37 protein-coding genes and 1 tRNA gene are annotated in these 47,743 nt (G+C 42.2%); 22 read left to right on the top strand and 16 right to left on the bottom strand.

What is annotated here, in order from left to right:
- Positions 1-310: 310 nt before the first annotated feature.
- Positions 311-2,299: a putative porin gene (locus tag WAA86_RS15230; RefSeq protein ID WP_337301883.1), complete on the bottom strand. Its 1,989-nt coding sequence runs from the start codon at positions 2,297-2,299 to the stop codon at positions 311-313.
- Between the two features lie 166 nt (positions 2,300-2,465).
- Here WAA86_RS15230 and WAA86_RS15225 point away from each other — a divergent pair, with 166 nt between their 5' ends.
- Together WAA86_RS15225 and WAA86_RS15220 are read left to right on the top strand one after the other, a co-directional pair.
- A complete protein-coding gene (locus WAA86_RS15225; RefSeq protein ID WP_337301882.1) occupies positions 2,466-6,740 on the top strand; it encodes a thrombospondin type 3 repeat-containing protein in 4,275 nt (1,424 codons plus the stop codon).
- Positions 6,737-7,450 (top strand): hypothetical protein, encoded by a 714-nt coding sequence (locus WAA86_RS15220; RefSeq protein ID WP_337301881.1) that lies wholly within the window; start codon positions 6,737-6,739, stop codon positions 7,448-7,450. The genes WAA86_RS15225 and WAA86_RS15220 overlap by 4 nt, the downstream gene beginning before the upstream one ends.
- Before the next feature lie 275 nt (positions 7,451-7,725).
- Here WAA86_RS15220 and WAA86_RS15215 read toward each other — a convergent pair whose 3' ends face one another.
- Positions 7,726-9,099, bottom strand: a complete 1,374-nt coding sequence (locus WAA86_RS15215; protein ID WP_337301880.1) for a RagB/SusD family nutrient uptake outer membrane protein — start codon at positions 9,097-9,099, stop codon at positions 7,726-7,728.
- A gap of 6 nt (positions 9,100-9,105) precedes the next feature.
- The gene (locus tag WAA86_RS15210; protein WP_337301879.1) at positions 9,106-12,168 is read right to left on the bottom strand and encodes a SusC/RagA family TonB-linked outer membrane protein; all 3,063 of its coding nucleotides are present in this window, start codon (positions 12,166-12,168) and stop codon (positions 9,106-9,108) included.
- Positions 12,169-12,399: 231 nt separating this feature from the next.
- On the opposite strand from WAA86_RS15210, the gene WAA86_RS15205 reads away from it, so the two are divergent.
- From WAA86_RS15205 to WAA86_RS15185, 5 genes are all read left to right on the top strand, one after another.
- Positions 12,400-12,990: a ribonuclease HII gene (locus tag WAA86_RS15205; protein ID WP_337301878.1), complete on the top strand. Its 591-nt coding sequence runs from the start codon at positions 12,400-12,402 to the stop codon at positions 12,988-12,990.
- Between the two features lie 28 nt (positions 12,991-13,018).
- The gene (locus WAA86_RS15200; RefSeq protein WP_337301877.1) at positions 13,019-15,478 is read left to right on the top strand and encodes a ribonuclease HII; all 2,460 of its coding nucleotides are present in this window, start codon (positions 13,019-13,021) and stop codon (positions 15,476-15,478) included.
- Positions 15,479-15,728: 250 nt separating this feature from the next.
- Positions 15,729-17,072 (top strand): OmpA family protein, encoded by a 1,344-nt coding sequence (locus WAA86_RS15195; protein WP_337301876.1) that lies wholly within the window; start codon positions 15,729-15,731, stop codon positions 17,070-17,072.
- Between the two features lie 4 nt (positions 17,073-17,076).
- Positions 17,077-17,754, top strand: a complete 678-nt coding sequence (locus WAA86_RS15190) for a TapB family protein (RefSeq protein WP_337301875.1) — start codon at positions 17,077-17,079, stop codon at positions 17,752-17,754.
- A gap of 57 nt (positions 17,755-17,811) precedes the next feature.
- Positions 17,812-18,501, top strand: coding sequence for a TapB family protein (locus WAA86_RS15185; RefSeq protein ID WP_337301874.1), 690 nt, complete (start codon positions 17,812-17,814; stop codon positions 18,499-18,501).
- Positions 18,502-18,524: 23 nt separating this feature from the next.
- On the opposite strand, the gene lipB is transcribed toward WAA86_RS15185, so the two are convergent.
- Both lipB and WAA86_RS15175 read right to left on the bottom strand, forming a co-directional pair.
- Entirely contained in the window at positions 18,525-19,235 is a 711-nt protein-coding gene (gene lipB / locus WAA86_RS15180) for a lipoyl(octanoyl) transferase LipB (RefSeq protein ID WP_337301873.1), read from the bottom strand.
- A 62-nt stretch (positions 19,236-19,297) separates the two neighbouring features.
- The gene (locus tag WAA86_RS15175; protein WP_337301872.1) at positions 19,298-19,456 is read right to left on the bottom strand and encodes a YqaE/Pmp3 family membrane protein; all 159 of its coding nucleotides are present in this window, start codon (positions 19,454-19,456) and stop codon (positions 19,298-19,300) included.
- A gap of 154 nt (positions 19,457-19,610) precedes the next feature.
- On the opposite strand from WAA86_RS15175, the gene lysS reads away from it, so the two are divergent.
- From lysS to WAA86_RS15150, 5 genes are all read left to right on the top strand, one after another.
- Entirely contained in the window at positions 19,611-21,302 is a 1,692-nt protein-coding gene (gene lysS, locus WAA86_RS15170; RefSeq protein ID WP_337301871.1) for a lysine--tRNA ligase, read from the top strand.
- Between the two features lie 112 nt (positions 21,303-21,414).
- A complete protein-coding gene (locus WAA86_RS15165; protein WP_337301870.1) occupies positions 21,415-22,845 on the top strand; it encodes an SLC13 family permease in 1,431 nt (476 codons plus the stop codon).
- Between the two features lie 473 nt (positions 22,846-23,318).
- Positions 23,319-25,808: a zinc-dependent metalloprotease gene (locus WAA86_RS15160; RefSeq protein ID WP_337301869.1), complete on the top strand. Its 2,490-nt coding sequence runs from the start codon at positions 23,319-23,321 to the stop codon at positions 25,806-25,808.
- 193 nt (positions 25,809-26,001) lie between these two features.
- Positions 26,002-26,184: a hypothetical protein gene (locus WAA86_RS15155; protein ID WP_337301868.1), complete on the top strand. Its 183-nt coding sequence runs from the start codon at positions 26,002-26,004 to the stop codon at positions 26,182-26,184.
- 241 nt (positions 26,185-26,425) lie between these two features.
- Positions 26,426-26,881: a hypothetical protein gene (locus WAA86_RS15150; protein WP_337301867.1), complete on the top strand. Its 456-nt coding sequence runs from the start codon at positions 26,426-26,428 to the stop codon at positions 26,879-26,881.
- Between the two features lie 89 nt (positions 26,882-26,970).
- Here the strand turns inward: WAA86_RS15150 and hemL are convergent, their stop codons facing one another.
- Genes hemL through WAA86_RS15130 form a run of 4 tightly spaced genes read right to left on the bottom strand, consistent with a single transcriptional unit; the run spans position 26,971 to position 30,357 of the window.
- The gene (gene hemL, locus WAA86_RS15145) at positions 26,971-28,260 is read right to left on the bottom strand and encodes a glutamate-1-semialdehyde 2,1-aminomutase (RefSeq protein ID WP_337301866.1); all 1,290 of its coding nucleotides are present in this window, start codon (positions 28,258-28,260) and stop codon (positions 26,971-26,973) included.
- A gap of 2 nt (positions 28,261-28,262) precedes the next feature.
- Positions 28,263-29,114 (bottom strand): glucosaminidase domain-containing protein, encoded by an 852-nt coding sequence (locus WAA86_RS15140; RefSeq protein WP_337301865.1) that lies wholly within the window; start codon positions 29,112-29,114, stop codon positions 28,263-28,265.
- Positions 29,111-30,016, bottom strand: a complete 906-nt coding sequence (locus WAA86_RS15135; protein ID WP_337301864.1) for a 1-aminocyclopropane-1-carboxylate deaminase/D-cysteine desulfhydrase — start codon at positions 30,014-30,016, stop codon at positions 29,111-29,113. The genes WAA86_RS15140 and WAA86_RS15135 overlap by 4 nt, the downstream gene beginning before the upstream one ends.
- Complete coding sequence (locus WAA86_RS15130) at positions 30,013-30,357, bottom strand: hypothetical protein (protein WP_337301863.1); 345 nt, start codon at positions 30,355-30,357, stop codon at positions 30,013-30,015. The genes WAA86_RS15135 and WAA86_RS15130 overlap by 4 nt, the downstream gene beginning before the upstream one ends.
- Before the next feature lie 160 nt (positions 30,358-30,517).
- On the opposite strand from WAA86_RS15130, the gene WAA86_RS15125 reads away from it, so the two are divergent.
- The 3 genes from WAA86_RS15125 (at position 30,518) to WAA86_RS15115 (ending at position 33,209) form a co-directional block, all read left to right on the top strand.
- Entirely contained in the window at positions 30,518-30,676 is a 159-nt protein-coding gene (locus WAA86_RS15125; protein ID WP_337301862.1) for a DUF5522 domain-containing protein, read from the top strand.
- 76 nt (positions 30,677-30,752) lie between these two features.
- On the top strand, positions 30,753-31,340 hold the full coding sequence (locus WAA86_RS15120) for a DUF4136 domain-containing protein (protein WP_337301861.1): 588 nt from the start codon (positions 30,753-30,755) through the stop codon (positions 31,338-31,340).
- A gap of 117 nt (positions 31,341-31,457) precedes the next feature.
- Positions 31,458-33,209 (top strand): aromatic amino acid hydroxylase, encoded by a 1,752-nt coding sequence (locus WAA86_RS15115; RefSeq protein WP_337301860.1) that lies wholly within the window; start codon positions 31,458-31,460, stop codon positions 33,207-33,209.
- A gap of 5 nt (positions 33,210-33,214) precedes the next feature.
- On the opposite strand, the gene WAA86_RS15110 is transcribed toward WAA86_RS15115, so the two are convergent.
- Together WAA86_RS15110 and alaS are read right to left on the bottom strand one after the other, a co-directional pair.
- Positions 33,215-34,165, bottom strand: a complete 951-nt coding sequence (locus WAA86_RS15110; protein ID WP_337301859.1) for a GSCFA domain-containing protein — start codon at positions 34,163-34,165, stop codon at positions 33,215-33,217.
- A 101-nt stretch (positions 34,166-34,266) separates the two neighbouring features.
- Positions 34,267-36,882, bottom strand: a complete 2,616-nt coding sequence (gene alaS / locus WAA86_RS15105) for an alanine--tRNA ligase (RefSeq protein ID WP_337301858.1) — start codon at positions 36,880-36,882, stop codon at positions 34,267-34,269.
- Between the two features lie 103 nt (positions 36,883-36,985).
- Here alaS and WAA86_RS15100 point away from each other — a divergent pair, with 103 nt between their 5' ends.
- From WAA86_RS15100 to WAA86_RS15080, 5 genes are read left to right on the top strand one after another with little or no spacing between them, the layout of a single operon-like run.
- The gene (locus tag WAA86_RS15100) at positions 36,986-37,963 is read left to right on the top strand and encodes a M23 family metallopeptidase (protein WP_337301857.1); all 978 of its coding nucleotides are present in this window, start codon (positions 36,986-36,988) and stop codon (positions 37,961-37,963) included.
- 1 nt (position 37,964) lies between these two features.
- On the top strand, positions 37,965-38,294 hold the full coding sequence (locus WAA86_RS15095; RefSeq protein WP_337301856.1) for a MerR family transcriptional regulator: 330 nt from the start codon (positions 37,965-37,967) through the stop codon (positions 38,292-38,294).
- Positions 38,295-38,318: 24 nt separating this feature from the next.
- Complete coding sequence (locus WAA86_RS15090) at positions 38,319-38,918, top strand: LemA family protein (protein ID WP_337301855.1); 600 nt, start codon at positions 38,319-38,321, stop codon at positions 38,916-38,918.
- A gap of 10 nt (positions 38,919-38,928) precedes the next feature.
- Positions 38,929-39,366 (top strand): TPM domain-containing protein, encoded by a 438-nt coding sequence (locus tag WAA86_RS15085; RefSeq protein ID WP_337301854.1) that lies wholly within the window; start codon positions 38,929-38,931, stop codon positions 39,364-39,366.
- Complete coding sequence (locus tag WAA86_RS15080) at positions 39,347-40,138, top strand: TPM domain-containing protein (RefSeq protein WP_337301853.1); 792 nt, start codon at positions 39,347-39,349, stop codon at positions 40,136-40,138. Before WAA86_RS15085 ends, WAA86_RS15080 begins: the two co-directional genes overlap by 20 nt.
- A 32-nt stretch (positions 40,139-40,170) precedes the next feature.
- On the opposite strand, the gene WAA86_RS15075 is transcribed toward WAA86_RS15080, so the two are convergent.
- Both WAA86_RS15075 and der read right to left on the bottom strand, forming a co-directional pair.
- Complete coding sequence (locus tag WAA86_RS15075) at positions 40,171-42,945, bottom strand: outer membrane beta-barrel protein (RefSeq protein WP_337301852.1); 2,775 nt, start codon at positions 42,943-42,945, stop codon at positions 40,171-40,173.
- Positions 42,946-43,039: 94 nt separating this feature from the next.
- Positions 43,040-44,347: a ribosome biogenesis GTPase Der gene (gene der / locus WAA86_RS15070; protein ID WP_337301851.1), complete on the bottom strand. Its 1,308-nt coding sequence runs from the start codon at positions 44,345-44,347 to the stop codon at positions 43,040-43,042.
- A gap of 78 nt (positions 44,348-44,425) precedes the next feature.
- Here der and WAA86_RS15065 point away from each other — a divergent pair, with 78 nt between their 5' ends.
- Entirely contained in the window at positions 44,426-44,917 is a 492-nt protein-coding gene (locus WAA86_RS15065) for a GTP-binding protein (RefSeq protein WP_337301850.1), read from the top strand.
- On the opposite strand, the gene era is transcribed toward WAA86_RS15065, so the two are convergent.
- Together era and WAA86_RS15055 are read right to left on the bottom strand one after the other, a co-directional pair.
- A complete protein-coding gene (gene era / locus WAA86_RS15060) occupies positions 44,918-45,802 on the bottom strand; it encodes a GTPase Era (RefSeq protein WP_337301849.1) in 885 nt (294 codons plus the stop codon).
- Complete coding sequence (locus WAA86_RS15055) at positions 45,789-47,156, bottom strand: alanine/glycine:cation symporter family protein (RefSeq protein WP_337301848.1); 1,368 nt, start codon at positions 47,154-47,156, stop codon at positions 45,789-45,791. The genes era and WAA86_RS15055 overlap by 14 nt, the downstream gene beginning before the upstream one ends.
- Positions 47,157-47,277: 121 nt before the next feature.
- Between WAA86_RS15055 and WAA86_RS15050 the strand changes: the two genes are divergently transcribed.
- Positions 47,278-47,350: transfer RNA gene (locus WAA86_RS15050), tRNA-Met, on the top strand.
- On the opposite strand, the gene WAA86_RS15045 is transcribed toward WAA86_RS15050, so the two are convergent.
- Positions 47,348-47,743 (bottom strand): hypothetical protein (locus WAA86_RS15045; RefSeq protein ID WP_337301847.1); only part of this gene is annotated, 396 nt, incomplete at its 5' end. The genes WAA86_RS15050 and WAA86_RS15045 overlap by 3 nt on opposite strands.

Below are 47,743 nucleotides of genomic sequence, written 5' to 3'. Positions count from 1 at the left end.
TCGGGCTGCAAACCTACAACCTTTCCGCAATACCACAACACTTTTTTACACCTTTTTTTCAACTTTTTTTTGACCCCTTCGGAACACCTTATAATACAAGGTTTTACGAACGAAAAAAAATGGCCGTTTATCTCGGGGCAAGGATTGAGCTAGCTGTATGAGCTCTTTGCCAAAATCCCATGAATCGCCTTGTTGTGATTAAAATCGGCAGATTGAAGACTTTCTTCTCCTGAAAAAGATCAAATGGCAATGGCAAAAGCGAGTAGCGAAAGCCTGGTTCTGCCCTTTTCGGGCAGAAGCACCCCATATATTAGGAGAAGAAATTCCAAACCAAGCCAAAGCGGATCACAAAATCCCTATATGGGTAGTTTGGTGCCGAGTAAAAATTGAATCCGGAAAAGGAGGAATTGAAATGTTCCGCCTTTAAAAAGAGTCTGGTCTGCTTTACCTTGGCATTGATAAAGAAATCCAACATTGGATAACCTCCCAATTCCTGCCTGTTCTGGATATAGAATTCCCCGAGCAAGGGATTATAAGCATCCATATTATATGCCGTAAAATATTTAAAGGTAATTCCGGTCTGCAAGTGCATGGCCCGATCAAATACATCCTTTGAAAAATACAGCGTGTTCCTGGTTACCCATTGGGGCACGTTGAGCACATTATTGGTCTGATCTACCTGCTGGTACATAAGGGTATTGTTCAGGGCAAAATACCCCAACTTGAACTCCTTATTATATTTGATCTTTACATAATTGATACTGTTCCCTTCTTGAAATGGCCTTACCGCCGCATTCTCTTCCCCGGCATCTATCTGCTCTTGGGTCGCCGTGGAGGTGAAATAGGTATAATTCTCCATGGTATTGTATTCTGCGGATAGGTTACCCAACAATTTGGAGTCCAACCCCAACATCAGTCCATTAACGCGTTCCTTTTCAAAGACCTCATTGTTCTGCCAATTATAATTGACATAATCACTCTGATATAATAGGTAGTTGAAATTGGGCATTTTACTGGATGAGTTGATGGCGAAGGTAGCCTTAGCTCCAGATTGAAGCATATAACTGGCCGATGCATTGATAATGTTCCCTGTTAATTCCCCGGAAACACCGTAGTCTACCCCACCATTCAGTTCAAATCCACCTATGTTCTTCTGATAATGCGCTCCAACGGTGACCTCCTCCCCTTTCAATTGGTTGGAAATCTCCTCGCCCGAAGCAGTTATCAGCTTACTGTCAAAATAGTAATTGTAATTGTACAGGGCCACATTCCCCTTCAATGTACCCAACGTTTTGTTGCCCAGCTCCAAGTATCCTTGGTTGTACATGGTCTTAAGATTTGCCTTGTCCTTAATAGTACTCACAAAGGCATCGCCAAAATATGCATCCTGGGCGGTCTGCCCAAACTCGTAATATTTGGTCTCATAAATGAACTGGTGCCCCAATGAGAGGTAATTGGTTCTTGCCTTGGCAGCATCACCACTTCTTTTGAACAGATCATATTGATGATCATAAAAGTATCTTTTTCCCAATACCTTATTATTGGCATTGGTAAAAAACACATCTATTCTAGATCGGTCCGTGAATTCGGGATCACCGGATTCAAATTGGGTCACTTTATTGGAAAGGCCCCCGTTTTCTTCTGACAAAATATCCTGGGCGGCAATGTGCGCGCGCAACCGGTACCTTAAGTCCTTGGTCTCATAGGTAGCCGTGGTCCTAAAATTCCCTGATTCAGCTTCGTTAAACTGATATTTTCCCAAGGATCTAAATCCTTTGTAGGCCAATGAGATATTTAGGCGCGGATTCATATTAAAAGTCAAAAGGGCGTCCAATAACTGCCCTTGTTCAAAAGTGGTCTTGAACATTAATTCGGTCATTGGCGTAGGCACCCTATAATAATTGATGTCCTGAACCTCCATATAGTTGAAGTGTTTGGCCTCTGCCCCCAGGGAAGGATACAAGGTGTTCTGCTTTACTGTTACGCCCAGGCTATTGTAAGGTTGCCCTATATTGGAAAAAGGCATGAGCTCAAAGTTGTCTTTTCGGAGAAAATTGTATTTATATTCCTTTTGTATGGAAATGGTGGTATCCAAGTAGGTAGTATCCCTGGCATAGGAGATAATCTTATAATCTTCTATGGTAAATTCAGGTTTTTCCTTCCCCTTGTTCAAAGGTTGGAACTTTTTTTGTGCAGCCAAGGCGGTAGTATCCTTTTCACTAACCTTTAGTGTAGGTCTGTCCTGGCCAAAAAATAAACTTGAATTACATATAAATAGAAGTACTACTAAATATCTCATTCCAAAAAATTAGTTGGACAAAGGTAATTTTTTTGTTTCTAAAGAAATGTGAAAAATTCAGCAATCACAAGATTCAAATTAACAGCCAAATAACCATGATTGTTTATTTAACAACATTTAATATTGAAAATATTATATTTTTCCTGATTTTTACAAAAAAGTCAGCATGTTAAGAAAATTATTGCTGCTACTGATCCTTAGTAGCACCTTTTCCTATGGACAATTCAATGAGAGCGCTCCATGGATGAAAACTATAAAAAAAGACCCCAACAATACCGCTAAAACAAGTACGAACAATTATTCGCTCTATGAGATTTCAGATGCTTTTCATGCGTATTGGAAAGACAAGGACCCCAACGTTAAGGGATCTGGCTACAAACCATTTATGCGGTGGGAGAACTATTGGAAACAGTTCGTGGACGAGAACGGCTACTTACCTTCCTCCAAACAGTTGTGGGATGCTTGGGAAAGCAAAGCCAATAGCACGGCAGTGGCCAATCCTACCAGTAGTTGGACCTCTCTTGGCCCGACCAATGTGGATGCCTATTCCGGACGGTTGCCCGGACAGGGACGGGTTAACGCCGTAGCCGTTGATCCGAACAACGCCAATATCTGGTATGTAGGTGCTCCAGCAGGTGGCATTTGGAAATCTTTAGACGCCGGAGCATCATGGACAAATCTTTTTGACGACTTTCCCCAAATAGGGGTATCAGGGATCGCCATAGATCCCAACAACTCCAATATCATATATATAACAACGGGAGATGACGATGCCGCAGACTCCTATAGTGTAGGCGTATTCAAATCTACCGATGGGGGAGCAAGTTGGAACCAAACAGGCCTGAATCCGAGCAATACGTCTGACAATTGGCTTATGAACGAGATTGTCATAGACCCGACAAATTCACAGATTCTATGGGTGGGCACCAACCAAGGTCTATATAAATCATCCAATGGGGGTACATTATGGATCAGAAAAAAAATTGGGAACATCAAGGATTTCAAACTTAAGCCCAATAACAGCAACACCATCTATGCGGTTACCAATGATGAGTTTTTCAAATCAACAGATGGTGGTGAAGTATTTACTGAAATCACAGGCAACCTCCCGGCCAATTCAGGAAGATTGGTATTGGGTGTAACGCCTAACAATGCTTCCGTAGTTTATGTGCTGAGCGCGGATACCGGAGCCAATGACTTTGCTTACCAAGGCCTTTACAAATCTACCGATTCTGGGACTACCTTTACGAAGACCCCCAATGCCAACAACATATTGGAATCTAACCAAGCTTGGTTTGATTTGGCCATGGAAGTGTCTCCAACAGACGAGAACGAGGTGTATATAGGATGTTTGAATATTTGGAAAACCACAGATGGGGGCACCACTTTCTCCCCATTGAACCAATGGTATCTGGACAACGCTTCCTATACCCATGCCGATATACATACCTTAAAAATATTCAATGGCAATTTGTTTTGTGGAAGTGATGGTGGCGTATACATGTCCTCTGACAAAGGGACAACCTTTACGGACTATACCGCCGGAATTGCCATAGGACAATTTTACAGGGTTTCTGTTTCCAGAAACAACGCATCACAGATGATCGGCGGCCTGCAGGACAATGGCGGCCAAGTACTTAGTGATGGAAAATGGAACAACTACCACGGAGGGGATGGCATGGACAATGTTATAAGCCCATTAAACGATAATTTGGTTTACGGCTTTTCCCAATTTGGAAGTTTCCTCAGCATATCCAACGATGCGGGACAAGCCATAACTACCATTAGGTCCCCAGAGGTGAATGGTAGTTTTCTACAAGGAAACTGGATTACCCCGTTGGCCATAAATTCCAATGGGGAGGTTTTTGCCGGCTATAACGCCCTCTATAAGTTGAACGGAACATCTTGGGAAAAGATTTCAAGACTTATTGGAGAAGGAAAGGGCGATATTGAGGATGTGGAGATTCACCCTACCAATCCAATGATTATTACTGTGGCCCAGGACAATCAGCTTCACCGAAGCACAGATGGGGGGATCAACTTTACCTTGATCCAAAGTTTTGAAACTGACATATCGGATATGGCTTTAAACAATTCCAATGAGAACATTGTTTATGTTGCCACTTCCAGGAGGGTCGGGATCAGCCAAAATAGACAACCTGCCAATATTGGCGTCTATAAGATTGAGATCAACGGTACAGAGATAACCAATACAAACATAACCTACAATCTTTCCACAGACCAGGCCTTCTTTTCTTTGGCACACCAAGGAAGGAATACAGATAACCCCATCTATTTGGGAACTAGCCTTGGCGTGTACAGACTGGATGATACTTTGACGGAATGGGAGGATTATTTTACTGGCCTTCCCAGTACGGCCGTCAGCGATCTTGATATTAGTTTGGATGATGAAGTTATCACGGCCTCTACCTATGGAAGGGGGGTTTGGCAATCCCCCATACCCATCAAAGTCCCTGAAAACGATCTGAGGTTGATTTCCTTGACACCCAAAGAAAATGCAGTACTCTGTGGTGAAATAATCCCAGAGATCGCTGTGGAAAACAAAGGAACCAATGCCATTACGGAAGTAGTTGTAAACTACACCGTCAATGGGGTGGCCGCACAAAACATTACCTATCCCATAGCTCTAAATTTCGGGGAATCGGCCACTATTCCATTACCACCTTTAGATCCCGAACTGTTTGGGCGCAATACGCTCAATGTAACAGCAAGCATAACCAATGATGCCTTTTCTGACAACAATACCCTAAAACACAGTTTTTTTGCCAATGATTTTGGTGTGGGCGGAACGGTGAACACCTTTGAGACGGCAGAGGAATCCTTGATAACCTACAATGAAGGCAGCGAGGGCAGTGTTTGGGAAAGAGGTATTCCGGCAGGAAATGCCCTGAATATGGCAGCCTCTGGCCAAAACGTGTATGCTACAAATTTGGATGGAAACCATCCGGACAATGTGAAAGGAATTCTTTTGAGCAATTGTTACGAATTCTCTTCCATCTTGGCTCCGGTGCTTAAATTTAAAATGGCGTACGATCTGGAGATAAATTTTGACTTGGTCTATGTACAGTACTCCTTGGACAGCGGATCTAGCTGGGAAGTACTTGGAAATATCAATAGTACTCCCAACTGGTATAATAGCGATAGAACAAATGCAAATTCTGGAGATGATGATGATTGCCAGAACTGTCCAGGGGCACAATGGACAGGTGCCAACACCGAATTAACGGAGTACGCCTATGACTTTACAGCCAATGCCCTCAATGGAGAGACCGATCTTACCAATGAGCCTAACGTTATATTTAGAATTGTTTTCCAATCAGATCCTGCGGTGACCAGAGAAGGTGTTGTCATAGATGACTTTGTAGTGGAAGGCTTTCAGGATGATGAGGATGATGATAACGATGGCGTTAACGATGATGTGGACAATTGTCCATTAACTGGCAATGCCAATCAGTTGGACACTGATAACAATGGCATAGGAGATGTTTGTGATCTGGATGACGATGGTGATGGTATAAATGACAAAGACGACAATTGTCCCTTAATTGCCAATGCCGATCAATTGGATGGAGACAACGACGGAATTGGAGATGTTTGTGATACAGACTTGGACAATGATGGCGTACCCAACGATATTGATTTGTGCGACAACACACCAGAAGGTGCCGTGGTGGACGTAAATGGATGCGAAATATTCTCCTTACCGAGCAACAATTTCAAGGTATTGACTACGGATGAATCCTGTATATCCAGCAATAACGGGGCGTTAAAAATAAATGCATTGGACGCATCCTATACTTACACGGCCAAACTTACTGGGGAAACTGCCAGCTTCACCCAAGACTTTACCTCAGAAACTGAATTTGGCAATCTTCCTGCGGGGAACTACTCCCTTTGCATTACCATAGCCGGCCAGGCGGCATACGAAAACTGTTTCGGGATAAAAATCTCGGAACCAGAGGCCCTGTCAGTATCTTCCAAAGTAAACACTTTAGGAAAAGAGATAAGCTTAAAACTGTCTGGAGGGAATTCATATACTATCTTGGTCAATGAGATAGAGTATTTTACTACGAACAGCGAAATAACCCTGCCACTGACAACGGTGGAAAATACTATACAGGTGAAAACGGATTTGGACTGTCAGGGAACTTTTGAACAAAGGGTCATACTTTCCGATGAAGTTCTTATCTATCCCAATCCTATAGCCAATGGAAGCTTAACGATTCAATTGGGCCGTGAGATCCAGGACAGCGTAGATGTTCGCCTGTTCACCATGACCGGCAATAGTGTATTTACCAAGAGTTTTACTCCCAACAACGAATCCATCCAATTCAATGTTGACAGGTTGGCCAAAGGCATATACCTTCTGAATATTACCATGAACAATAAATTAACTACCTATAAGATCATTAGAAAATGAAAACATTGAAGCAAATATATCTTTTCCCGATCCTCATGCTAATCAGTTGTGGAGGAGGAGATTCTGGCGGAACACCTGTTGTTCCACCACCGGAACCTGTCCCGTCTCCATTAAGCGCTACATTGATATTTCCAGAGAACAACAAGGAGTGTACGGAGGGGACGGTAGAAAATGAAACCCAAAGCACTGTTAATTTCCAATGGAACAGCTCGGAGAACACCGACAGTTATGAGGTAAATTTGAAAAACCTGAATACCAATAACTCACAAAGGGTACCCGCTTCCACCAATGCTGTGTTGATTACCCTGAACAGGGGCACACCATATGAATGGTCTGTTACTTCCAAGGCCACTGGCACAAACACGACGGCACAAAGCGAGGTCTGGAAATTTTATAATCAAGGACCAGGTATTGAAAATTATGCCCCATTCCCCGCAGACGCGGTATTCCCCAAAAGAGGAGCCAATTTGGCAAGCACCAACCAAGTGACCCTTCAATGGACCGGTAGTGATATAGATGATGACATCGCATCCTACAGCATCCTTTTGGACACCCTAGAAATTCCCGTTGCCGAACTGGGCACCACTACCGAAAATTCTATTGAGGCCACGGTTAGCCCAGGGCAAACCTATTTTTGGCAGGTGATCACTATTGATTCCCAAGGCAACTCCTCCAACTCAGAAATATTTTCATTTAGAATCAATTCATAGGGAAGTTTTTCTAGAGCAATCTTCTGGAAACCAACAACGCATAACCAAAAAAATGCCATGTCTACGGGTAGCACCGAAACATGGCTTTTTTATTGTCCCCAAACTCCAGAAGATAAGCAAGTACCAATCCCCCAATGTCCGTTGCATGCCCAACCATATTGTCAATTATTGGGCTACCCACAAGTAGCAATGACTTCCTGTTTGCTTACCAAAGTCCGTATAAAGAAAAACCCCCGCAATTGCGGGGGTTTTACATATTGATAGATTAAAAACTTCTAGTTTGAATAACCGAAATTCTGAACCATATTAGAGTTTGCATTCGTCTCTACTGCAGGAATAGGGAATGCATAGTTATAGCTTCCATATGCAGGACCAGCCTGGTTTGGATCCAAGAATGGAATATCCATTTGAGATCTTGCCAAGTCATCGAACCTAAAGCCTTCAAAAGCCAGTTCTTTTCTTCTCTCCAACATAATATTGGCTTGTGAAGCAGTAGCGTAAGGCAGAGCATTTCTGTTGGTAGCAACAGAGTTTAAGAAAACCAAACCGTTACCTCCAGTATTCTGCAAGGCTTCAGCGTAATTCAATACCACCTCTTCATATCTGATGATACTGATGTTGTCATCGAATGTGGCAGATGGATATTTACCGATATTTCTCAAATTACCAGCACCATCAACATCTATCATCTCTGCAGAACCACGAATGTCACCTGCATCAAAGATATTTGCAAAAGCATCATATGCCTGAATATCTCCATAAGTGTTACCTCTGTAAATATTTGCCAAACCGTTAATTCCAAGATTGTCATTGTTGTTAACAGCCAACTCGAATATGGAATTTACAGCACCATCTGTAGACCAACTTGCCACAAAATCACCTGCAGGAACTATACTGAACTGGTTAGAGTTTACCACTGCAGCAGCAGCTGTCAATGCTTTTTGGTAGTCACCAAAATAAATCTCTACCCTAGACCAAAGTCCGTTAACCGCATGCGTTGTAATGTACTGCTTGCTAGGATCATTCAAAGATGCCGACATAAGGGACAACGCAGTAGCGAAATCCTCTTCCATCAAAGCTTTAACTTCACCAACGGTATTTCTCGCTGGCAATAAGTTTTCACCTTTGAATTCAGTTACATAAGGAACACCCAATGCGCTTAGTCCACCACTTTGAACATGTTGTTGACCATATAACCTTAAAGCATCAAAATGCGCCAAGGCTCTTACCGCATAGGCTTGACCTTTAATATGGTTGATCGTAGTTTCATCTCCAGTAACTTCAGCACCTATAACAATGTTTGCCGAAGCGATAACCTCATAGATTTGCGTCCAAGTACCTGTAGCCTGACCATCAGTTTCGGTCATGGCCATAGTACTAACAGTAACAAAACGTCCTGAATTACCATTGGAAAATGCATTGTCAGATCTGGAATCACCATAGATGATGATATCCCTACCATAATATTGTGTGGATGTTAGTCTATTGTACATACCCAACAATATCCCTTGAAGATCTTCTTCAGTGTTTATACTGGTCTCTACCGATTTATTTACGGCTAGAGTTGGATCCAGACTATCCTCACTACACGACATCATCGTTGCAGAAGCTAGGATAGACATTATAAATAATTTATTTATTTTTCTCATGGTTTCTTAAAATTTTAAATTAACACCGAAAACGAAAGATTTCACCGGAGGAGTAGTTAATCTAGTAAAGCCATCAGCTCTAACCTCTGGATCGTACTTCAATCTATCATCCTTCACCCAAGTCAATAAGTTAGTACCTCTAACGCTGAAGTTAATAGCGTCCATTCCCAATGCTTTTGTCGCTGAACTTGGAAGAGAGTAACCCAAAGAAAGGTTTCTTAACCTTACATAATCACCTTCGTACAAAAATCTAGAGGAAGTAAAAGCAGCTCTGTTTCCATCACCAGCATTTGCTCTTAAAGCAGGGTAGTCAGTAATTTGACCTGGTGTTGTCCAGCTGTTCAACAACTCTGAAGTACCATTAAAGACTCTTGTAGAGAATGTTCCGTTACTCTTGGTATATCTCGACCAATCTTCATATACTTTATGTCCGCCTGCAGTATAAAAGTCTGCATCAAAGGAGAACCCTTTAAAATCAAAGTGAGTACCGAAACCAGCACTGTACTGTGGCGTGGCGTTTTCACCTTGGTAAGCCACTTCTGCAGCGTTGTAGTCATTGGTAGTAGCACCATCGGTACCGTTAACATACCATAATGGATCTCCGTTTGCAGGATCTACACCAGCCCAACCTCTCATATACCAAGCGTTGATTGGCTGACCGACTTCGATTCTTCTTGTACCTGTTGTAATTGTAATTTCCTCACCATTGGCATCCAAAGCCAATTTAGTAACTTCGTTATCCAAGGTTGCATAGTTTCCAGAAATGCTCCAGTTTAGATCATTGCTACGGATAATATTAAAGGTTGCATCAACCTCTACCCCTTTATTCACAATTTCTCCAATATTGGTTGCTACTTCAGAGAAACCTGTAGTTCTTGATAATGGAACATTTTGTAAAAGGTCATACGTTCTTTTGTTGAAATAAGCAACGGAACCAGAAACCACATCATCAAAGAATCCAAAATCCACACCAACATCATAGTTCGCGTTTTTCTCCCAAGTCAATAAGCTGTTACCAAAACCTGTTGGGAATATTGCCCCTTGATTATCGTAATCTGCACTAAATCCTAATAAAGCTTGGTAAGCGTTGATATCAATTCCTGAGTTACCACTCACACCATATGAACCTCTAAGTCTCAATTGACTTACGAAGTCTACAGAAGACATAAAATCTTCCTGTGAAACGTTCCATGCAGCACCAACAGACCAGAAATCACCAAAGCGCAATCCTGGGGCGAAACGTGAAGAACCTTCGTTTCTGTAGGTTGCATCAAAGATATATTTCCCTGCAAAGTTGTAGTTCAACAACCCTAGGTAAGAGGCATTTGCCCAATCCGTGAAATTACTGGAAACAGCAAAGTTAGCACTTGTATTATCCAAATAAGTAAGACCATCAACTGGGAAGTTTTCACCAGCACCATATAGATAATTGGTCTTGTTCTTTTGGTATTCCTGTAAAGCTGTCAAATCAAAATTATGTTGACCAACAGAAAAAGTATAGTTCAAAGAGTTTTGTGTAACCCAGTTGAAATTTCTGTTGATAGAACTCTCAGCAGTACCGCCATCGGCCAAACCACCACCGTGAACTCTATTCTCATAACGTCTGTAAGCAGATAGGTTGTAATCAATAGAGAATCTTGTTTTAAACTTCAAACGATCAATAATTTCATACTCCAAAGATGAGTTGATGATTGCTCTTGTCAAATCATTCTCAGCAATATCGTTTTCTGCCAAATACAAGGTGTTGAACAAAGAAGTGTTCAAGTTTGTATTTAAGGAACCGTCTTCATTATAAGGCTGCTCCGTTGGAGGCATAAAGTACCTTGACAAGAATGGGTTTGCAAAAAATGCACTCTGCTCCAAAAAGGCGTTCTGTCTTGTATTGGACACATTCATGTTGGTATCGAACTTCAATTTATCAGATAGGTTTCTAGTGAAGTTAAACACTCCATTGATCCTTTCAAAATCACTACCAACTACCAAAGCTTCGGTTTTGCTATATCCTAAAGAGGCATAGAAAGAACCTTTTTCGTCTCCACCAGAAGCGGAAATATTATGATTCACAATAGTTGGGTTTTTTCTCTTTACTTCCTCACCCCAATTTCCTTCAGGACGACCAGCATCAATCCAAGCAGCATAAGCACCCCAGCCTCCTCTTGTAGGAGCTTCAGCAGGAGCTTCGGCTCTTGTAAAGTTGTTACCACCGTCGCCAAAAGTGTTGTAAAGGGCATCATAGTACAATTGCTCTCTTTGGGCAGCTGTCAAAGGAGTTGGCTGATCTACAGCAAAATCCTGAACTCCATAAGAAGAGGTGTAGTTAAAAGATGTCTTCCCTTGCTTTCCTTTTTTGGTAGTAATAACAACCACACCATTGGAACCCCTTGCACCATAAGCTGAAGTTGCAGAAGCATCCTTAAGTACAGTAATACTTTCCACATCCTGATTGTTGATTGCCGATAAAGCACTCAACGAGCTAAAAGCAGTTGAACCAGAAAAGTTTCCACTGATTACAGGAACACCGTCAATAACAAACAATGGATCGTTGGAAGCAGAAATAGAACCAACACCCCTAATTCTAATATCTTGGGTAGATCCTGGAGTACCAGACGAAGATGCAATAGTCAAACCGGCTACCTTACCTTGTAATGCCTGATCAACGGTTACCAATGGTACGTCGTTGATTTCAGAAGATTTCAACTGCACTGTACTACCAGTAATCTCATTTTTCCCTCTTGTGGAGTATCCTAAAACGATAACTTCTTCCAAGGCCTGTGCATCCTCTTCCATTTGAAGATTGATAACATTAGTTGAACCAACGGTTCTTTCCGCTGTTTTTTGCCCAATATAGCTGAACCTTAATACTTGTCCGGCATTGGCATCGATGGTATAATTACCATCAAAATCTGTTTGTGTACCTGAGGTGGTTCCCACCACAACAACAGATACCCCAGGCAACGGCAGACCTTCTTGGTCCGTCACATTACCTGAAATAGTTTTTCCTTGCGCAAAAGAAAAACTTACGCATAACACCATGAAAGATGTTAAAATCCAAGTTAACTTTGATTTCATTTAAATTAATTTTTTAATTAGTCAGCGGTAAAAATCCCAATTAAATCCTAATAATCCAAAAATTTATACAAAGTCCATAGAGGATATGTTAAAAAAAACCACATAATTGTAAATTATCTAAAACGAAATGCTGTTTTTTGTATTATAATCATAACATTAACACGTTTTGTTTATTTATTCTCTTTTTTAAGTCAACATTAATGATAATACAGTAAATTTTCACAGAAAGGCATGTTAACCAGAAGCTTATACCACGAGGCAGGAACCGATGAAGCAGGTCGCGGATGCCTGGCCGGTCCCGTAACCGCCGCAGCTATCATTTTACCCGAAGATTTTTATCACGAACACCTTAATGATTCCAAGATTGTCACCGAAAAAAGGCGAGAACTACTTCGGCCTGTTTTAGAAACTGAAGCCGTTGCCTTTGGAGTTTCCCATATCTCCCCAAAAGAAATAGACAGCATCAATATCCTTAATGCCGCTATCCTGGCCATGCACGAATCCATTTCACAACTGGCCCACAGACCAACTTGTATCATGGTAGATGGTAACCGGTTTAAGCCCTATGAAGAAATAGCGCATCAATGTATCGTAAAAGGTGATAGCAAATATGCCAGTATAGCTGCGGCTTCGGTTCTAGCCAAAACCCACCGGGACGCGTACATGGCAAAATTACACGAAGAATTTCCCATGTACAATTGGATCCAGAACAAAGGATATCCCACAAAAGAGCATCGGGAAGCCATTAAAAAATATGGCATAACCAAGTATCATAGGAAAAGTTTCAGGCAATTACCAGAACAATTCGAACTTGAAATTTAAAATTATAAATTTGCTGAAAACCATCCATATGAACCATAGGATATTATTGATCATTGCGCTGCTCCTTTTTAGCTGTACCGAAAAGAAAAACACTTCCTCATCATTACTGGATTTTGTGCCCAAAGACGCCCCCTTGGTCATAAAGATCAACAACCTATCGACCTTGAAGAGCGAGTTGAAAAACAATGAATTCCTATCCCTCCTGAAGTCGAACCAAATTTATAAGAACATATTTGAGACCATAAAGAATATGGATTACCTGAATCCTACCTCCGAAAGTCTTTTGGTTTTTAATGAATTGGGCAAAGAGAACTTTGAATACCTATTTATAGTACCAACCGAGGAAGGACTCGTTAAACTCGAAGGCGCAAAGAACAAGTCGGTCGAAACCCTTACCTACGAAAATAGCAGTATCAATAAATATGTTGTTGGGGGATCTACCTTTTTCAGCACAATAATAGAGCAGACCACTATAATTAGTTCCTCACAGGTCTTGTTGGAAAACAGCATCCGTAACGCCAAGGAACCCTTTGTGAATACCTCACTCAAACAGCTCTATAAAATTTCAAATTCCAACAAGTCCGCCACTCTCTTCCTGAACACCAAGAACAGCAATCCACTCTTCAACGCTGTTCTCCGTGAAAATTCCAACTACAAGTTTTCCAATTTTTCCGATTGGATCAATTTAGATTTTGATATCGCCCAGGACCATCTAAACTTTACAGGAATTAGTGTAGCCAATGACTCCATAAAACATTTTACAAATCTGTTCAAGAATACCGGAGCCAGAACCAATACCATGGCCTTGTATGCTCCAATGAGCGCGGAAGCCATTTTATCGTATTCTTTTGACGACTATAGTATGTTTGCCAAAAACCAACAGCACTATTTGGACAGGTCCATACCCATGGATACCCTATTCAATACGGTTGAGGAGATCGGAAATATCTATTTGAATGGAAAAAAGGCCGTAGTCCTGAATACCTTTGGCTCAGAGAAAATCATTAAATTCCTGGAACAACGCCAGAAGGGAAATAGCACCTATCAGGGGACGGAGATCATGGAATTGAACGACCATGCCTTTTTGAATGACTATTTTAATCCTTTGATAAAAAAATTCAAGGCAAATTACTGCACCATCTTGGACAATGCCTTTATTTTTTCCTCTGAAATTGAAACCTTACAGACCATTATCAGTAATTACAAGAACACAACCACTTTTGAGAAAACCAATCTTTTTGAGACTGCCAATGATGTCTTGGCAGACGAATCCAATGTCCTTTTTATAGCCAATGCCGAAGGTATTTCCAACATTCTTAAAGAAGAATTCTCCAAGACCCTTTTTAATGATTTTAAGCCAAGTACATTTTCAAAATACTTATTCGCGGCACAATTGGTCGCCGATGATGATTTTTACCATATCAATACGGTTGTCCAAAAAGTAGAAAAGGAGGACAAATCCAATAGCACTTCCCCCCTATTTACGATTCAATTGGACCATCCTTTGTATACCACACCACAGTTCGTCACCGACTATAGGACCAATAAAAAGGAAATTGTGGTCCAGGATAGCGACAACAACCTTTACCTCATCTCCGGGGATGGTAAGGTGTTATGGAAAAAAGCCTTGACCGGCAAGATCCAGGGAGCTGTTCAACAGGTGGATATTTACAAAAACGGAAGGCTACAGTTGGCCTTCAACACCAACAACCAATTTTTGATCCTGGATAGGAATGGAAACGAAGTACCACCCTTCAACAAAACTTTTCAGGACGGCAATTTAAACCCTTTGGCGATATTCGATTACGACGGTAGAAAAGACTATCGCTTTGTCATCACCCAAGGCTCCAAGGTTTTTATGTATGACAATAAAATGAAGGATGTCAAAGGCTTCAAATTCAATAATGCCGAACAACCCATAATCAATGCACCCCAACATATGCGCATTGGCAATAAGGACTATCTCGTATTCCAACTGGCCGATGGCACGCTAAAAATTCTTAATAGAGTGGGAGAAGATCGGATCAAGGTCTCTGAAAAAATTGATTTTTCGAACAATGGAATGCAACTTTACAACGGCAAATTCACCACTACGGATAAAAAAGGCGTTCTTTTTCAGATAGATGACAAAGGCCAAATTGGAAAGACCAACCTTAATCTCTCCAAAGAGCACGGTATGGATGCCAGCAGCAGGCACATGGTACTTATGAACGATAATGTTCTGAAAATTGGAGACAGGGAAATAGAACTGGACCTTGGGGTATATTCAAGACCTAAAATTTTCTTTAACCGGGACAAGATGTATGTGAGTGTAACCGACATACAAAACCAGAAAATATTTCTTTTTGACAGTCAGGCGCAGACCATTTCCAACTTTCCGGTATTCGGAACCTCCATGGTAGACCTAGCAGACATGGATAATGACAAAAAATTGGAAATCGTGGCCAAGGATATGGACAACTCCCTGATTGTATATAAGATATATTGATATTGGACTAGTCACCAACTTTACAATTTACCTTCCCTTTAATACAAGAATCCCCAAACTATGGGGATTTTTTTTGTATCTTAAGGCAAGTGAATCTTTCACATTTGTAAAGTGCCTTATTTCTTCTCCCAAAGGCAAAAATGATCTATTTTCCCAAGTCTCCCCTTGCAGGTCTCTTCCTATATAAAACCAAGAGATTCCTGTAAACGACCATTTTAAATATTGTCCTAACCATAAAGAGTGAGGAATAATGAAAACAAATAGCTACATAGCAAAGGTCCTTATGTCCCTATTATTGATGTTGGCATTTTCTACCGATGCCCATTCCCAGATTCTTAAGAAACTAAAAAAAAGAGCTGAAAAAGCCGCGGAGCGTACTGTTGAAAGACGTGTAGAAAAGGAAACACAGGAGAAGACGGATGAAGTGTTGGACAGTATTTTAGAACCCGGCAAAAAGGGCGAGAAGTCGCCATCACAAGAACCCTTACCTACAATTGTTGGGGGGCAAGAAACGAGTAATGGAGGAAATAATCCCAATAAAAATGGTCAATCAGGAGAAGCTGGCACTACCGGTTCGGAAAGCATTGCTGTTTACAGCAAATTTGATTACGTGCCTGGAGATCAAATTATATTTTACGATGATTTTACAAAGGATTTTATTGGCGATTTTCCCTCTAAGTGGAATACCAATGGGGGCGGTGAAGTAGTAACCATGAATGATTCTCCTGAAAAATGGATGGAATTGCTTCCCGGTTATAATATTTACTACATACCTGATGTACCAAAGTTACCAGAAGAATATACCATAGAATTTGATGTGATGGCCGTGGGATTAAGCAATAAAACATCTTCAACGGCTACCATGCGTATAGCTCTAAGCGATGACGATAAATTTAAGGAAGGGGCCAATTTTGTACATGCACAATTGCCATTTTGTCAATATGCGGCTGTGGGAATAACGATGTCCAACCACATCAACAACAAACGTGAAATATATAGCGTGGTAAGAGCCGACCTTAGAGAAGAAGTATTACAACGACCTCATGTTTCCATTGCCGTAAACAAACAACGTTTTAGACTGTGGGTCAATGAAGAAAAACACATTGATATTCCAAGAATTGTTCCAGAAGGTGCTGTTCTTACTTCCTTAAAATTTCACATGAACAACTTCAAAGATGGGGAAGAACGCCTGTTCATTACCAATTTAAAAGTAGCCGAAGGAGGGTTGGACTTAAGAAGACAACTTATTTCCGATGGAAAAGTATCGACTACCGGAATTCTTTTTGACACTGGTTCTGACTTAATCAAACCGCAATCCTTGGGCATCATACGTCAAATTTCACAGGTTTTAATACAAGAGGGCACTATGAAGTTAAATATCATAGGGCATACCGATGCTGATGGGGATGCAGGGGCAAACCTACAATTGTCAAAAGACCGGGCGCAAGCTGTCAAGAATGCCTTGGTACATGTTTATGGAATTGATGGATCAAGGTTGACCACCGAAGGGAAGGGTGAGGCCGAACCAGTTGGGGATAATTCCACTACAGAAGGAAAGGCCCAGAATAGAAGGGTGGAATTTATAAAAATATAAAACTATGAAAACGTACTTCACTACCTTATTATTGGTCCTCTCCTATGTATTGGGATCTCAGGCCCAATCAGATTGTAGCACCTATTATCCTTTAAAGAAAGGAACCACTTTTCAATTGACCATGTATGATGACAAGGACAAAAACACCGGGACTATAGATTATGTTGTTAAGGAGGCCACCGAAAAATCAGCTACCATGTCCTATACAATGCATTCAGATAAGGATAAACTGATAGCTGAATCCGAATATAAGGTGCGCTGCACTGATGATGGGGTCTCCATTGATTTCAGTTCGCTTGCCGCCCCAGGTACCATGGAACAGTATCAGGATATGGAAGTAGACATTACAGGAACCGACCTAATGCTGCCAAATAACCTAAAACCAGGGACCTACCTCCCGGATGCAAATATGTTGATGACCATAAAGATGAAACCTATAACCATGAAAATGACCGTAGATGTCTTTAACCGCAAGGTAGACGGACGAGAAAGTGTCACCACCCCTGCTGGCACCTATGATTGTATTGTTGTCTCTTGGGATCATGAATCAAAAATGGGAGTCAAGATAAGCGGTAGCGCCAAACAATGGTTGGCCGAAAATGTCGGCATGGTAAAGCAAGAAAACTACAATAAAAAAGGAAAAATGATCGGAGGCAGTATTTTGACCGCTTTTAATCAGTAATATTCGGTCATTCCAAAACTGTTTACCCTTGTTCTATCTACCTAAAAAATACCAATTATGAATTTAAAAATCGCATTGCTATTTTCTCTCATTATTATATCCATACCAACATCAGGCCAAGAAAGTTGTAGCAAATATTATAACTTGGAAGAAGGAGCTAATTATCAATATGCCAATTACGGCAAGAATGGCAGCAAAGAAGGCTCTGTTCATTATGAGATCCATAATGTATCCCACAGGGATAAGGATACAGAAGCATGGATGAAAATTACCTACAAGGATATTAAAGGCAAGGAATACCTTTCTTCAGACCATAATGTCAACTGCATTGACAATGTAGTTGAAATTGACTACGAATCCATGATTTCCAGCGAAACCCTGAAACAGTATAAAGGCAAGAAAATGGATATCTCGGGAAGCGATATAGTACTTCCCAATGATCTGAGTATTGGGCAAAAACTAGAGGATGCAAGTGTTACCATGACATTGGATATGGGGGGCACAAAAATGAACTTTCAAGTTGATTTGATCAATAGAAGTGTAGAAAAAAAAGATGCTACTACTACTCCGGCAGGAAGTTTTGACTGCTATGTAATTTATGGTGAACGAGTGACCAAAAAAATGATGCAACAAACCTTTCCATCTAGATTATGGCTGGCCGAAGGTGTAGGGATGATCAAACAGGAAACCTATGATAAAGGCGGGAATCTAATGAATAGAATGGTCCTTACCGACTATTCAAATTAATGACCTAATCACATTAATTATATTCAGGCCTGACTCTCGATGCATTCCGCTTCGAACAAGGCCTCAAAATGGGTGATCAGTTTTTTCCTAACCTCCTCCATGGAAACCTCTTTTTGTCCCAATTCCACATTGAGGGATGTTACTGCCTTGTCCTTGATGCCACAAGGGATCATAAGGTCAAAATACCCCAAATCGGCATTGACGTTCAAAGCAAATCCGTGCATGGTGACCCAACGGCTGGCACGTACGCCCATGGCGCAGATCTTCCGTGCAAATGGGGTTCCAACATCCAACCAGACACCAGTCTCCCCTTTGGATCTTTCCCCCTTTAATCCATACTCTGCAAGGGTAAGTATCACCATTTCCTCTAAGAGCCTTAGGTACTTATGAATATCCGTAAAGAAATTATCAAGATCCAATATGGGGTAGCCAACAATTTGACCTGGACCGTGATAGGTAATATCCCCTCCCCTATTGATCTTATAAAAACTGGCCCCTTTTTTGGTTAACTGGTCCTGGTTGACCAGTAAGTTCCCCATATCCCCACTTTTGCCCAATGTAAACACATGGGGGTGTTCTACCATTAAAAAATGGTTGGGGGTTTCCAGTTGGGCATCTTCACGCCTGTTCTTTATTTTTATGTCCAGGGTTGTCTGGAACAACTCCTCCTGATAATCCCAAGTCTCCTTATAATCCTTGAGCCCTAAATCCTGTAGTCTTACTTTTTTATTCATACTTGACCTCCACAAAAGAAAAAACCATTCCCTGGTCCCCACTTGTCCGTGGTGCAAAGTAACTAATTATTTGGGTTATTCAGAATGACCAGCGCGGCAATAACTCCGGGAACCCATCCACAGAGGGTCAAAAGAAATACAATAATAATAGATCCACAGCCCTTCCCGATTACGGATAAGGGCGGAAATAGGATAGCTAATAGCACTCGCCAAAAACTCATTTTTTGATTGTTTTGATTGATGTTTCTATAGGACGCCAATTGGTACAATTTGTTACATTCCCGTAGAAAACTTATAGACCGGAAAACAATACCTATTTAATCAATTGATAGATTAGCCCAGAGTAGCTATATTTGCAGCCTTAATCAAGATTTTATGCAACTTTCGGAGCAAGAAGTAATCAGAAGGGAAAAATTGGCCAAATTAAGGGCCATGGGGATAGACCCTTATCCAGCAGCGCTATATCCTGTGGATGCCACATCAAAAAGCATTAAAAACGACTATGAGGAGGGCAAAAAAGTTGTTATCTCAGGCCGATTGATGTCCAGAAGGATACAGGGAAAGGCCTCATTTGCTGAGCTTCAGGATAGCAAAGGCAGAATACAAGTCTATTTCAACAGGGATGAAATCTGTCCCGGTGACGATAAAATAAAATATAACGAGGTTTACAAAAAGCTATTGGACATTGGCGATTTTGTAGGTGTGGAAGGAGAATTGTTCACTACTCAAGTAGGTGAGAAAACCGTAATGGTAAAAGACTTCACCATTTTGAGCAAGGCCTTGAGGCCATTGCCCTTGCCCAAGGTCAATGCCGAAGGAAAAGTATATGATGAATTCAATGATCCGGAATTAAGGTACCGTCAACGCTACGTGGATCTCGTGGTGAATCCCGCGGTAAAGGAAACTTTTATCAAGCGTACCAAAATTACCAATAGCATCCGCCAATTTTTCAATGAAAGGGAATATCTGGAAGTAGAAACCCCAATCCTCCAGCCTATACCAGGTGGTGCGGCCGCTAGACCTTTTATCACCCACCACAATGCCCTGAACATGCCCCTTTATTTAAGGATTGCCAATGAGCTTTATCTGAAAAGACTCATCGTTGGTGGTTTTGATGGCGTATATGAATTTGCCAAGGATTTTAGGAACGAAGGGATGGACCGCACCCATAATCCTGAATTTACGGTTATGGAGCTGTATGTAGCCTACAAAGACTACAATTGGATGATGGATACCACCGAACAATTATTGGAAAAGGTGGCCTTGGATGCCAATGGAACCTCCAAAATAACAGTGGGCAAAAACGAAATAGAATTTAAAGCTCCATATCCCAGGGTACCGATCTTGGAAGCCATTAAAATCCACACTGGATATGATGTGTCCGGAATGGACGAAGTGGAATTGCGTGCCGTAGCCAAAAAATTGGGACTAGAAGTAGATGAAACCATGGGAGTTGGCAAACTGATCGATGAGATATTTGGTGAGAAATGTGAGCATTTCTATATCCAACCAACCTTCATTACCGATTACCCCAAAGAAATGAGTCCCCTTTGTAAGGAACATAGGGACAACCCGGCGCTAACGGAGCGTTTTGAACTGATGGTTAACGGTAAGGAATTGGCCAATGCTTATTCTGAGCTCAATGACCCCATTGACCAACGGGAACGTTTTGAAGAGCAATTAAAACTTTCTGCCAAAGGGGATGATGAGGCCATGTTCATCGATCAAGATTTCCTAAGGGCCTTGGAGTACGGGATGCCACCGACCAGTGGAATCGGAATTGGCATTGACCGCTTGGTGATGCTAATGACCAACAATGCCTCTATACAAGAAGTACTGTTCTTCCCACAAATGCGTCCTGAGAAGAAGCCCATTGAGCTTTCTGAAAATGAAAAAGTTATTTTTGATGTATTGAAGAAGGAAAAACAAATGCCATTGGAAACCCTGAAAGAAGCCTCGGGCTTGAGCAACAAAGCTTGGGACAAAGGGATAAAATCTCTCGGAAAACACGGTTTGGCCAAAGTTTCCAAGGTAGATGACGCCCTGATGGTAGAATTACAGGATTAAATATTGGATAGTCTTCGTGACTATCTATTCAAAAAAAGAGGGGTTCTAGCCCCTCTTTTTTATTTTTAAAACTGTTCTAAAAAGTATAGCTTAGGGATTTTAAAAACCAACCATGGACCTAAGTAAAAAAATGGGCCTCCTATTAGGGCCTATCGCATTTTTGATTATCATCAACCTGCCTTTTCATCTCATCTCTGAAACGGGCGACCCTGTAGTCGCTGTGGCTGTTTGGATGATACTCTGGTGGATCACCGAATCTGTTTCCATCTCCGTTACAGCCTTATTGCCCTTGATCCTGTTTCCGTTGCTCAAGGTAATGTCCATAGATGATGTTGGGGCCAATTACGGAAGTCCCATTATATTTTTGTTCTTTGGAGGCTTTATTTTGGCCCTTGCCTTGGAAAAGGTAAATCTTCACAAACGGATTGCACTCAACATTATTAAGATCACCGGTACCACGCCCAATAAGGTGGTGCTTGGTTTTATGATAGCTACGGCCGCCATGAGTATGTGGATCAGTAATACCGCCAGTACTGTGGTCATGCTCCCCATTGCTATTTCCGTTATCAAACTCCTGATTCATGACGAAGACGGCTTTACCAAGGATGATAAGAATTTTGCTTTGAGCGTTATGTTGGGGATCGCTTTTTCAGCGAATGCCGGCGGCATTGCCACAGTTATCGGGACACCTCCCAATTCTGTTCTGATTGGCCTTTTGGAAAATGAATATAACATAGAAATCTCCTTCTTAAAATGGATGGTTATAGGCGTACCCTTTTCCGTCCTGATGGTAGCCATCAGCTATTTGGTACTGGTGAAATGGATGTTCCCCAACAAGCAATTGAAGTTTACGGCCTCCAAACAGGTTATCCAGGCTGAACTGGACAAATTAGGTCCCACCTCTTCGAAAGAAAAAATGGTACTGATCATTTTTGGTGTCACCGTATTTCTTTGGATATTTAGAACCTTGATCAACGAAATATTCCCAAAACTTGGTCTGTCCGATACCATAATCAGTATGGTAGCCGCAGTGGCCCTTTTCGCCATTCCCCATAATTTAAAAAAAGGGGATTTTATCCTCCATTGGAACGACACCGAAAAATTGGCCTGGGGAATATTGGTACTCTTTGGAGGTGGATTGGCACTGGCCAACGGAATGTCTGCCAGTGGTATTGTGGATATGGTGACACAGGCCATTGCCACTAGTAACATTAGTGTATTGCTGACAGCCTCCCTGCTCATCGTTTTGATGCTCTTTATGACCGAACTTATGAGCAACGTGGCCTTAATAGCCGTTCTGGCTCCTGTTGTTGCGGGTATAGCCATTGGATTAAATGTCCCGATCGTTTACCTTCTTATACCCGTTACCATGGCCAGCAGCTGCGCCTTTATGCTTCCCATGGCCACCCCACCCAATGCCATTGTTTTTGCAAGTGGTTATATCAAAGTGTCACAAATGGCCAAAGTGGGATTGGTGCTGAACCTTATTTCTGTGGTGATCCTAATTTTGATGTTCCAATGGGTCATACCCTTCCTGTTCTAATAAAAAAACAAAACCCCTAATAACATAGGGGTTTTATCTGACTAATCTAAAAAACAAGTTTTGTAAAACCAATGTTTTATATTTATATATACGTGATAGTGAGCACTTAGGGATGTTACAGGAAAAGAATTTTCAGCTATAGCCTCCCTACTTTCATCGCAGCAGGCTTTTAAATTAATTCTCAAAAAATAAAGTTCAACCAGGGATGCGATCCACCTCATATTATTGCTGTGTGCCCGAACGGCAGCATTGGGAAACACTTATCTTATACACTGAAGTACAGTTGTTTAAATAAATTTCACTGGCCAATCCCTTTATTATTTCCTATAACCATCTAATTTGAATCAGCCCTTTGATACCTTTCCATAGATGAAATATAAGGGGTGCAACAATTTGCTGGTTATGATTTTATTAACAAAAAAATGCGTTTATTTTTCGGTTATTTGAGGAAATCAAAAAAAAATTGACCTAAAATGACTAAAAAATTACTCCCAAAGTTGCTGATGCTTCTTTTGGTATTGGGCTATTCCGCACCTGCCGAGGCCCAACTTTTCAAGAAAAAGAAAAAAGAAAAAACAGAGGACAGTGCAAAACCCAAAAAAGATGGTATTCAACCTTATGACAAGGTAATTACCAAGGATGCCAAAACCGATAAAGGCCTGTTCGCCGTTCATGAGGTAGAGGACAAACACTATTATGAGATTCCAGACTCCCTTTTCAATAGGGAAATGTTAATGGTGAGCCGAATTTCCAAAACAGCTAGCGGCATAGGCTTTGGTGGGGGAAAAATAAATACCCAGGTACTCCGCTGGGAAAAAACACCTAAAAAGGTTCTTTTAAGGGTTGTTTCCCATGATGTTGTTGCTGCAGACTCCCTACCAGTTCACGAAGCTGTGGTAAATTCAAATTTTGAGCCCGTATTGTACACCTTTCCAATAAAGGCTATCCATAAGGATTCAGCCAATACCGCGACTGTAATTGAGGTGAACGACTTCTTTGAAAAAGATGTCAATGCCTTGGGAATGCCTGAATATTACAGAAAACAATATAAAGTGTCCCGTTTGGATGATAGCAGGAGCTATATCGAAACATTAAAAAGTTACCCACTCAATATAGAGGCAAGACACGTGAAGACGTATGCTGCCGGGGATGCCCCTTCCAATGAGAGCCTTGGCTCCATTTCCATAGAAATAAACAACTCCATGATCTTGCTGCCCAAAGAACCTATGAAGCGCCGATATTTCGATGAGCGCGTAGGCTGGTTTGCCAGAGGTCAGGTAGATTACGGACTGGATGCACAAAAGAGTAAAACCATTCGCTATTTGGATCGATGGAGATTGGAAGTTAAGGACGAGGACAAAGAGAAATTTGCCAATGGGGAACTCGTGGAGCCCAAAAAACAAATCGTGTATTATGTGGATAGGGCCACCCCCAAACAATGGGTACCCTTTATCAAACAAGGGATAGAAGACTGGCAGGTAGCTTTTGAGGCTGCAGGCTTTAAAAATGCCATTATCGCCAAGGATCCACCAACAAAGGAGGAAGATCCGGAATGGTCACCGGAAGACGTTCGCTATTCCGTAGTGCGCTATTTGGCCTCCCCAATACCCAATGCCAATGGACCACACGTTAGTGACCCACGTAGTGGGGAAATTTTGGAATCGGACATCAACTGGTACCACAATGTAATGACCCTATTGCGCAATTGGTTCTTTGTTCAGACGGCCGCCATCAATCCGGATGCCAGGGGGGTACAGTTCAAAGACGAAGTTATGGGACGCTTAATACGCTTTGTATCCTCGCATGAGGTGGGACATACCCTGGGACTTCCCCATAATATGGGCAGTAGTGTTGCCTACCCCGTAGACTCACTACGTTCGGCAGCGTTTACCCAGAAATACGGTACGGCCCCTTCTATTATGGACTATGCCCGTTTTAATTATGTGGCACAGCCTGGAGATGAGGGTGTGGCCCTTATGCCCAATATTGGGATCTATGATAAATATTCCATCAATTGGGGGTACAGGCCTATTCTTGATAAGAGTGCGGTGGAAGAGAAAGCTGTTTTGGACAGCTGGATCCTGGAACATGCGGGAGACCCTATGTACAGATTTGGAAGTCAGCAACGCGATGTGGTAGACCCAAGTTCGCAGACTGAAGATTTGGGTGACGATGCAATAAAAGCAAGTGACTACGGCATTGAAAATTTAAAAAGAATCGTTCCCAACCTGATCACCTGGACAGCCGAAGACGGTAAGGACTACGAAGACCTCGGAGACCTGTACCAACAGGTATTGAGCCAATACAACAGGTATATGGGACATGTATCCAACAACATCGGAGGTGTTTACGAGTACTACAAAACCTATGATCAGGAGGGTGCTGTTTACACCCATGTGGCCAAAGACCATCAGCAAAAGGCGATGGATTTTGTTCAGAGACAATTGTTCACGACTCCGGAATGGTTGTTGGATCAGAATATTTTTAACAAAATAGAGAACTCTGGATCTGTGGAAAGGGTCAGGGCGCTACAGGTCAGGACATTGGACAACATTCTAAGTTTAGGCACCATCGCGAGGATCATTGAGAACGAGACAGCCAATGGGAAGGAAGCTTACGCCCTATTGGACGTGACCAAGGATCTACGCAATGGCATCTGGTCCGAGTTGAGGGCCGGAAGAAAAATTGACACCTATAGGAGAAACCTCCAGAAGGCGCATATAGACCGTCTGACCTATTTGATGACAGCCGAAAACCTTACCCCTCCATCAGGAAGATGGGGCAGCAGACAGTATACCGTTTTGAACACGAGTCAGTCCGATATTCGTTCCGTAGCACGGGCAGAAATGAACTTGCTGAAGCGCGATATACGAAATGCCATCCCAAGAACCTCTGACAGTATGAGCAAATACCATTTACAGGATGCTTTGGTACGCATCGAAATGGTTTTGGACCCTAAATAAGGGCTGGTACATAAAAGAAAAATTTCCCAAAAAGGTGTGGTCGAAAAACCACACCTTTTTCTATTTTGTGACCGTTCATCGAAGAAATTATTAATACGGTTTTCTACACCACATAAAAACCGACTTTCACAACATATTTTATTTTTGAATCCTAAATTGCTATACTTTTAATCCAGATTAAAATCCCAAGTTTATGTCTCAGAAAATTAAAAGCCTACTGTATTTTATTTGTTTCATGGCCTCGGCGGCTACCTACTATAGTTTAGAACCGCAATTGGAACAAACTTCAACCACTGTTGAAACAATTGAAATGAATAAAGTTGACAACAACGATTTAAATGCAAATAAAGTTGCCAGCTTGGATATCATAGAATAATCTTAAAAAGAAAATACCGATCCTACTTATAAGTTCTAATCAGGTGTATCCCTACATACACCTGATTTTTTTTTGTTTGGTTTTCAGTGCATTTCTGAACTTTACATTGTCAACACTACCATGAAGGCCCAGATCTTCATTTTTTTCTTCCAGTAGTTAAAAGACTCCCAATTTACCATCGCCTTTTAAACCAATGGTCAAAGAAGCCATCCTATAGTGGTAACCTATAAATTAATCACTGATGAAAAAAGTAATTCTAGTAGGGCTTTTAATGATAGGCTTTATAGGCCTAGCCCAAAATGAAAGAAGAGAGCACAGGCAAAGAGAAAATCTAAAAGATCTGTCACCGGAACAAATGGCAACCTTACAGACCAAGCGGATGACCTTGGCCCTGGACCTGACTGCGACGCAACAAAAGCAGATGCAGGACTTTAATCTGGAAGAAGCAACCAGCCGTATGGCAAGAATGAATGAAATGAAAGTTAAAAGGGAAAGTGGCGAAGTGACCAAACCTACATCCGAAGAACGCTATGCCATGCATACGGCAAGGTTGGACCAACGCATAGCCCAAAAATCACAAATGAAACAGTTGTTATCCAAGGAGCAGTTTGAAAAATGGGAAAAAATGCAGCAACGAAAAGGACACCACCAAAGAAAGGGTGTCACTGGACGCAATACGCACCACAAGCCCAAGTAACAAACGCCGTTCCACACTTTAAAAAGCATGTAACAAAAAAAAGCCCCTTACTTAAAATAAAGTAAGGGGCTTTCCAAATTTTGACCTGATTACTGCAATTGGGGAACGATGGTTTCCAGGGCAGTAATGGTAGCATCCAAATCTTCATAGGTCAGTGCCTCATTAAGGAAATAACTCTCAAATGCACTAGGCGGCAGATAGATCCCTTGGGAAAGCATCCCATGGAAGAATTTTTTGAATGTCTCGTTGTTGCCTTTTGCCGAGGAGGCAAAATCTACCACAGGTTTGTCGGTAAAATGTAAGGAGATCATAGATCCAAACCTATTGATCTGGTAAGGGATATTCTTACCCTTTAAAACCCTATCAAAGCCTTTATGGAGATAGGCAGTCTTATCGGCGAGACTGCGGAATATTTCAGGCTTATTGTTCAGCTCTGTCAACATGGCCAACCCAGCGCTCATAGCCAATGGATTTCCACTTAGCGTTCCTGCTTGATAAACCGGGCCAACTGGCGCCAAATAATCCATGATTTCGTTTCTGGCCGCAAAAGCACCAACGGGCAGTCCCCCACCGATTACTTTTCCAAAAGTTACAATATCGGCATCGATTCCCAAAACCTGTTGGGCACCACCCCTTCCCAAACGGAAGCCGGTCATTACCTCATCAAAAATCAACAATATGCCTTCTTTGGTACAAAGGTCCCGAAGCCCTTTCATAAAATCTTCATCTGGGATAATACATCCCATATTTCCTGCAACAGGCTCTATGATCACTGCAGCTATCTCCTTCCTGTTTGCCTCCGTCAATGCTTGTACACTAGCAAGATCATTATAGGTGGCCAAAAGGGTATCCTTGGCCGTCCCTTGGGTAACACCGGGACTGTTTGGACTCCCAAAGGTCACTGCCCCGCTTCCGGCCTGAATTAGGAAGGAATCGGAATGTCCATGGTAACAACCCGCAAATTTAATGATCTTGTCCTTTCCGGTAAACCCTCTTGCCAAACGCACAGCGCTCATACAGGCTTCCGTGCCACTGTTTACAAATCTGATCTTATCGATATTGGGAACCATGGAAACGGCCAGTTTGGCAAGTTCCGTCTCTATTTCGGTAGGCATTCCAAAAGAGGTCCCTTTTTTTGCCTTTTCTATGACCGCATTTACCACAGGTTCATGGGCGTGTCCCAAGATCATGGGGCCCCAGGATGCGATATAATCAATTAATTTATTTCCATCCTCATCATAGAGATAGGCCCCTTTGGCCTCTTTTACAAATATAGGATCACCACCAACAGCCTTAAAAGCTCTTACCGGGGAATTTACCCCACCAGGAATATATTGTTGTGCCTCATCAAATAAGGCACTACTTCTTTTATAAATCATATTTATTTTTTGATTGTTTCGGATTTGACAATCACCTCCTGACCAATGGCCAGGTTGCTATTGTCCATTTTATTCATTTTCATCAATTCGTTCACAGAAACAAAATACTTGCGTGAAATGGAATACAGGGTATCTCCTTTGGCTACGACATGTACCTTATAATCGTAATCCTTTGCCACTTTTTTGACCACATAGCCTTCATTGGCCACTTCCTTATCAAATCTATGGAGTCCATACTGCTCTATAAAGGAAATCAATTTTTGGGGATATCGTTTATCAGTGGCGTAACCTGCATCGCTTAGGCCTTGTGCCCATCCTTTATAATCATCGGCATCCAATTGAAACAGGGAAGCGTATCTGGACCTGGAGGACAGGAATTCACTATGGTCCCTAAAAGAATACATGGGATGGTTGTATTTTCTGAAACACTCGCCCTTTTCATCATCATCGTGGTAGTCATAATCACCTGTCCATCCGGTATGGCATTTTATCCCAAAATGGTTATTGGTCCGCATGGTGAGTGCTCCCCTTCCTCCCCCACTCTCCAAGATACCTTGTGCCAGGGTTATACTGGCGGGGATGCCATAGGCCTTCATTTCAAATTTTGCAATCTCGGCAAAAGTTTCAATATATTCTTGGGTTGTTGCAATGGGAAATTTTACAAAGCTACCATTGTCGTCGGGTAAAGGATATTTATCGGAATCATCTTTTTGCACTTTCCTAGGTTCCAAGGTTCTACTGACCGTTGTGGTTTGGTGTCTTCTATCCCTATGGCTATTGGACGTTCTCTTTTTGGCCCCGCAGCCCGTTAAAAAAATGGCTAGAAGCACAATTAAGCCTATTCGTTGTATCATAGTTCAATCAATGGTAAATTTTTCTTTTCTAAAACAAGGTTCATGCCAGCTATTCCCTGTAAACCTCCCGTATGTATTGCCAAAATATTGGTATTGGGCTTAAAATGATCCTTGCGGACCAAGTCTATAATTCCATATAGCATTTTGCCAGTATATACCGGATCCAAGGGAATGGAGGTTTCCAATTTAAATGCGTTCATAAATTCTATCAACTCCAAAGTCACCTTTCCATAGCCTCCAAAGTGATAACTGGTATTCAGTTCCCAGTTTCCCCTTGGGGCAAATTTACAAATATCTTTCTTCAAAAAATCACCTTTTAATGCAGGGAAACCTATAAGTTTTTGATGTGCCTCTGCAGCGTTGATCAATCCGGCAATGGTCCCCCCGGTACCTACACAGGCACAGATCACATCAAAGATGGCATCCTGGGCCGTTAATATTTCCTCGCAGCCCTTGACGGCCAAGGCGTTCGCACCGCCCTCAGGAAGGGCATAGAACAATCCAAACTCTTCTTTAAGTTGCCCTAGAAATTCTGGACTTTCTTTATGGCGGTACGCTTGTCGGGTTATGAATTTGAATTCCATACCCTGCTTTTTTGCCCACAAAAGGGTGGGGTTTTCCTGCCAACGGTCATGCAACTCTTCCCCTCTGATAATGCCAATGGTTTTAAACCCATGCTCTTTGCCCGCATAGGCTGTAGCCGCAATATGATTGGAAAAAGCACCCCCAAAGGTCAAAATGGTATCAAAACCCGAGTATCTGGCTTCCTTTAAATTATAGGTCAGCTTTCTAAATTTGTTACCGGATATAAATGGATGGATCAGGTCTTCCCGCTTTATATAGAGCGCCACACCCTTTTCCTTTAAGATGGATAGTTCAACTTGTTGATTGTAAACCTTCACACATTTGCTTTTCTGCCCCAAATATATTTAATAAAGCCAAACGGCCTTCTATTCTTACAATATTCCAGATCCTTTTCATTCTCATAGGCCTCTCTCTCAAAACTTATGTTCTTGTAGGCCTTATAGGTATTTAAGTACAGGATAGATCTGAACATCCATTCCAACACATAGATTATGTAAAAAGGAAGCACCAAAAGCTCCAATTGTTGTTTGAGATGGATCCTTTCATGGTTTATGAGGATTAGATCTTCCCGCAGCGCAGTATTTTTAAGAATGATAAAAGGCCAAAGGGTAAGTCCCACATAATTACGGCGAAAAATGTATTTAAATATTACGACCATTTACCTTGGGTTTATTAAACTCATTAAAGGAATATACAAATTATTGATGCTTTAAACAACCGAGGCATGCGTGTAATGGCCGCTATGACTCAACCTTTGTACTTGGTTAAAAATTCTTAAATCTTTCCCTATTCATGGGATTTAACCTAATTTTACGGTGATGAAGAAAATTATTCCTTTGGAAGAGGGCGACTTTTATCTATCCCCCGAGGGCTACAAGGTATTTACCGAAAAATACCATTTAAGGAGAGGGTATTGCTGTGAAAGTGGCTGTAGACACTGTCCCTATGGATACAACAAACGAACAAATAGAAGATAGGCGCAGTATATTTTCGGCATGATTATTGAAGCATTTTTATAAGAAATTGCGTTTCCTTAACATAAAAACTATCGCTATGAAAAAATTCGCTTTATTGACCGCTCCATTGCTATTCCTACTGTTATTGGGTTCTTGTACCTCGGTAAGAGTATTGTCCGATTACGACAGGGAAGTTAATTTCAACGCTTTTAAATCCTACGCTTTTTATAAGACCGGCATTGACAAGGCCCAAATTTCTGACTTGGACAAGAAGAGAATTTTAAAGGCTATTGAGAATGAAATGGCTTCCAAAGGCTTTGTAAAATCGAACGATCCGGATGTTCTGATCAGCATCTTTACCAAAGAGCGCGAGCAGGTAGACGTCTACAACAATTATTGGGGAGGCGGATTTGGCTGGGGCTGGAGTCCCTACTATTGGGGATGGGGACCTGGATTTGGCTGGGGCCCTGGATTTGGTTGGGGCGGTGGCAACAACGTAAGCACAAGAACCGAAGGATCCCTATATATTGATATGATAGACACCAAAAACAAAGAATTGGTATGGCAAGGAAGAGGGGTTGGCACTTTGAACAACACTAGAAATATAGAAAAGAAAGAGGAACGGATCAAAGAGTTCGTTTCAGAAATCATGAAGGCCTACCCTCCAATGACAGCCTCCAAATAGTCAAAAATATTGTAGTTGAAACCGTCCTGATGGGGCGGTTTTTTATTTCCATACCTCTTTTCCAAAGAAAACTATCACATCATTTTTTGTATCTTTATACCGTTAAAATAAATACCGATGTCCTACAAGAGCAATCATATTTTAGATAAACTTCCAAAGCACCTTAAGCAGTATATAAAACCACAGAACTATGATGATTACACCTCCATCAACCAAGCTGTTTGGCGGTATGTCATGCGGAAGAATGTAGACTATCTGAGCAGGGTTGCCCATAAAAGTTATTTGGACGGACTAAAGAAAACGGGTATTTCCATAGACCACATTCCCAATATGTACGGGATGAACCGCATCCTTAAGGAAATAGGATGGGCAGCTGTTGCCGTGGACGGATTTATACCACCTTCGGCATTCATGGAATTCCAGGCTTACAATGTGTTGGTCATCGCTTCCGACATCCGGCAATTGAACCATATTGAATATACCCCGGCGCCCGATATTATCCATGAAGGTGCTGGCCATGCCCCTATTATTGCCAACCCTGAATATGCGGAATACTTAAGGCGTTTCGGGGAAATTGGCTGTAAGGCCATTTCTAGTGCCAAGGATTACGAATTATATGAGGCTGTACGACATTTGTCCATCATCAAGGAAGCAGCTGATACACCACAGGAAGAAGTGGACCGGGCAGAAAAATTAATTGAGGACCTACAGCAGAACATGGGGGAACCCAGTGAGATGGCCCTGATCAGAAACTTGCACTGGTGGACGGTAGAATACGGTCTGATCAATACTGTAGAGCAACCTAAAATATATGGGGCCGGACTCCTTTCCTCCATTGGTGAAAGTGCGTGGTGCATGACCGATGAAGTTAAAAAGATTCCGTATTCCATTGAAGCAGCACACACCTCCTTCGATATTACAAAACCTCAGCCACAACTTTTTGTAACGCCAGATTTTGCATTTTTGAGCCAGGTCCTGGAAGAGTTTGCCAATACTATGGCATTGCGTACAGGGGGCCTCAAGGGAATTGCCAAGCTTATCAATTCCAATGCCTTGGGAACGGCAGAACTTAGTACCGGACTGCAGATTTCCGGGGTTTTTGATCGGGTGATCGAATTTGACGGGAAGCCTGCCTATATAAGTACAAAGGGCAAAACCGCTCTTTCCTATAGGGAAAAAGAACTGGTAGGCCACAGCACCAAACACCATGCAGAAGGTTTTGGTTCTCCCATCGGAAAATTAAAAGGGATCAACTTGGCCATTGAGGATATGAGCCCAAGGGACCTTAAGGCCTATCACATATATGAAGGGGAAACCGTTACCTTGGAATTTGAAAGTGGCGTAAAGGTGACCGGTGATATCATTACGGGCACCAGAAACCTTCAGGGCAAGATTCTTCTGATCACTTTTGAAAACTGTACCGTAACCTATAATGGTGAGACCTTGTTCCAACCAAAATGGGGCTTGTACCATATGGCGGTGGGAGAAAAGGTACTTTCTGCCTTTAACGGTCCTGCAGACCTCAACAGTTTTGATCTGGTATCCCACGAACTTACTGAGACCACCATAAAGGCCAAAAAGACCAAGGAGACCACCCAATTGGAATTGCTATATCAACAGATCAGGGATTTTAGGGAAGGTACCAACACAACCATCTCCAGGAACAAAGTCTTTCAGGAGGTCAAGTCGAACTACCCCAAGGACTGGTTGCTATCGGTAGAGCTGTATGAATTGGCAGTAAGCAATGGGGACGAGGAATTTGCTGCCGAAATTGCCAATCACCTTGAAAAGGTAAAACAGGAAAATCCGAAGTTGGGCCATCTGATAGACGATGGGCTTGCATTGGTTGACCAAAGTCTGGTAGGATAAGGGGGTTACCCCCCAAAATCCATAAAGGGATAGGACTGCTTTAGGGCATTCATTTTCTGCTCCAAAGACCTTAGAAAGGTAAGATGTTGGGCAGAATTTGGATCAAAAGGCCTATGTTGTAGCCCTCGTTGGATTTCTTCTACCTTTTCCATAATGGGATAAGCGGCTTCCTGTATCCAGCTCTCTTTAAATTTCTCCCAGATATAAGTGATGGCCAGTTCGTTGGGATGAACCATATCCAATCCATAGAAGCGATAATCCCGCAGTTCATCCATCATAATCTCATAGGAAGGGAAATAGGAAACGAAACCTTTACCGCTGACCAGATGAATGGCCGAGATCAGATGGGCCTTACTGCGCTGGTTTTCCACAAAACCATCTTTCAAGTGACGTACAGGGGAGACCGTAAAAATTAGCTGAACCCCGGTGTTGTTGGACCTCAGCAGTCCGATCATCCGTTCCAAACTTGAGGCTACCTCATCAACAGAGAGTAGTTCTTTGATAAATTCTTTTTGTGGCACCTTATGGCAATTGGCGACTACTTTATTCGAGACCTTATTGCGGTACACCCAAGCCGTTCCAAGGGTAATGACCATATGTGAGGCCATTTTTATTTGTTCCCTTATTTGTTCCAGCCCTATGTTCAGGCGTTCCAATAAGATTTCTTGGGAAGCATCGCTCAATATGGAATGACCATCAAAACAATGCCAACGCTCATTTAAAAAGAATACATCGGCCTTGGCATAAGGCTCCTCCAATATCGCCCTTGTAATTAAATTTTCAATGGCCAACGGATGGAACAATATCCCAAAGGGATTCTGCACTGCTTGAAATTTAAAATACTCCAGTTTATTGCCCATATGCTCTGCAAAGCACGATCCCAATGTAAGGATATGGCTATCGTAACCGATAGGTTGCTGCGCTTTTTCCAAGGGCACAAATGTTTGAAGCTTCATGGTGTATTCTATTTGGCAAAACACCCAAATGATCAGAGAATCAATTGGGTGCTTTTATTGTTATCATATGTTCTACCCTCTTCTAGAGGGAACCTTCCTTGTTATTGCAAATATTCCTTGGCCTTGTCCAAAGCCTCAGGAATACCTGCAGGGTTCTTACCGCCGGCAGTAGCAAAGAAAGGTTGCCCCCCTCCTCCACCTTGGATAAATTTACCCAATTCACGCACAATGGTCCCTGCATTCAATTTATTGGAGGCCACCAATTCCTTGGAAATATAACAGGACAACAGCGCTTTCCCTTCTTGCTCTGTTGCGAACAATAAGAACAAATCGGTCCTATTGGCTCCCATCTCAAAGGAAAGGTCCTTGATACTGGCCGCATCCAAATCTACCTTTTTCGCTAGGAATTGGACACCGTTTACTTCGGTCAGTTCATTCATCAGGTCTCCCTTGACATTTTTTGCCTTTTCCTTCAACAAGGCTTCCACCTGTTTCTTAAGGGCGTTATTCTCCTCTTGTAAGGTTTCCACGGCCTTTTTCGGATCTGGTGCATTGTTGAGCAATTCCTTAATTTCTGACAACGTCTTATTATTCTCAAAATAGAAATCTTTGACCGCATCTGATGTTATGGCCTCTATCCTTCTGATTCCGGATGCCACCGCACCTTCAGAACGTATTTTAAAGTGCCAAATATCGGCTGTATTCTTCACATGGGTCCCCCCACAGAGCTCTATAGATTTCCCAAAACGGATTGTGCGTACGGCATCCCCGTATTTCTCACCAAAGAGCGCCATAGCCCCATCTTTTAGAGCTTCCTCCATAGGAACGCTTCTACGCTCCTCCAATGGGATACCACCATCGATCCTGGCATTCACAAAATCCTCCACATCCCTTAGTTCCTCTGCCGTCAGTTTGGCAAAGTGGGAAAAATCGAAGCGCAGGTATTTTGAATGAACGGCAGAACCTTTCTGTTCTACATGGGTTCCCAAGACTTCCCTAAGGGCCTGGTGCAACAAATGTGTGGCGGTATGGTTGGCAGCAGTACGCTGTCTTTGATTCTGATCTACTACCGCTTTGAACATCTCGGTTACATTATCGGGAAGGTCCTTGCTAAAATGTAATATTTCATTGTTCTCCTTTTTGGTATCCAAGATATAGATGACATTCCCATTGGCAGTCTCCAAATAACCTTTGTCACCAACTTGCCCTCCTCCTTCTGGATAAAACGGGGTCATATTGAATACCAATTGATATTGTTCCCCTTCCTTTTTTGAGGTTACTTTTCTATACTTGACCAATTTTACGTTGGTCTCTAACCTATCATACCCAACAAATTCCTGTTCCTGATCATTTGAAAGAATGGTCCAATCTTCTTTGGACACTTCGGATGCGGAACGGGAACGGGATTTTTGCTCCTGCATGGCCGTTTCAAAACCCTTTTCGTCCAATTGAAAACCGCGCTCGCCCAAAATAAGGGAGGTAAGGTCAATAGGGAAACCGTAGGTATCATAAAGTTCAAAAGCCTTTCTACCGTCGATCAATGTTCCTTTGGCATTCGCCAGAACACTGTCCAGCAGCACCAATCCCTGGTCCAAGGTCTTTAAAAAGGAATGCTCCTCTTCCTTCACCACGTTCTCTATCAATTGATGCTGCTCCTTGAGCTCTGGAAAGGCATGCCCCATGGTACTGCTAAGCACCTGAACCAATCTGTACATAAAGGGCTCCTTGGTGTCCAAGAAGGTAAAACCATAGCGTATGGCCCTTCTTAAAATCCTTCGGATAACATATCCTGCCCCGGTGTTGCTCGGCAACTGTCCGTCCGCAATGGAAAAGGATACCGCACGGATATGGTCAGCGATTACCCTAATAGCGATATCGGTCTCTTCATTCTTGCCGTATTCGGAATTGGTAATGGTCTCAATCTCCCTAATGATGGGGGTAAAGACATCGGTATCGTAATTGGATTTAACGCCTTGCAATACCATACAAAGGCGTTCAAAGCCCATACCGGTATCTACATGCTTGGCCGGCAAAGACTCCAATCTGCCATCCGCCTTTCTATTGTACTGCATGAATACCAAGTTCCAGATCTCCACCACTTGGGGGTGGTCCTGGTTGACCAGGGATGCACCGGAGACCTTTGCCTTTTCTTCTTGGGAACGGATATCCACATGGATTTCCGAGCAAGGGCCACAAGGGCCTTGATCCCCCATTTCCCAAAAGTTGTCCTTTTTATTTCCATATATGATGCGATCCTCAGGAACTATGGCCTTCCAAAGCTCCAGGGCTTCCGTATCCATCCCTAAGTTATCGGCATCTTTGCTGCCCTCAAAAACTGAAACGTAGAGGCTATCCTTATCAATTTTGTATACTTCTGTCAATAGCTCCCATGCCCAAGCAATGGCTTCCTTCTTAAAGTAGTCCCCAAAGCTCCAGTTACCCAACATCTCGAACATGGTATGATGGTAGGTATCTTTACCAACCTCTTCCAGGTCATTGTGCTTGCCGCTTACCCGAAGGCATTTTTGGGTATCCGTGGCCCTTTTGGATTTGGGAATGCTGTTCCCCAAAAAGAACTCCTTGAACTGGTTCATCCCAGCATTGGTGAACATCAAGGTTGGATCGTCCTTGATGACCATTGGGGCCGATGGCACTATTTTGTGGGCTTTTTCTTTGAAAAATTCTAAAAACGTATTTCTTGCTTCTTGGGATTTCATGTAAAATGGTAAGCTTTTTATAAAATTAGCTGATTGTGCCAAACAATTTTTATATTTGTTTGTTGCGATAATTAAGAGCACAAAAATAGGATAATTTCCATTTATGTCTAAAGTAAAATATTTTTACGACCCGGACACGCTTTCATATCGAAAGATAGAGCCCAAAAAATCTAGGAAATATAGGAATTTGACGTTTTTTCTATTGGGTTCTGCCATCTTTGGCCTACTGGGACTTGCCATCATTTTAAATACCCCTATTTTAAATACGCCAAGGGAACTTTCCCTTCAACGTGAATTGAAAAATTACGAGCTTCAATTTGAACTGTTGGACAAGAAAATGGAGCAAATGGAACAGGTCCTTGCCAATATTGAAGACAGGGACAACAATATCTACCGCCTATATTTTGAAGCCAACCCAATCCCCGAAGAACAGCGAAGGGCAGGATTTGGAGGGGTAAACCGCTATAAATCCCTTGAGGGCTTCAATAATTCCGAGATGATCATTGGAACCACCAAACGTTTGGATATCATCCAAAAACAAATGGTGATACAGTCCAAATCCTTGGACGAGATTACCAAGTTGGCGGCAGAAAAAGAAAAACTTTTGGCAGCCATTCCGGCCATACAACCAATTTCCAATGATAGGCTGACCCGAATGGCCTCTGGTTACGGCTGGCGTTCGGATCCATTTACCAAGGCGAGAAAAATGCATTGGGGGATGGACTTTACTTCCCCAAAAGGAACGCCTATTTACGCTTCCGGGGATGGCAAGGTTACCAGGGCCGATAATAATTCTTCGGGTTATGGGAAACATATTCGAATAGAACACGGATATGGCTACATGAGCCTTTATGGACATTTGAGCAAGTACAATGTAAAAGCCGGACAGCGCGTAAAACGCGGTGATCTCATCGGTTTTGTCGGTAGTACGGGTCGTTCCGAAGCCCCTCATTTACATTATGAAGTATGGAAAGATGGCGACAGGATCAACCCTATCAATTTCTACTACGGCAGTTTGACCGCGGAAGAGTTTGAGAACATGTTGAAATACGCCACACAAGAAAACCAATCTCTGGATTAAGATGCATATAGAACTTCCTGAAAAAAGGTATTATGGTATTGGGGAAGTCGCCAAGGCCTTTGGTGTGAATACCTCCCTCATCCGTTTCTGGGAAAAGGAATTTGATGTGCTTCAGCCCAAAAAAAATGCCAAGGGCAATAGAAAGTTCACCCCTCAGGATGTAAAAAACCTGCAGCTGATCTACCATTTGGTAAAAGAACGTGGTTTTACCCTGGAAGGGGCCAAAACCCATTTAAAAGAAGAAAAACAGAAATCGCTCTCCACCTTTGATATCATTTCAAAATTAGAGGGGATCAAAGCAGAGCTTATTAAGATCAAAAACCAACTTTAACACTAACAATAAAATCATCCATCCATGAAAAAGTGGCTTATTCCAGTAATTATAATTGTAGTCGTCATCTTCGGGGTATACCGTTGGGCCGTAGGATTTAACAATACCGCCGTACAGTACGAGGAGAATGCAAAGACCAAATGGTCCAATGTGGAAAGTGCCTACCAACGTAGGAATGACCTGATTGGGAACCTTGTCAAGACCGTACAGGGCGCTGCAGACTTTGAACGCGGTACACTGACCGATGTTATTGAAGCGAGGGCGAAAGCTACGTCTACTACAATTGACGCCAATAATCTTACTCCAGAAAAATTGGCGGCATTCCAGGAAGCACAGACCGGTCTTTCCTCTGCCTTGTCAAGATTACTGGTAACCGTGGAAAGATATCCCGAGCTAAAAGCCAACCAGAATTTCTTGGAATTACAAGCGCAATTGGAAGGCACGGAAAACCGCATTAATGTAGAAAGGAATAGATTTAACGAAGAAGTCAATATTTACAACATCCACATCAAAAAATTCCCAAATTCCGTCCTTGCCGGTATGTTCAATTTTGATCCTATGACCAGATACCAGGCAGATCCGGGAGCTGAGAAGGCCCCTGATGTTGAATTTGAATTCAATTAAAAACATCCCCATGTCCCAAGTAGAAGATTTTTTGACCGCAGAAGAAGAAGCCGCCGTGGTGGCAGCCATTGTGCGCGCGGAAAAAAATACGTCTGCAGAAATTAGGGTACATATAGAAAGGCATACCGACCAAGACCATTTTGAAAGGGCCAAGGCGGTATTCCATTATCTTAAAATGGACAATACCAAAGAAGAAAATGGGGTACTTATCTATGTTGCGGTCCATGACAAGAGGTTTGTTGTTTTAGGGGACAAAGGCATCAATACTTTGGTGCCCAAAGATTTTTGGGACACCACTAGAGAGGCCATTGAGAAACAATTTAAGCAACGGAAATTCATGCAAGGACTCATAGATGGCGTTCTTAAGGCCGGTGAGGCTTTGGCAGAACATTTTCCTTGGGACCATAACAATACTAACGAACTGAGCAATGAGGTATCTAAAAGTTAGTATTCTACTTTTATTTTTTCTTAATTTTTCCATAAGCTTTGGGCAATACTCCATACCGGAAAAACCTAAGCTGCAGACCAGCGTATACGACTATATCAACTTACTGTCGAGCTCCGAAAAAACATCCTTGGAGCAAAAACTGATACGGTATTCGGACAGCACCTCCACACAGATCGTGGTGGCCATTATAAACTCCACTGAAGGGGAGAACATTAATTATTTGGGAGCCCAATGGGGCGCGGCCTGGGGCATCGGACAGGAGAACAAGGACAATGGTGTTCTGGTGCTTTTGGCAAAAGGCGACCGCAGGGTGGCCATTAATACCGGTTATGGCGTGGAAGGTTCCTTGACCGATGCCATGACCAAAAGAATTATTGAGAACATTATTATTCCTGAATTTAAAAAAGGGGATTATTATGGCGGACTGGACAAGGGTGCCGATGCCATGTTCCAGGTATTGACCGGCGAATTCAAGGAAGACCGAACCAAAAAGGAAAATCGCGGTTTCCCCTTAAAATCACTTTTACCCTTTATCATATTTTTTATCATCCTGATCATTTTATCTAACCGCAACAAAAGGGGCGGCGGAAAAAATGGCGGAAGACGGGGTGGCGGTTTTGATATCTGGGATGCCATTATCCTTAGTAACATGGGCCGTGGAGGTTTCGGCGGAGGTTCTTCTTCCGGCGGTGGCTTTGGTGGAGGAGGAGGCTTTGGCGGCGGCTTTGGTGGCGGCGGCTTTGGTGGCGGCGGCTCCTCGGGAGGCTGGTAAGATTATTGTCAACAGTATAACAACACCAAGCTTTAATCCATCCAGTATATATTATTTTTAGTATCCTTTTTACCCCCAAACTGATCGAATTTAAATGTGGCACTGAACATAAAATAGCGCTGAAGAACGGTACCCTGAAAATCTTGTATAAAGTCCTGCCCTGTTGTCCTTCGGGTATTGATATTCTGGTTCAGGAGATCGTAAGCCAATACTTTTAGGGTCATATTTTTCTGCAACATTTGTACGCCCAAGCTCATGTTCCAAAAAAGTGCATCCTTATCAAAGCCGGGACCAACGTTACCATTATAATTGTAATTGATATCATTGCCCCAGACTATATTTTCTGGCCAGTAAGTGGTGGTTTTGAAACCAAGATTATGGGAAATGAAATTCACATCTTCCAAGCCATCCAAATTGTATTTGGTCCCGCTTATGTTTATTCGGTATTCGGGCTCCAACTCCAACAGATCTCTAAAGTTAAAAGTGGTATTTATCCTAGGGCTTAACGACAAGGTAGCTGCTTCCAAACGACTCCCGTTTGTAAACCCAATATTTTTGTCATAATTAAAATATGGACTAATACTATATTTAATACTGTAGGTACTATCCTTTTTGACCTGTTTAGAATAGCCAAACCCACCATTTAAATAGTAATTTCCATCAATATTATCGTAGGTGGTGGTTCGCAGCAAATCCTCATCGGTTGTGGTAATGGTTGACACCCTGCCCTTTTCTGAATGAAACCCCAAATACGCAAATAAACCTGTACGGTCCTTCCAGTTGTAATCATTATAGTTCAGATATAATTGAGTGTTCACAGCAGGGGCCAGGTTTTGATTCCCAATCACCACATTTAAAGGATCACTCACATTGGGAATAGGCTGCAATTGGGTTACCGAAGGCACATTCAAATTAGAACGGGACCAAATACTTATGTTTTTATTCTCTCCAATGGTATAATTGGCGTTTGCATTGAACAATATATTTTCATACGATTTATCAAAAGAAGTGTTTTGTAGAAAGTCGAAATTTTCAAGATTGGTCAATTTATAAAGAGCCGTTAGACCAAATCGGAACTTTTTGCCATTACCCTTGATACCCAAACTAGGTGTCTGCTGTATGTTGCTAAATTTGAAGACTGAACTCTGCACTCCATTAAAATTGTCATATTCACCGGAATCCGCATTAAAATCGAACACGCCTTTGGTGTTGTTCTGTAGATAGTTTTCATATTCATAACCAAAATCCAAAAACATATCTTTAGCCAATGGCTGACGATAGGTAAATTCCGCGTTATAAGAATCACTATCTGTTCTATTATTGGTTTTTTGGTCTAGAATATCCTCATTTCCATCATCCCCAAAAGTGGTTCGGATGGAATTAAAGTTACTTTCATTTCTACTTAATCTATTATCATTGAAAAAGGAAAGACGGATATATCTTCCAAGGGTATCCAGCTTTTTGAACAAGGTCAATTTATTTTTAAACCGACTTTGATAGCCATCATCCCGTGTGATTGAACTGTTACTGTTGATTGGATTGCCTTCCTCATTACTGGACAGCGTATTCCTTTCGTTGACAGCATTGGTCCTACTGACACTCATATTGGGCTGCAGTGATATTCGAAACGTGGGATCAATATCAAACTCCAAATTGGCCCCTCCTAGGCTAGAATTGGTAGTACCGCTAAAATTGGTTTCCGTATCCGTAAAAAAACGTCCATCTGGCAAGATATTCTCCCTAGACGTTTTCTCATTATTAAAGTTATCGCTGTAAGCAAAAAAGTAATTGGCATCTACCTCAAATTTATCCTTTTGCTGATTGGCATAACTGGCTCCGATATTGGAAGAGGTAGTAATCCCTTGGCCAAATCCAAACGACATATCCCCAATACTAAAAGCCCCCGAATCATTGAAGGAAAAGCCCCCACCGGAATTACCCACCATATCGAAGATTTCATCAAAGGAAAAACCACTGTTGTTGATATTATTGCTCCCTGCTATAATACTTACCCTTTCCTGTCCCTTAAAATAATTTAGGAGTCCACTCAGCTGATACCTGTCATCTGTACCATACCCTGCGGCCAATCTGCCCAGATACCCGTTGTTCTTATCTTCCTTTATGGTCAGGTTGATCGTTTTGGTTTCCCCATCCCCTGCTTCCCCTGTAAATTCTTGGATCTTGGTCTTGGTATCGGTAATCTGGATTTTACTGATGATCTCTTTGGGCAGACTTTTGGTGGCCACTTTGGGATCACTACTAAAGAAAACCTGACCGTTCACCAACACCTGGCTCACTTCCTTACCGTTCACAGTGATTTTCCCATCGCTGTCCACTTCCACACCTGGAAGCTTTTTCAGCACATCCTCGACGGTGGCATCGGGTCTGGTTTTAAAAGAATCCGCATTGAACTCCAACGTATCTTTTTTTATGGTGATGGGCACTCTTTCCGCTGTTACCTGGACCCCTTTGAGCTCCTGTGCCTGCTCCTCCATTTCTATCACCCCCAGATCCACTTGCGATTTAAGTGCAATTTTCTTCACCAATGACTTATAGCCGTTATAGGAAAAGTAGAGAATGACTTCCTTGAGGGCAGTTTTTCCTTCAAGTGCAAAGGTCCCGTTCCGTTCAGATATGGTATAGGTAATCAGGGTACTGTCCTGAATGGACTCGGCATAGATGGTGGACGCTTCCATAGGCTGTTTGGATGATGCGTCCAAAAGGGTCCCCTTAACTAGGAACTCTTGGGCATTAATTTGAAAAGATAAAAGAAAGGCAATAAAGAAGAGGTAAAGAAACTTGGGCATAGATTGGTTTTTGATTGATTGCGCTAACGCAAGTTTCGAAAATAATCTAACCTACTAAGACCTTTACCTCTCTTAACAGATATTTATGAAAAAATTATTTCTTTCTCATGAACACGGAAATGGGTACTCCTGTAAAATCGAAATGCTCCCTCAATTTATTTTCAAGAAAGCGTTTGTAAGGATCCCTTACATATTGTGGCAAATTGCAAAAGAATGCAAATTGCGGATATGGTGTTGGCAATTGCGTACAGAACTTGATCTTAACATATTTTCCTTTGTATGCCGGTGGCGGATTGTTCTCAATGATGGGCAACATAATATCATTGAATTTGCGTGTCTGTATCTTTTTGCTTCTGTTCTGATATACCTCAACGGCCGTTTCTATAGCCTTGTAGATCCGTTGTTTTGTCAATACGGAAATGAAGAGGATGGGTACATCGGTAAAAGGCTCTATGGCCTGTTTGATCTTGGCCGTATATTGTTTTATGGTATTGGTCTCCTTATCCTCTACCAAATCCCATTTGTTCACCAAGATCACAATCCCCTTATTGTTGCGTTGCGCCAACCAAAATATATTCTCCACCTGCCCGTCAAAACCTCTGGTAGCATCCAATAACAGGATACACACATCGGAATGCTCAATGGCCCTGATGGAACGCATTACGGAATAGAATTCCAGATCTTCCTTCACCTTGGCCTTTCTTCGGATTCCCGCAGTATCCACTAGGTTGAATTCAAATCCGAACCTGTTGTATTTGGTATCTATACTGTCCCTTGTAGTTCCCGCAACGTCCGTAACGATATATCTATCTTCCCCGATCAAGGCATTGATGAAGGATGATTTTCCGGCATTGGGCCTTCCTACCACGGCAAAGCGCGGCAATTCGCTCTCTTCTACTTGCTCATGCTCTGGCAATACCTCTACCAGGGCATCCAATAGGTCTCCTGTTCCACTACCGTTGATACTGGCAATGGTATAATATTCTCCCAGTCCCAGGGAATAGAATTCCACGGCATCTTCGGCACGTTTGGCGTTGTCCACCTTGTTAATGGCCAATAGCACAGGTTTGTTGTGACGTCTCAACAACTCGGCAACATCCTCATCCATACCGGTTACACCGGTCTCCACATCCACCATAAAAATAATGGCATCCGCCTCTTCAATGGCCAGCTCTACCTGCTTATCTATTTCCGCTTCAAAAACGTCATCACTTCCCAAAACATATCCCCCGGTATCAATAAGGGTAAACTCCCGTCCGTTCCAATCACTCTTCCCGTAATGCCTGTCGCGCGTTACCCCGCTTACCGCATCTACGATCGCCTCTCTTCTTTGTATCAACCGATTAAAAAACGTCGATTTTCCTACGTTAGGTCTCCCTACAATGGCTACAATAGCACTCATATTTCTTTAATTTGGTGCAAAAGTACTATTAATATCTGAAGAAAAACGCTAACTTTTATTTCATAATCAATTGTACCTGTGAAAAGTCTGCCAAATAATATTGTTTTAAGACCCCGATTCCGACTATCTCTACAAAAGTCCAAAGAACTGGTTCTTTCCTCTTTTGAAGAAACCAGGCAATCACCTTTTCTCATAAAAAGAATAGACGATCATCTCTTTATTAAATTTGAACTGGGTCATCGGAGCTTTTGGACCCCCGAACTCCATTTGGAACTGCATGAGGAGGATAATGGTGCATGTAGGATCCAAGGACTCTTTGGTCCAAGTCCTACGCTATGGACATTTTTTATGTTCCTACATTTTGGCGTCGCCACAATATTCGCGATTATCGGAATATGGACCTACTCCAATTGGTACTTGGAGAAGCCCATCGGACTTCAGATCGGGTTTCTTTTGATCTTATTTGTAATTTGGTTTGCTTTATATGCCTTTGGCAGAACAGGAAGAAAAAAAGGAGAGCCCCAAATGAAGGAGCTCTATTCTTTTATGTCAAGGGTCATCTCTCCCTGATTATTGGTTGTATCCGAACCGTTTTAATTGGTTGGGATTGCTACGCCAGTTTTTGTTCACTTTAACATACAGTTCCAAATGCACCTGTTTGTCAAAGAATTTTTCCAGATCTTTTCTAGCTTCTACTCCTACCCTTTTTAAGGCAGATCCTTTATGACCTATGATAATTCCCTTTTGGGAATCCCGTTCAACCATAATTACAGAACGCATTCTAATAATATCCTCATCCTCAAAAAATTCCTCCGTATCGATTTCCACAGAATAAGGAATTTCCTTTTTGTAATGTTGAAGGATTTTCTCACGAATAGTTTCGTTTACAAAGAACCGTTCTGGTTTATCCGTCAATTGGTCTTTTGGATAGTACGGCGGTGAATCTGGCAACAGTTCCATGATCCTGTGAAAAACCTCTTTCACATTAAAATTCTGAAGAGCTGAAATAGGGTGTATTTCTGCATTGGGCAATTGTTCCTGCCAATACTGCACCTGTTCTTCCAGAACACCCTGTTCGGATACATCTATTTTGTTCAAAAGGAGCAAAACAGGGATCTTGCTATTTTTTATCTTTTCAAAGAACCTTTCGTCCTTCAGTGCCTTTTCCCCAATTTCCACCATATAGATCAGTACATCTGCATCCTCAAAGGCAGACTTCACAAAATCCATCATGGAAGATTGCAGCTCGTAGGCCGGTTTTATGATCCCAGGGGTATCGGAAAGAATCATCTGAAAATCATCCCCGTTCACTATCCCCAAAATCCTATGTCTGGTCGTCTGTGCCTTGGATGTAATAATGGATAATTTTTCACCCACAAATGCATTCATCAACGTGGATTTCCCCACATTGGGGTTCCCGATGATATTTACAAACCCTGCTTTATGCTCTGCCATCTTTTATCTTTAAAAAATACGTTTTCATTGCTTGGTTTACCTTGGGTGCCAAATAGAGTACCGCAATCATGTTGGGGATCACCATAAGGGCAAAAGATAAATCGATCAGATTTACCACCAGGTCTACCGAAGCTACTGCTGCAAAGGTAATGCTTAAGATATAAATGTGGTTGTAATACTTTCCTATTTTGGCATTGGTCAGAAAGGAAAGGCATTTGGTACCATAGTAGGAATAGGTGAACAGGGTAGAAAGGGCAAAAGCGGCCACTACCACCATCAGTAGGACATCACCCACACCATAGAGCGATTTTTCAAAAGCGATCAAGGTCATGGCAATTCCGTTATTCTCTGCCAATAGGTGGGCTCCGCTCAACAAAATTACGATGGCAGTCAAGGTACAGACCACAATGGTATCTATAAACGGCCCCAACATGGCCACCAATCCTTCTTGTATGGGCTCATTGGTCTTGGACTGCCCATGGTACATAGGAGCATTACCCACACCGGACTCATTGGAAAAAACAGCGCGACGGATTCCTATAATGACAAGGCCCCATAGTCCGCCTTGAACGGCAGTTTTCATGTTAAAGGCTTCTACAAATATCAGTTTCAAGGAGGGCAAAATTTGTCCGGCATTCACGATCATGATATAAATAACAGCCAACAGGTACACCATGACCATAAAAGGCACCAAGGTGGTGGCCACTTTGGCTATTTTCTTGAGTCCGCCAAAAATAACAAAGGATGTAATGATAGAAAGGACGATACCTATCCCCAGCTTCCAATTGAAATCACCCAATAGTGCAATATTCTCATTGGGTTGTATCACCCGCATCAGCGTCTGGGTAAATTGGTTGACGGTAAAAGCCGGAAGCACTCCGAAAAGTCCGGCCAAACAAAAGAAAATGGCCAATGGCTTGGCCTTTGGACCAATCCCTTTCATGATATAGTACATAGGGCCACCTTGAAGGTTGCCGTCACTGTCCTGCCCACGGAACATAATGGCGAGGCTACACGAATAAAATTTAATACACATCCCTACCAGTGCTGTTACCCAAATCCAAAAAACCACTCCAGGACCGCCCAGATAAATGGCGATGGCCACCCCAGAAATATTCCCTAGGCCAACGGTTGCCGCAACGGCCGATGAAAGGGCCTGGAGATGACTTACCTCCCCGGGATCATCCGGTTTATCATATTTTCCCGCCGTAATGGCAATGGCATGTTTAAAATACCGGTAGGGCATTAATTTGGAATAGAATACCAGGAACAATCCGCCACCAATAATCAAAAAGAGCATAACCCACTCTGTATAAGGCAAGACGGCGGCCAAGAAATCGTTGAATACTTTCATAAAATCTGAAAAATTTTCAAGTTATGGAATTAAGTAGTTGTGGCCCGAAAGTAATTAAAAAAGATTTATTGATTTATGTTTTGATAATAGGAAAAAAGCTTTGTATCTTTGCAGCCTACATCGCGGGATAGAGCAGTAGGTAGCTCGTCGGGCTCATAACCCGAAGGTCACTGGTTCGAGTCCAGTTCCCGCTACAAAGAAAACCAGATACGAAAGTATCTGGTTTTTTCGTTTAGCGCAAAAGCGATGCTTGCATCAGCTTTTGAGATAGACGAAAAAACAGAGCGCGAAGCGATCTTGGTTTTCTTTGTAAAGCCACCCCCGAGGCCCTTTCCGCAGTGAAACGTAGGAAAGAATCCAGTCCTGCTCGAAACCTTGGAAACCAAAAAACAGAGCGCGTAGCGATCTTGGTTTTCTTTGTAAAGCCACCCCCAAGGCCCTTTCCGCAGTGAAACGTAGGAAAGAATCCAGTCCTGCTCGAAACCTTGAAAACCAAAAAACAGAGCGCGTAGCGATCTTGGTTTTCTTTGTAAAGCCACCCCCGAGGCCCTTTCCGCAGTGAAACGTAGGAAAGAATCCAGTCCTGC

Origin of the sequence: Sediminicola sp. 1XM1-17, assembly GCF_037203765.1 — a bacterium.
Lineage (GTDB): Bacteria > Bacteroidota > Bacteroidia > Flavobacteriales > Flavobacteriaceae > Sediminicola.
Note: the sequence above shows the minus strand (reverse complement) of the source record. Positions and strands in the feature narration are given on the sequence as shown.

Coding starts and splice junctions, on each gene's coding strand:
- WAA86_RS15230 (WP_337301883.1), bottom strand. CDS start 2,299: ATGAGATATTTAGTAGTACTTCTATTTATATGTAATTCAAGTTTATTT.
- WAA86_RS15225 (WP_337301882.1), top strand. CDS start 2,466: ATGTTAAGAAAATTATTGCTGCTACTGATCCTTAGTAGCACCTTTTCC.
- WAA86_RS15220 (WP_337301881.1), top strand. CDS start 6,737: ATGAAAACATTGAAGCAAATATATCTTTTCCCGATCCTCATGCTAATC.
- WAA86_RS15215 (WP_337301880.1), bottom strand. CDS start 9,099: ATGAGAAAAATAAATAAATTATTTATAATGTCTATCCTAGCTTCTGCA.
- WAA86_RS15210 (WP_337301879.1), bottom strand. CDS start 12,168: ATGAAATCAAAGTTAACTTGGATTTTAACATCTTTCATGGTGTTATGC.
- WAA86_RS15205 (WP_337301878.1), top strand. CDS start 12,400: ATGTTAACCAGAAGCTTATACCACGAGGCAGGAACCGATGAAGCAGGT.
- WAA86_RS15200 (WP_337301877.1), top strand. CDS start 13,019: ATGAACCATAGGATATTATTGATCATTGCGCTGCTCCTTTTTAGCTGT.
- WAA86_RS15195 (WP_337301876.1), top strand. CDS start 15,729: ATGAAAACAAATAGCTACATAGCAAAGGTCCTTATGTCCCTATTATTG.
- WAA86_RS15190 (WP_337301875.1), top strand. CDS start 17,077: ATGAAAACGTACTTCACTACCTTATTATTGGTCCTCTCCTATGTATTG.
- WAA86_RS15185 (WP_337301874.1), top strand. CDS start 17,812: ATGAATTTAAAAATCGCATTGCTATTTTCTCTCATTATTATATCCATA.
- lipB (WP_337301873.1), bottom strand. CDS start 19,235: ATGAATAAAAAAGTAAGACTACAGGATTTAGGGCTCAAGGATTATAAG.
- WAA86_RS15175 (WP_337301872.1), bottom strand. CDS start 19,456: ATGAGTTTTTGGCGAGTGCTATTAGCTATCCTATTTCCGCCCTTATCC.
- lysS (WP_337301871.1), top strand. CDS start 19,611: ATGCAACTTTCGGAGCAAGAAGTAATCAGAAGGGAAAAATTGGCCAAA.
- WAA86_RS15165 (WP_337301870.1), top strand. CDS start 21,415: ATGGACCTAAGTAAAAAAATGGGCCTCCTATTAGGGCCTATCGCATTT.
- WAA86_RS15160 (WP_337301869.1), top strand. CDS start 23,319: ATGACTAAAAAATTACTCCCAAAGTTGCTGATGCTTCTTTTGGTATTG.
- WAA86_RS15155 (WP_337301868.1), top strand. CDS start 26,002: ATGTCTCAGAAAATTAAAAGCCTACTGTATTTTATTTGTTTCATGGCC.
- WAA86_RS15150 (WP_337301867.1), top strand. CDS start 26,426: ATGAAAAAAGTAATTCTAGTAGGGCTTTTAATGATAGGCTTTATAGGC.
- hemL (WP_337301866.1), bottom strand. CDS start 28,260: ATGATTTATAAAAGAAGTAGTGCCTTATTTGATGAGGCACAACAATAT.
- WAA86_RS15140 (WP_337301865.1), bottom strand. CDS start 29,114: ATGATACAACGAATAGGCTTAATTGTGCTTCTAGCCATTTTTTTAACG.
- WAA86_RS15130 (WP_337301863.1), bottom strand. CDS start 30,357: ATGGTCGTAATATTTAAATACATTTTTCGCCGTAATTATGTGGGACTT.
- WAA86_RS15125 (WP_337301862.1), top strand. CDS start 30,518: ATGAAGAAAATTATTCCTTTGGAAGAGGGCGACTTTTATCTATCCCCC.
- WAA86_RS15120 (WP_337301861.1), top strand. CDS start 30,753: ATGAAAAAATTCGCTTTATTGACCGCTCCATTGCTATTCCTACTGTTA.
- WAA86_RS15115 (WP_337301860.1), top strand. CDS start 31,458: ATGTCCTACAAGAGCAATCATATTTTAGATAAACTTCCAAAGCACCTT.
- WAA86_RS15110 (WP_337301859.1), bottom strand. CDS start 34,165: ATGAAGCTTCAAACATTTGTGCCCTTGGAAAAAGCGCAGCAACCTATC.
- alaS (WP_337301858.1), bottom strand. CDS start 36,882: ATGAAATCCCAAGAAGCAAGAAATACGTTTTTAGAATTTTTCAAAGAA.
- WAA86_RS15100 (WP_337301857.1), top strand. CDS start 36,986: ATGTCTAAAGTAAAATATTTTTACGACCCGGACACGCTTTCATATCGA.
- WAA86_RS15095 (WP_337301856.1), top strand. CDS start 37,965: ATGCATATAGAACTTCCTGAAAAAAGGTATTATGGTATTGGGGAAGTC.
- WAA86_RS15090 (WP_337301855.1), top strand. CDS start 38,319: ATGAAAAAGTGGCTTATTCCAGTAATTATAATTGTAGTCGTCATCTTC.
- WAA86_RS15085 (WP_337301854.1), top strand. CDS start 38,929: ATGTCCCAAGTAGAAGATTTTTTGACCGCAGAAGAAGAAGCCGCCGTG.
- WAA86_RS15080 (WP_337301853.1), top strand. CDS start 39,347: ATGAGGTATCTAAAAGTTAGTATTCTACTTTTATTTTTTCTTAATTTT.
- WAA86_RS15075 (WP_337301852.1), bottom strand. CDS start 42,945: ATGCCCAAGTTTCTTTACCTCTTCTTTATTGCCTTTCTTTTATCTTTT.
- der (WP_337301851.1), bottom strand. CDS start 44,347: ATGAGTGCTATTGTAGCCATTGTAGGGAGACCTAACGTAGGAAAATCG.
- era (WP_337301849.1), bottom strand. CDS start 45,802: ATGGCAGAGCATAAAGCAGGGTTTGTAAATATCATCGGGAACCCCAAT.
- WAA86_RS15055 (WP_337301848.1), bottom strand. CDS start 47,156: ATGAAAGTATTCAACGATTTCTTGGCCGCCGTCTTGCCTTATACAGAG.